The organism is Amycolatopsis sp. H20-H5 (genome assembly GCF_035828755.1).
Taxonomy (GTDB): Bacteria; Actinomycetota; Actinomycetes; order Mycobacteriales; family Pseudonocardiaceae; genus Amycolatopsis.
The window spans coordinates 117,375-175,045 of the sequence record NZ_JAYMZS010000001.1; the positions used below are offsets into that span (position 1 = coordinate 117,375).

The window sequence follows — 57,671 nt, forward strand, 5'->3', positions numbered from 1 at the left end:
ACGGCGTTTTACGCCGTGAAGGTGGCCTTCAGGGGCATTGGGCCCAGCGAGGTGAGAAAGGCGCGCGAGTACACGGAATCGCAGGTGAACGACGCGTGAACTTGTCCTGCGCGAGCGCCGTGGAACCGTCGGCCGGGCCGTACTGTTTCCTTTCTTGACCTTTGCGCCTGGGGAGGTGGCCCGTTGTGCTGTCAGGTTTCGCCGACGCGCTGAAGACGGTCGGAACGGTGCTCAGCGGCAGCGGCGGCACGATCGGGCTGGCCGTCGGGATCATGCTGGTGTTCGGCGCCCCGCTCGCCGACCGGTACCTCCTGCGGCCGAAAAGGCTGCAGTACCGGGTTCTCTACGACTCCAACATCGGGCTCAGCCCGGACGAGTTCTACGACAACCGGCGCCGCGGCCACGCCGATCCCCAGCTCGTCCTGATGGGCGACCTGATGAGCCGGATGACGGTGGTGGTCATCCGGATCCGCAACATCGGCAGCAAGACGATCGACGAGAAGGACTTCGGCTCGGCGATCACGCTGTCGTTCAGCGGCCGCGTCATCCACGACATCCGGATCTCGGAGGCGGGCCGCGACGAGTACCACGGCGTCGTCAGGGTGGACAGCGTGCGGGACAGGGTCCGGCAAAGCCTGGACTTCGTCGACAGCACCGGCACCGCCGCCCCGGACCGCGATCATCTCGAACCCGGCCGGGCAGGCGACCGGACGACCCCGCCGTCGATCGCGTCACTGCGCGAGGTGGCGCGAAAGAACATGCAGCACCGGTTCGCCGGTCCGGACCGGACGCCGGACACCGCCGACCCGCCGGGCACCGAGTGGAAGCCGGACCAGCTCGTGCTTTCCGGCTTCCGGCTGGACAAACGGGAACGGTTCAAGCTGCTCGTCGTCCTGCTGGAGCCCGAAACCGACCAGGGGGTGCAGCTCACCAGCGAGCTGACCAAGGGCGTGCTGGTCAACGGGCAGATCGACAAACGCCAGCCCCGCAACCAGAAGAAGTCCCGCCGAGTGACCTGGCAGCAGGTCGCCACCGCGACCGGGACGCTGCTCACCGGCGTGCTGGTCGCGGCCCTGCTCATCCCGGGCCCGGCCGCGCAGGGCAGCACCGACGCCTCGATCCGGTGCGCACGGGGAACCGTCGCCATCAAGGGATCGAGCGCGTTCACCCCGATCATCGACACCATCGCCGGGGTATACCGCCGCTCCTGCGCCGGGGCCACCATCACCGTCACCTCCACCGGCAGCATCAACGGCGTCCACGAGTTCACCACCGAGCAGGGGCGCGACAGCCACAACGTCCTCGGTGTCCTGTCCGACGGGAAACCCTCGGAGAATGTGCCCGATCTCGAGGCCCACGCCATCGCGGTGATCGTCTACAGCATGGTGGTCAACCGTGACACCGGAATCGACGGGCTCACCCTCGAGCAGGTGCGGGGCATCTACACCGGCCAGTACCGCGACTGGCAGCAGCTGCGGAGCGGCCCGTCGCTCCCGATCCGGATCGTCAGCCGCGGCCAGGAATCGGGCACCCGTGCCACTTTTGAGCGCAAGGTGCTCGGCCACCCGGAGACGATCCTGTCCTCGGACTCCTGTCTTTCACCCGAACGGGCGATCCAGGCGCCGGTCATCCGCTGCGAGCGCAGCAGTGCCGCCCAGCAACTCGACCAGATCGCCGCGACCCCTGGCGCGATCGGCTACTCCGACACCCCCGCGGTCAAAGCGGACATCGCGCGCGGCAGCAGGATCAGCTCCGTCCCGCTCGACGGCCGCTATCCCGACGTCAGCACCATCAGCGCCGGTTTCCCGTTCTGGACCGTCGAGTACCTCTACACCCAGGGCGTGCCCGACAACGACTCCGTGCTCAAGAACCTGCTCGACTACCTCAGCAACGGCAACGCCCGCGCCGAACTCCACGACGCGGGTTACACCCCGTGCGTCACCAAGACCGGCCTCGTCCTGCCCCTGTGCGGCAACGGGCCCTAGCGGTCACGGGATTCCGAAAGCAGGAGGCGAAGCCACGAGCTGACCCGTCCACCGGTGTGGACACGGCGGCGGGAAGCTGCCGACCTGGGGCTCGCGCAAGTCGCCATGCACCCGGCACAAGCGAACGCGTCGTTCAAGCTGAGCGACCTCGATCAGTGACATGGACCAACGACACCGCAAGATCAGACAACGGGGCGGCCCAACCGCTCGGGAACCACCGCGAACGTTTGCCCCAACGGGTCGGCATCGCTGCACCCCGATACGACCCGCGAGGGGTGTTCCGCCGTGGATCGCACCGCGAGAATCGACCGTCCAGACAATAATCGAGGTGTACTGATGCAACCCAAAGGTGCGGAACCGACGCCTGCCGAATCCGAGCAGGCCGAGACGGAACGACTCCTGTGCGGCATCACGCAATGGTTGATCTTGGCTTGGCGGAAGAAACCCAAGCTGAGCTGGGCCGAAATCGTCGAATGGTTCCACCGCGAGTATGGCGCCGAACCGCCGCTCCCACCCGCCTGCATCGCGCTGCTCCAGTACTACACCGGCGCCAAGCCGACGAGCGCTCGGGACCTCGAGGGCGACCCATCACTTGTCGCCAACGCAATCGCCAAGACCGCGGCCGCCATCGCGGCGGAGGACAGGAACAAGCAACCGCAGGTGCCGCCCCCAGACCTCAACCTCCACTTGGGTGTGGAGGACGAGGACTTCGAGACCGAGGATCTGCGCGCGGCGTTCCTTAGTGAAGCCGCCGAAGCCGTCGGCCAGCGATGCTCGCAAGACCTGCTGTACGGTGCCGCTTGCCAGCAGCTCTACGGCTCGACGCTCCTGCCCGGCACGCTGGCCGAGGCCTTGGAGGACGAGCATTGGCTGGCACTGCTGACAGAGGATCTGCGACTCCATTCGAGCGACGCCGATTGTTCGCTCCATCACATGTTGCACTACATAGTCGCCCGCTGGGGTGGCCGGACCGAACCGACGGAGATTCTGCGACTCTACGTCGAGGACGCGGACACTCTCGGGCTCAGGTGGAGTCGCGACGCAGGAGAGGTCACGCGAGAGGTGTACGCGACCATTGAGGACCCCGAGGCCCATGCGGGCACCACCGACGAAAGGGAGATCATCGAGCGCATCCTCAGCCGATTCGACCGGGACGCGCTCGACCAGGTCGGCGCATGGTACGAACAGCAGTTCCTCGTGCGGATGCAGTGGATCGGCGCTATCGCCGAGAACTACCGCGGCCGAATCTAAAAAAGGATGTCCCACGCCAGCTGCATTCATCGTGTGAGGCCGCGAACACCCAACTCCGGGCGCTCCGCAAAAATCATCACCTGCACGTTTACGAACCCGGTATCGCCGCTGGTCACGGCATATATCCAGTTCACCCCTGCTTGATTTCGCGGTCGCGATAGCGGTCCTGACTCTTGATATACGTGGCAACTCCGGTGAACTCGCTGCGCTGGACGGCGCTTCTGTGCTGGGTGACCACAAAGTGGTCTCGCCGCGGCCGACGACGGGGTACGCGCTTGATCTCGCCGGTAACCCACCCTGTGATCTTGAGCAACTTGATCACGGTGTCGTCGTACTCAGTGAAGTCTGAATCGGCCGAAAGAAGCACCCGGCCCATATACGCCGCGTAGTAGCAGCTACCGTTCTTCCCGCTGAGCGTATCGAGAATATCCACATTGATCGACTCCGGATAGCTGGTCCCCACCTTGACCTCTATACACTCTGTGTCACCACTGTAGGTGGCATCACCAGTTGCCGTGCCGACCTGCACGTTGACCAGCGCCTTGGGCTTCACCTTTACCTGTTCCAGCGCGTCTATCAGATCGGCGACGTTGATGGGTGCGAAAGCAGCGCGAAGGTCCTCGAACGTCGCGAAGAACTTCTTGCTGTCCCCATCGTTGTACATGGCAATTATCTGGGTTTTCTCAGACTCCAACGGCCTTATCGGCTTGCCGTCATCCGATATTCGACTGACTAACTGAGCGATTGCCGCCTTAAACACCGATTGGTGCGCCCAATCGACTGGAACGCAGCCCTTGACCAGCCCGGCTTGCGTAGCCAATAGGCTGCGTGCATCACTCCGCTGCCTGGCCATGGCCTCGCCACTCAACACCTTACCCGCGATATTCGTGCGAGCCGGGGCTTTCGGGTCGAACAGGTCCCTGTTTTTGCTCACCATCTCATTGTAATCCCGGAACGCATCCCCAAAACTGTTGCCCATCCGGCGGCCCGCGGCATCCATGGAGCCTGGCCAGAGCGTGAGACCTTCCGGCAGAATCAGGTCAAAAGACCTCTCCTCGGCTAGCAGGAAGTCCTCCGGCTGCCACGTCACTTCTGGTGCCGCGCCGGAAGGCTCGACGTCGGAGTGATGTTCGACGTAGGCGGGCTCGACATCCAAGTACCGCCCGCCCTTGTCTTCCCGTACGCGATATCGAGGGTAGACTTTTTTGATCCCAATCTTCACCTGCGGGAAGGGTAAACTGCCATCGCTTGTCGGAGTAACGTGAAAGATGTCCCGACAAGGGCCGGTGTGATACTCCCGGAATACAGTGCCCACATTGTCGAACGCGTCCATCGCTTCCAGTATCGAGGCGCCGGTGTCCAGCGCTCGGATCGCCAACCCGAGCAAGCGCAGCTCAGGATCGAGATCTTCGATCTGATTGAAGAAGACAACGCGGTCAACCACCTGGAAGTATCCACAGCGGTCACCGCCGTTCCGAACGCCGTCGAGCACTCGGCGGTTCGACTTTGTCAGACCGTCTCCCGCCAGCGTGGCTTCGACGTGGAACCCGTTCGTCGGATCGTAGCTCCACAGCCAGGAAAAGCAGAAGCCAGCCGCCTGGATTGGCGCCGGCTGCACCCCTGCGCCGACGAGGCCGCAAATATCCGCGTCCAGCCCGGTCCCTGGCCTGGTCGTGACTTCGCCGACGCCGATGGAATGCATTCGCTCGACAAGGGAGGGCATATCTTTGTACACCGTCGACATCGGGATGCTATCCGCGACAAAGATGGTGAGGGTAATCGACTGGGCGTCTTGAGTAACGTCTTCTGCCGTACTTTCGGTTTCATCGCTCCATGGAATGTCGCCCAGTACATCGACTTCCCCTCCGGCTGGCCCGGTGGCCGAACCTTCGCCATCCTGGCCGGGCCGCATGGATTCTTTGACCAGCAGGAGATCGCTTCCCGCGTAAGTGCAGACCGACGAGACATCCCCGAGAAAAACCTTTACATCCAGCGACATATTTCCATCAGTAAATGCGTCAGTCAGGTCGTCAACGAATTGCGTCAAGTTTGCGACTTCGCTTGTCACCTGGTCGAGAGCGATAGGTAGGACGGCGGAGTTCTGATACCACGCCAAGTTCAAGCCGTAGGCGCGTTCGTTGTAGTCGTCCAGTGCCGGACACAGCATCTTCATACACTCGGCGAGTGCGGGAAAGTCGCGTTCTGTTGTGCTATCGAGAGCGCACACCGACAGCAGAGGAACGACCTGCGCGATCTGCTCGTCATCGCCAGATAGGCCTTTGGCATAGAGCGTAATATATGTTCTGTTGATGGGTTCCATGGCGTGCCTTCCGGTGAAGAATCCTCGGCCTGCCTTCACGTGGACTCCACCATGCCATGTCGCACCGCCTTACGACAGGAATGACGCGCAAACCATCGCGCACCAATGGATGCCCGATCGGGACAAGGTGTGTATGCCTGGGCCTCACTGCCCCAACGCTTGGCCTTCGACCTGACACGCGGGCACCAGTGCGGCGCACGCATGTTTCACCACGCCGTGCGGGCTGCAAGCCGACGCGGCCGCGGGCGATTGCGCCGTGGCGGTACCCGCGAGTCTCGCCAGTGGAGCTTCACGCACTCACCGAAGTCGATCTTCTGATCGCCATCTTCGGCGGGCATCTGGACGATCTTGTCCGCGTCACCAAGACAGGCAGGTTCAGGCGGTCACGGCAGGCGATCTTGACGTTCAGCGGGGAAGGCATCCGCCATTAGATCTACGTGCGGCCGGCGCTATACGGAGTGGGCGACACCCAGCGTCGGAACGGACCAGCATCGCAGCATTCCAGTGGTGTCCATTCCTCCGCCGTCAGCGCCAGCCGCACGCAGCCGCGCCAGGCTCCGTTGAGGCGTTGGAACCGGGGCGATATCCCCTCGCGGCGAAACCCGAGCCGGTGCGCGAGCGCGACCGACCGGATGTTGTCGGGTGCGATGTTGATCTCCAGGCGGTGCAGCTCGAGTCCCTCCGCCGCCAGGAAGCACTGGTCGACCACGAGGCGCAGGGCTTCTGTCATCCGGCCGGTGCCCGCGTAGGGCAGATACGCGTCGTAGCCCACCGTGGCGGTTTGCGAAGATCCGCGAAGTATATTGTAGACAGTGATCTTTCCGGCGATGCCACCGTCGGCTCGGTTGATGACTAGGAACACCGGCTCGGTATTGAGTTCCGATTTCGCGAGCATGTCCCAGAAGTCGTTGTCCTCATCCGGGACGTGGTTCCACGGGGCAATGTGCTGCGCGCTCCTCCGTACGGCAGCCATCAGCGGCGCTTTGTCCTCCTCGCGTGGCGGCCGGATCTCGACGCGACCGCAGCGATGGGCCGAGCGGTGCACGTGGTGTTCCCAGCCCACACCGTTCAGCTCGGGGCGGGCGGGCATTTCAGCAGACGATCTGGCCATAGCTCACTCCATGCTGTTGTCTTGCCGTGTTCCAGGGCGGCGGACCGGCAGGAGCTCGATCGACAGCACTCCGCCGAGCACACTGACCGCCGGGGCGACGGCCCCGCGACAGTCCGCATCGGTTGCTCAGACTGCCCGGGATGAACCGCTGCCTGGCGGCATCGGCCAGCGGGAAAGCGGCGGATCGGCATGATCCCGCTGCCCTCGACGCTGCAGAGAAGCGCACTGCTCACAATCGGAGTACAGCACCGCGCAGACCGACGATGACGCTATCGCGCAGGAACTGCGCACTCAGGCAACACACTTGGCCCGTCCGGCCAAGACAAGCGGTCGAGGTGCGACCGGGCACGCGCCGCGTGCTGAGCCGCTGTCACGTTCGGTGCTTCTCCCCTGACCGGTGTGGCACGCAAACCAGAGGTGTCAAAGGAAAGCAGATCGCCCCAGGGTCGTACGGGAACCGTCCAGGCCGGACGAAGGTCGCGGCGGTGGTTCGTTCGCGTCCTGCCGACAGCGATCACCGTCGAACGACGGCTGCTGACGACGACACGTCATCCGGACAATCAAGCTACCCCAGAAACACTTCAGCGCCCGCTGACCTGGGTCAACGAGCGCTGAGTGGAAGCTGACTGTACCCCCGATGGGATTCGAACCCACGCTACCGCCGTGAGAGGGCGGCGTCCTAGGCCGCTAGACGACGGGGGCTTAGGAACTTCATCTTCTTTTGTTGTTTCTTGCGAGAGACAACTTACCAGACCGGGTTCCCGCCGTTTCGACGGGGGTCACTCTCTGCAGCTGGGGTACCAGGACTCGAACCTAGACTAACTGGACCAGAACCAGTCGTGCTGCCAATTACACCATACCCCAGTGAGACGCTGAGTCACTTCGAAGCAAGACCAGACAGCTTGATTGGCTCAGCACCGCACGAAGAGAAATACTAGAGCACGCTGTTTCACCCGGTGAACGCGGGGGTCTCGGCTGCCCGCTGCGCCGGGACACCGACCGTCACGAACTCGGAAACGAGCAGCTCAGGGAGCTTTTCGAGGCTGGACAACGTGTGCACCCCGGCCGGCGCCCGCTCCGCGATGCCGTCGCGGTCGAGCCAGACGGCGCCGAGTCCGGCGTCACGGGCGCCGATGGCGTCGGTGTCGAGTTTGTCGCCGACGTGCACCGTCCTGGCCGGCTCGCAGGCGAGTCCGAGGCAGACCGAGTGGAAGATCACAGGGTCGGGTTTGGCTACTCCGAGTTCACCGGCGATGGCCACGTGATCGAAGTACGGCGCGAGCCCGAGGTCGGCGATTTTCTGCCGCTGGTGCACCCCGGAGGCGTTCGTCACGGCGGCCAGCAGCACGCCTGCCGCACGAAGCCAGTCCAGGCAGGGCAGGACGTCGTCGAACAGCTGCCAGGACAGCGAGAGCAGCTCACGGCGGCGGAGTTCGAAACTCGCCACCTGGTCTGCGTCGGCGACGATCCCGATCTCGGCGAGGAAGCATTCGGTGCGCCGGTGGTGCATCGTCGCGTAGTCGATCCCACCCGCGACGACGAGCGCGACGTGCTCCTCGGTGATCAGGTCCCACAGCGGCCACAGGTCGGCGCGGCCGGTCAGCGCTTGCAGGGTGCCGCGCAGCGCCGCGGTGCAGTCGATCAGGGTGTCGTCGATGTCCAGGCACACCAGGTGCAACTCCGGCGGTGACCACGGATCGGGCTGACCGGGTCCGGCGAGGACTGTCGGAGTTCGGGCACGGCGAGCAAAAGCGGAATCCACCAAGTGAGGCTAGGACACCCGGCGCGTTCGCGATTCGGCCAACGAGGTGACAGCCGCTGCTCCGTTCCGGCGCAGCGGCTCTACTCCCAGTCGATGGACCGCGGGTCGGCTCAGTGCCCCGGCACGGCCCGGTGCAGCCGGGCCAGGGAGGTCTCGCGCCCGAGAAGCTCCATCGACTCGTACAGCGGCGGCGACACCGTGCGCCCCGTGATCGCCACCCGGACAGGGGCGAAAGCCTTGCGGGGCTTCAATCCCAGACCATCCACAAGGGCGTCCTTGAGCGCCTGCTCGATCGCCGCGGTCTCCCACGACTCCAGCGCTTCCAGCGCCGTGATCGACGCGCGCAGCACGGGCTCGGCGTCGGCGTTGAGCACCTTGGTGGCCGCGGCCTCCTCGGGCGCGAACTTCGCCTCGTCGATGAACAGGAACCGCAGCATGTCGACTGATTCGGAAAGGACGGTGACGCGCTCCTGGACCAGCGGGGCGATCGCCGCGAGCTTCGCGAGCTGGGCGTCGTCCGGCTGTTCCGGCAGGACACCACCCGCGCTCAGGTACGGGATCACCCTGGTGACGAAGTCCCCGGCGTCGAGCGCGCGCACGTGCGTGCCGTTGATCGCCTCGGCCTTCTTGACGTCGAAGCGCGCCGGGTTGGCGCTGACCGTGGTGACGTCGAAAGCCTCGACGAGCTCGGCCACGCTGAACACGTCACGGTCGTCGGCGATGCCCCAGCCGAGCAGCGCGAGGTAGTTGAGCAGGCCCTCGGGAATGAAGCCGCGATCGCGGTAGAGGAAAAGGTTCGACGAAGGATCCCGTTTGGACAGTTTCTTGTTGCCCTCACCCATCACGTAGGGCAGGTGCCCGAACTCCGGGGTGAACTCGGCGACGCCGACGCGCCGTAGCGCCGCGTAGAGCGCGAGCTGGCGGGGGGTCGACGGCAGGAGGTCCTCGCCGCGCAGCACGTGGGTGATCCGCATGAGCGCGTCGTCGACCGGGTTCGTCAGCGTGTACAGCGGCTCGCCGTTGTTGCGGACCAGCACCGGGTCCGGGATCGTGCCCGCCGGGAAGCTGATGTCCCCGCGCACGAGGTCGGTCCAGGCGAGGTCCTCGGCAGGCATCTTCAGCCGCAGGACGGGCGCCCGGCCGTCGGCGCGGAAGGCGTCGCGCTGGGCGTCGGTGAGGTCGCGGTCGAAGTTGTCGTAGCCCAGCTTCGGGTCCTGACCGGCCGCCTTGCGGCGCGCCTCGACCTCTTCGTTGGTCGAGAAGGCTTCGTAGAGCTCCCCGGCCGCGAGCAGCTTCGCGGCGACGTCGGCGTAGATCTCGCGGCGCTCGCTCTGCCGGTACGGCCCGTACTCGCCGCCGACCTCGGGGCCTTCGTCCCAGTCGATGCCGAGCCAGCGCAGCCCGTCGAGCAGCTGGTCGTAGGACTCCTGCGAGTCGCGGGCGGCGTCGGTGTCCTCGATGCGGAACACCAGCTTGCCGCCGTTGTGCCGGGCGAAGGCCCAGTTGAACAGCGCCGTGCGGATCAACCCGACGTGCGGGGTGCCGGTCGGCGAGGGACAGAAGCGCGCGCGAACCTCAGAAGTCTCACTCATAACCCGTTCAGCGTATCCGTCGCCTGAACGCTTGACGCACCGGTGGGCCCGGTGCATCCTGAGTTTATTCAACGATTGATGAATAACGGGAGGGTGAGATGACCGAGCACAGGCAGTGCGTAGTCGTCGGAGGCGGGCCCGCGGGCATGGTGCTGGGCTTACTGCTGGCCAGGGCCGGGGTGAAGGTCACGGTGCTGGAGAAGCACGGCGACTTCCTGCGGGACTTCCGGGGCGACACCGTGCACCCGTCGACGTTGACCCTGCTCGACGAACTGGGGCTGGGCGAGAAGTTCAACGCGCTGCCCCACAGCGAGATCCAGCAGATCTCGCTCCCGAAGCCGGACGGCACCCAGCTGGTCTTCGCGGATCTCAGCAAACTGAAGGTCGCTCGCCCCTACGTCGCCATGGCCCCGCAATGGGACTTTCTCGACCTGCTCGCCGACTCCGCTCGCGGCGAACCGACGTTCGACCTGCGGCTCAGCACCGAAGTGACCGGACTGCTCCGCGAAGGCGGGCGCGTGGCGGGCGTCCGATACCGCACCGCCGACGGCGAGACCCGCGAACTCCGCAGCGATCTCGTGGTGGCCGCGGACGGCCGCTGGTCGCTCGCGCGCCGGCAAGCCGGGCTGGTGCCCAAGGAGTACGCCACGCCGTTCGACGCGTGGTGGTTCCGGCTTCCCCGCCACGAGGGTGAAGCGGGCGACACGCTCGTCCCGCAGCTGCACAACCGGCGCTTCGCCGTCGCGATCCCGCGGGCAGGGTACTTCCAAATCGCCTATATGGCCCCGAAGGGCGTAAACCTAGCGCTCCAAGGCATCGAACGGTTCCGCGAGAACGTGGCGCAGGTGTACCCGAGGTTCGCGGACCGGGTGGAGAGCCTGACGGAAATGGACGACGTCAAGCACCTCGACGTCCGCCTGAACCTGCTGCGCCGCTGGCACGTCGACGGGCTGCTCTGCATCGGGGACGCCGCGCACGCGATGTCGCCGGTCGGCGGGGTGGGCGTCAACCTCGCGGTGCAGGACGCGGTCGCCACGGCGGCGTTACTGGCAGGCCCGCTCCTGCGTGGGCGGCCGACCGGCGAGGAACTGGCGAAGGTGCGGGCGCGGCGGCGGCTGCCCACGTTGCTGGTGCAGGGCCTGCAGCGCGGGCTGCACCGGGTGATGATGCGCCCGGTGATGGAGGGCAGGCGCAACGGGCCGCCGGCGGCGCTGCTCAAGGCGTTCACCCTGTTCCCGGCGCTGAACATCGTGCCAGCCCGCCTGGTGGGCCTCGGTTTCCGTCCGGAGCACGCCCCGGACTTCGCCCGGCGGGCGGCCGAGCCCGTCGAGCTCGACCGGGGTTAGAGAGCCTGGACGGGGTTGGTCAGGGTGCCGATGCCCTCGATGGTGATCGACACCTCCTGGCCGTCGGTGATCGGGCCGACGCCCTCGGGGGTGCCGGTCAGGATGACGTCGCCGGGCAGCAGCGTCATCACGCCGGAGATGAACTCGATCAGCTCGGGGATCTTGTGCACCAGATCCGAGGTGCGGCCGTCCTGCTTGAGTTCACCGTCCACTTCGGAGCGCAGCGCGAGGTCCGAGGGGTCGAGCGAGGTCTCGATCCACGGGCCGAGCGGACAGAACGTGTCGTACCCCTTGGCGCGGCCCCACTGCCCGTCGGACTTCTGCAGGTCACGGGCGCTGACGTCGTTGGCCACGGTGTACCCGAGGATCACGCTCGCCGCGCGGGCGGCGGTGACGTTCTTGACCGGCTGGCCGATGACGACGGCCAGCTCGCCCTCGAAGTCGATCCGGCCGACCCCGCCGGGCCGCTTGATCGCCGCGTTGGGGCCGATCACGCTGGTGGAGGGCTTGATGAAGGTCATCGGGGCCTGCGGCACCTCGTTGCCGAACTCGGCCGCGTGCTTGGCGTAGTTCCGGCCGATCGCGATGATCTTCGAGGGCAGGATCGGGGCCAGCACCCGCACGTCGGCGAGCGGCCAGCGCTTGCCGGTGAAGTTCGGGTTGCCGAAGGGATGCTCCGCGATTTCGAGGACCTGGGTGTCTTCACCCTCGCCTTCGACCGAAGCGAACGCGACTCCACCGGGATGGGCAATTCGGGCTAGGCGCACGAGAACCGATCCTACGTGCGCCCGGCCCGGCTGGCTCAGGCGGTCAGCTTCAGGCTGGACTTCGCCAGTTCGAACGCGGGCTGGATCTCCTTGAACAGGTCCGCGTCGATGCTGCTGATCGTGACCAGCGCGACATTCCCGCCGACCGGCACCGCCAGCACCTGGTTCGGCAGGTCGACGTCCATCGACTTGGCGGTGTAGGTGACCTCCTTGGCCGCGACCGCGCCCGCCTGGACGTCGGTGTAGGCGAACCCGGAGTTCTTGCCGACGGCCGTGTACGCCCCCAGCGCGGCCATCGGGTCCGTGACGCCCTTGGCCAGCAGGACCCGCACGTAACCGATGCTGCCCGCGGGCTTCGCGTCGATCTCGCAGAGCAACTCGGCCCCGCCGAGCTTGGTCCCGGACGTCGACGCCTGCGGCTTCCACTTCGCGGCGACCTTGAACGTCACCGGCATCGGACAGGCGGAACCGGCGGCCCCGACCTCGTCCCCGGCGGGTGCCTGGGCACCCGGCTTCGGCGCGTCCGTGGTCGACGCCGCCTGGTCGGCCGACCCGCAGCCTGCCAGCACGAAAAGGGCGGCAGCAGCCGCCGCGGTGATAACGCTACGCATGATTTCCCCTCGCTGAGTCCCCCGACCCGGACATAAGGGTAGATCAACACACGCCGGTATCCGTACTCCCTTTTCCGGCACTCATCCGGCACTCATCATCCGGCAAAGCGACACGCGACTCGTCGACGAATCGTGGTCTCTCAGTCGCTAAGAGACCACGACTCGTCGACGAGTCGCCGCTCAGCCCACGGACAGGCTTTTGTGGATCAGCGCGTCGCACAGGGCGAGCCAGCTGGCCTCGACGATGTTGCCGTGCACGCCGACCGTGGTCCATTCGCGGGCACCGTCGGTGGTTTCGACCAGGACCCTGGTCACCGCGTCGGTGCCGGGATGGCCGGACAGGATGCGCACCTTGTAGTCCGCCAGCTCGACGGTGTCCAACCAGGACAGATGCGGGCTGAGCGCCTCGCGCAGCGCGGCGTCGAGCGCGTGCACCGGGCCGTTGCCCTCGGCGGTCGCGATCACCCGCTGCCCGCCGACATGCACCTTGACCGTTGCCTCGGACACCACCTCGCCGTCCGCGCGGTGGTCAAGGACGACGCGGTAGGACTCGAGTTCGAACGGCGGCACGTCGAGCACGTCGCTCTGCGGGCCGTCGACCTCCCTACGCAGCAACAGTTCCAGCGACGCGTCCGCCGCCTCGAACGACCAGCCCTCGGCCTCCAGCCGCTTGACCTTCCGGATCGCGTTCGTCAACGCGTCGGGCTGGCCGGCCAGGTCAACCCCGAGCTCACGTCCCTTGAGCTCGAGGCTGGCCCGGCCGGCCATCTCGGTGACCAGTACCCGCATGTCATTGCCGACAGAAGGTGGATCGATGTGGTTGTACAGCAACGGATCCACCTTGATCGCGCTCGCGTGCAACCCCGCCTTGTGGGCGAAGGCCGACGCCCCTACATAAGCCTGGTGGGCGTAGGGGGCGATGTTCGCGATTTCGGCAAGAGCATGGGAGACCCGGGTGAGCTCGGCGGCGCGTCCGGTCGGGAGCACCTCCATACCGAGCTTGGCCACCAGATTTCCCGTCACGGCGAACAGATCGGCGTTGCCGGCCCGCTCCCCGTAACCATTGGCGGTGCACTGGACGTGCGTCACGCCGGCCTGCACCGCGGCGATGGAATTCGCCACGGCGCAGGAAGTGTCGTCCTGGCAATGGATTCCGAGCCGGAACCCGGTCTTTTCCTTGACCTCGCGGACAGTTTCGGCGAGCCCCAGCGGCAGCTGCCCGCCGTTGGTGTCGCACAGCACGAGGACGTCGGCACCGGCGTTCGCGGCGGCGTCGAGCACGCGCAGCGAAGTGTCCGGCGAATAGGCGTAGCCGTCGAAGAAGTGTTCCGCGTCAAGGAAGACACGGCGTCCTTCGGCCACCAGGAAGGACACGGTGTCCCGCACCATCTCGCAGGCTTCGTCGACGTCGACACGCAGGGCGCGCTCGATGTGGCGGAGGTCGGACTTGGCCACCAGCGTGATCACCGGAGCCTGCGAGTCGAGCAGCGCGCGGACCTGCTTGTCCTGCTCCGCCTTGGCTCCCGCCTTGCGGGTGGCGCCGAACGCGACGAGCGCCGCGTGCTTGAGGACCAGTTCCCCGGCGGCAGCCCTGGCGAAGAACTCGGTGTCCTTCGGCAGCGCGCCGGGCCAGCCGCCCTCGATGAACCCGACGCCCAGTTCGTCGAGCAGCCGGGCCACGGCCAGCTTGTCCGTGGCGGAGTAGGAGATCCCCTCGCGCTGCGCGCCGTCGCGCAGGGTCGTGTCGTAGAGGTGGAACGCGTCACCCAGCGGCGTATCGGCGGGCTCCTGGCGAGTCACGGTTTCTCCTACGTGGCGGTCTGGCAGCTGTTTCGGGCACAAAAAAACCTCCCGCACGGATGCAGGAGGTTGCGCGCTGGGAGCTCTCGTGAAGCTCTAACCAGCGCGCTCGAGAATAATGGAGAAGGAAGCCATGCGGGCACTATGCCACACGCCCGGCCCGCGCGTCCACCCACCGGTCCCGCCGTCCCACATCGCAGGACGCCCCGCGAAGCCCCGACGGCCGGGCTGACTGCCTCTGAAGGCCACCATGACGGCGTTTAACGCCGTCATGGTGGCCTTCAGAGGCCATCTCATCGAGGGGGAACTAGTTCAGGTGCAGGTTGCCGGTCGGCACGCAGGCCACCGTCAGCCACACGTTCAGCTGGTTCTGGGCGGCCTGGATCGTGTAGTTGCCGTCACTCGCGTGGTCGTACACCTGGTACGACCCGAAAGCCGGGTCCTGCGACAGCCGAGGGTCGATGTAGTTCAGCGCGTTCCAGTACGGAGTGTCCAAAGTGAACCATCCCCAGTGGACGGCGTTGGTCAGCGAAGCCGGGCTCATCGCCGCGCCCGCGGGAGACGGCGTCGGCCCCGACTGACCTGAACCCGACAGCGGCGGGATCGGCACCGGCGTGCCGCTCGTCGCGGCCAGGCCGCTGCCCGTCACCGTCACGGTGGCGGCGAGCACCAGCACCAGCCCCACCAGCCCCTTGCGCATCTTCAAGGACTCTCCCCTTGGTTCCGTGGAGGCCGCACGCCCCCGCGAACCACCATCGCCGGGGGTGCGTCCCGGCCACCAGGGACCGCGCTCGGGAGAAAACCGGGACGCAGGTCCCAGCGGGGCCGGGCCCAGGGGTCACCGTGCCGATGCCTCGGGGACGAACTCGCCCGGACACCTCAGCGGTCAAGGGTCCGGGCGAGCTCACTGCGAGACGTTCATTCAGTTGGGTGGACGACCAGCTCAGCCGGTGCGGACGTTGGAAGACACGAGCGCGGCGAGCCGGTCGCCGATCGCGTGCGTGGCGCCAGGGGACGCCTGGTCGCGCGTGGCGAGGTCGAAGGCCACCGAGGCCTCGATCCGCCGCGCGGACTCCTTCTGGCCGAGGTGGTCGAGCAGCAGCGCGGCGGAGAGCACCGCGGCGGTCGGGTCGGCGAGACCCTGGCCCGCGATGTCCGGGGCGCTGCCGTGCACCGGCTCGAACATGCTCGGGTTGCGGCGGGTGATGTCGAGGTTGCCGCTCGCGGCGAGCCCGATGCCACCGGTGACCGCGGCCGCCAGGTCGGTGAGGATGTCGCCGAACAGGTTGTCGGTGACGATCACGTCGAACCGGGACGGGTCGGTGACCAGGTGGATCGTCGCGGCGTCCACGTGCGAGTACGCGACCGTGACGTCGGGGTGCTCGAGCGAGACCTCCTCCACGATGCGGGACCACAGGCCGCCGGCGTACTCGAGGACGTTGGTCTTGTGCACCAGCGTGAGGTGCCGGCGAGGCCGGGCCTCGGCGCGGTTGAACGCGTCGGCCACGACCCGGCGGATGCCGAAGGCGGTGTTGACGCTGACCTCGGTCGCGATCTCGTGCTCGGTGTCCTTGCGCAGCAGGCCGCCGGTGCCCGCGTACGGGCCTTCGGTGCCTTCGCGGACGACGACCATGTCGATCTCGCCGGGGTCGGACAGCGGGCCGCGCACGCCGGGGTACAGGCGGGCGGGGCGCAGGTTGACGTGGTGGTCCATCTCGAACCGCAGCCGCAGCAGCAACCCGCGCTCGAGAATGCCGCTGGGCACCGACGGGTCACCGACCGCGCCGAGCAGGATCGCGTCGTGCTGGCGGAGTTCACCGAGCACCGACTCCGGGAGCAGCTCGCCGGTCGAATGCCACCTGGCCGCGCCGAGATCGTAGTTCGTGACCTCCGCGCCGGGCGCCACTTCACCGAGCACCTTGAGCGCCTCGGCGACCACTTCGGGCCCGATCCCGTCACCTGGGATCACAGCGAGCCGCATCCAACACACCTCCGTCGAGAGGGCGATCTGGTGTCCCTGATCGCCCATCCGCAAGAAAACGCCAGCAGCGGAAGGTTACCGGCCGTAGACCCGCCTGCCGCGACGCACCACCCTTATGCCGCACCTTCTCGCATTTCGAGACAGTCGCGAGGGTGAACAGAAAAGGGCCTTTCCGCACGTCGACCGTGCGGAAAGGCCCTTTCACCTCACTGATCGCGAAAAAACCCGCTCAGCGACTATCCCCCGATCGGCTGACGCCCACCTTGACGACCGGGCCGCCCGTCCGGGCCAGCGGCGGCTTTGCCAGCCCCAGCCGCCTCGACCTTGACCACGCCCGCCCGGTTGCCAGAGGCGTTGTGGTGCTCGATCGCGAGCAGGCCCAGCACGGTGTCATTATCGGACCCAGTCTGACCAGGTGCCGCGGCGGCCGCGTTGCGGTTCACCACGAGCGCGGTGCCCGGCTTGGCCACGTAACCGATCGCGGCGTCGCCACCACCCTGGACGGTGTAGGCCGGGTTCAGCGCGTCGAACGACAGCGGCGTGCCGACCTGGTCGATCAAGCCGGAGCTGCTGCCGGGCGCGACGTAGTAGCCGCTGACGCCGACCGTGTAGCTGATCCGGTGCGAGGTCGCGCTCGGGTCGATACCGAGCGCGGCGATGCTCACCGGCAGGACTACCACGTTCGTGTCAAACACGTTCGTGTCGACGTCGCCCAGCTGGCCGTTGACCGCCTGGACGTCCACCTTCGGGAAGCCCGGCTTCAGCGCGACCGTGGTGGCCAGCAGCACGTCGGTCGACGTCGCCTTGGTCACGTAGGTCTCGAAGTCCGGCACCCCGTCGCCCGTGGTGTCGATGTCCACGAACGGCACGGTGTTGCTGCCCAGGTTCGCCCAGTCGCTCCAGCTGGTCAGGCCGAACGCGAGCGTGGCGCTCGCGGGGTCGTCCTGCGCCCTGGCCAGCGGCGCGGTGGACGCGGCGCCGACGTAGCGCAGGTCACCGCCCTGTGCCGTGCGGTTGATCGTGCAGTCGGCGGTGGTGGCGCCGTCGCACTCGGGCAGCTGGGGCGATTCGGCCTGCAGCTCGAGCACGCTGATCAGCGAGCGGTACCGCTGGCTGCCGGTGCCCTGGTCGACACCCTTGCCGGTCAGGTTGACCACGGCCTGGTCCTGCCCCGCGGCGAACTTCACCGAGGAGGAGGTGGCGATCGACGAAACCGGCTTCGGCGCGGAGTACACCGAGAGGCGCAGCGGAACAGTCGCGCCACTCTTCGGGGTGAACACGATCCGGCCGGAGGCGTCGGCGAGGAACTGACGCGCCAGCCCTGCCTGAACGGTCTGCATGGTCGGGTCGATGACCTTGCGCAGCGCCTTCGGGTCGGTGATCTTCAGCGTCACCTTGACCGTCGTGACACCCCGCGGGCTGAGCTTCACCGAAGACTTGTCCAGTGTGTACTCCACACCGGGAAGCTGGTCGATGCCCTCGTACGCGGCGGTGTACTCGGCCGCCTTGACGCCCTTGTTGACGACCTTGACCGTCTTGGTCAGGGTCACCGGGCCGCCCGCTTCGACGGTGCCGAAGTTGACCGTGACCGTGCCAGGGTCGTCCTGGACGTACGCCAGGACCTGGTTGTCGAGCGCCGCCTTGGCGTCGATCCGGCCGCTGCCGACGCGCTGCGGGGCGTAGGTGTGGCCCGCCGCGTCCTTGATGTCGTGCCCGGCGGTGTTGATGACCGCCGCCTTGACCTCCTCGACCGACCAGTCGGGGTGGGCCTGGCGGATCAGCGCGGTGATGCCGGAGGTGTGCGGCGCCGCCATCGAGGTGCCGGACAGCACCGTCGGGTCGCTGCCGCTGCCGCGGAACGCCGAGGCGATCGTGTCACCGGGAGCGGAGACGTCCGGCTTGACCGCCGGGCCGCGGCTGCCACGCGAGGTGAACGAGCTCGGGCTGTCCACAATGGACTGATCGAAGGTCTGCAGGCTGGCCCGGCCCTTGCCGGTCAGGTGGACTGCCAAGGTGCCCGCGGTCAGCGCGGAGCGCAGCGGGGCGGTCGCGGACCCGGTGAACTGGAACATCGGGACACCGGCGTTGCCCGCGATGCCGGCGGCGAAGTTCTCCAGCGTCGAGGACAGCAGCGCGCCCTTCGCGCCGGCCGCCTGGGCGTTGTTCGCCCGTGCGGCGGAACCACACGCGCGGGTGGAGTCGTTGTCGTCCCACTCCAGCCAGACGAGCTTGCCCGCGACCTTGGCCTTGTCCTCGGCGGAGTACGCCGCACAGCCCGCGCTGTTCGCCGCGGACAACGCGACGACCGGCGCGGTCAGGTCGAGGGTGTCGAAACCGGCGTAGTCCTGGCTGTACTGCCCGCCGCGCTTGCCGACGAGGTTCGCCGGGGCGGTGACGTCGGCCGCGTCGCGCAGGATCGAGGCGTCGCGGCTGCTGGCCACGGTCAGCGCCTCGGGGGTGTTGCCCGGCGAGCCGCCGACGTCGTAGAGGTCGCCGCCGTTGCCCGCGGAGAAGACCGGGAGCACGTTGTTCGCGGCGAGCTTGCGCACGAACAGCGAGTCGGGGTCGTCCGGGGCGCCGTAGTCACTGCCCAGCGAGAGGTTGACCAGGTCGAGGTGGTCGGTGAAGTCGCCGTCGCCGTCCGGGTCGAGCGACCAGTCGAGCGCCTGCGAGGTGACGTTGGTGGAACCCTTGCAGCCGAACACCTTGATGGCGTACAGCGACGCCTGGGGCGCGGTGCCGGGGCCGACCTTCAGCGCCTCGATCTTCTTCTTGTTCAGCTTCGCGTAGTCACCCTTGAAGGTGGTGCCGTCGGCGTTGACGCCGTAACCGGCGATCGTGCCCGCGACGTGCGTGCCGTGCTCACCGCAGGCGAGCGGGTTGGCGTCGGGCACCGGGGTGGGCGAACCGGTCTTGCCCGCCGAGTCGTAGGCGTCGCCGACCAGGTCCGTGCCGCCGACGACCTTGGCGTTCGGGAACAGCGGGCTGGGCTTGCTGGAGTCGACGGACTTGTACGCCGCGGGCGTGCCGGGGCCGCCGAAGTCGGCGTGCGTGTAGTCGATGCCGTCGTCGATCACGCCGACGCGGATGCCGTCGCCGAAGCGGCCGGTCTGCTGCCAGGCGGTGAGGGTGTTGGTCAGCTGGTCCGTGCTGGAGTTCGTGCGGGTCTTCGGCACGACGGTGCGCACGGAAACGACGTCGGGGCGCTTCGCCAGCTCGCGGATGTCCGCGGCGTCGGCGGTGACCACGGCGCCGGGAACGGCGTTGGCGGTCTGGGTGACCAGCGTCGTACCGGCGTCGGCGGCCTTGAGCTGCCCGACGACGGAGTTGACCGCGGCCACGGTTTCAGCCTTGGCCACCTTCGCGGCCTGCTTGGCCTTCTCCTTGCCAGCGCCCTTGCTCTGCTCCGCGTTGAAGGCGTCGACAGCGGGCTTCTTGGCCAGCTCGACGAAGGCGGTGATCTTGCCTTCGGCGGCGTTGAGTCGCGGCGAAAGCTTGCCCTCCAGGCTCGCGCGGTCGATCTTGGCGTTTCCTACGCCGTCGGCCAGCGGGACGTCCTGCGCGGTGGCGGGGCTTCCGACGACGGTGGTGGTCAGCAGCGCGACGAACACGGCTGCGGACGACCTCGCCACCCACCGGGGTAAGCGGGATCTACTCATGAGTCAGTGCCCTAACTCGAGGCATGGTGAGAACCTGCCGGCCGCTCGAACACACCCCCGACGGTGAGCCCTGGCGCAGCACCGTGCCCTCGACGGCGCATGGTTCAGCCTCGCCGGGAAAACCTAACGGCCCCAAACCCCTACTTAAGTGGGCAAAAGTACCAAGGTTACCTAATTGTGTTGGCGAGCGCGCTCACAGACTCGCGCCGCCACACCGTCGCCGACTTCGTGCGTAAGTCGCGTGTTCTTGAAGGGGCGCCGGTGCACCGTCGCGAGTCCGTGCGGCCTGGCGGCCGCGAAAGAGGGCGCGCCGCGGTGAAGTCTCCCCTCGCAGAACTCGGGGAGACCTTGTGGCTGAGTCCACTACCCGTGGCTGGGGTTGGATGCCTCTGAAGGCCACCATCACGGCGTTTAACGCCGTGATGGTGGCCTTCAGGGACCTTTGGTGCGGGGTTATAGGAAGTGGACTGCGCGGATCTTGTGGGCGCCGACTGCGGCGCCGATCGGCTCCAGGAGGTGGGAGTCGACGGGGCGGTCGATGCGCAGGAGCATCAGGGCGTCCGTGCGGTCGGTGGTCTGGCTGATCTGGGCGGCCTCGATGTTGATGCCCGCCTCGCCGAGCAGGGTGCCGACGCGGCCCATGATGCCGGGCCGGTCGGGGTACTCGACGAGCAGGATGTCGCCCTCCGCGCGGAGGTCGAAGTGGCGGCCGTTGACCTCGACGAGCTTCTCGACCTCTTCCTTGCCGGTCACCGAACCCGACACCGAGATCGTCGAGCCGTCGGCGTGCACCGCGCGCACTGTGACCAGGCTGCGGAACTTCGGGCTCTCGGTCTCGGCGACGACGTCGACGTGCACGCCGAGCTCCTCGGCCAGCCGCGGCGCGTTCACGAAGGTGACCTGGTCCTCGACGACACCGGAGAACACCCCGCGCAGCGCGGCGAGCGGCAGGATGCTGACGTCCTCACCGGACAGCTCGCCCTTCACCACGACGGTGACGGACTGCGGGGCCTTCGGGCTGAGCGCCGCGATGACCGTGCCGAGCTTCTGCGTGAGCGAAAGGTACGGCCGGACGTGCTCGCCGACCGTGCCGCCACCGGCGACGTTCACCGCGTCGGGCACGAAGTCCCCGCGCAGCGCCAGCAGCACGGAACGCGCGACGTCGGTGCCCGCGCGGTCCTGCGCCTCGGCGGTCGACGCGCCAAGGTGCGGCGTGACGACGACGTTCGGCAGGTCGAACAGCGGGCTGGACGTGGTCGGCTCGGTGACGAAGACGTCGATGCCCGCACCGCCGACGTGCCCCGAACGGATGGCGTCGGCGAGGTCCTCCTCGACGATCAGCCCACCGCGCGCGGCGTTGACGATGATCACGCCGGGCTTGGTCTTCTTCAGCGCCTCGGCGTCGATGAGGCCCTTGGTCTCGGGCGTCTTCGGCAGGTGGATGGAGATCGCGTCGGCGCGCTCGAGCAGCTCGTTCAGCGGGACGAGCTCGATGCCGAGCTGCGCGGCGCGCGCGGCCGAGACGTAGGGGTCGTACGCGATGAGCTTGGTGTCGAAAGCGGCGAGGCGCTGCGCGAACAGCTGACCGATCTTGCCAAGGCCGACGACGCCGACGGTCTTGCCCTGCAGTTCGATGCCCGAGAACGAGCTGCGCTTCCACTCGCCCGCCCGCAGGCTCGCGCTCGCGGCCGGGACGCGGCGGGCGACCGAGAGCAGCAGCGCGACGGCGTGCTCGGCGGCCGAGACGATGTTCGACGTCGGGGCGTTGACGACCAGCACGCCGCGCGCGGTGGCGGCGGGGACCTCGACGTTGTCGAGGCCGACGCCCGCACGGGCGACGACCTTCAGGCGGTTGGTCGCGGCGAAGACCTCAGCGTCGACCTTGGTGGCGGAGCGCACGAGGAGCGCGTCGGCGGACTTGACGGCCTCGAGCAGAGCAGGCCGGTCAGTACCGTCCACATGCTGGACATCGACCTCGTCGCCGAACACGCTCAGCACGGACGGGGCGAGCTTTTCCGCGATGAGGACGACGGGCTTACTGGGGTTGCTCACGATACGGCTCCCACTATCTGGTCACGCTGGTGTCTTGTCATGACGCTCTCATCGGGCGCACGCCGTTGTGCCCTGATGCGCGGGAGTTTAGTCCTACCTGCGCCGCTGACGCCGCCCCCCGTGTTAACTCGCCCGTAATCCCTCGAAAACAAGATCGAGCAGCCGGGGTAGCCCGCCGCCGCCGGGCGAGTGTTCCCCTGCCCAGGAAACGGCGTGCAGCAACAACAACACCTCTTGCGCGGTGACGTCGCCGCGAAGCTCGCCCGCCGCCTTCGCGTGTTCCACTAGCTGGGACGCAACTTCCTGCATCGCGTGGCAGGAGGCGTACAGCGGCGATGTTTCGTCGTCGAGCGCGGCCGCCAGGAACTCGGACAGCCCCCGGTAATCGGCTGAAGACGCGCTGAGCCCGGCCAGCCAGGTCTTGAGCGCGACGAGCGGCTCGGCCCGGGCCAACTGCTCGCGCCCGGCGGCGGCCTGGGCGTCGAACCGCTCGCGAAGCAGCGTCTCGAGCAGTGCCTCCCTGGTCGGGAAGTGGCGGTAGAGCGTGCCGATGCCGACTCCGGCCTGGCGGGCGATGTCCTCCAGCGACGCCTCGACCCCGCGCGCGGCGAAAGCCCGCTTGGCCTCGACGAGGAGGCGCTCGTAGTTGCGGCGGGCGTCAGCGCGCATCGGTTTCGATGTGTCCATCTCGGTTCCGGACTTTAGCCGTGACAAATCGGAGGTTACCTCCGTATATTAATCGGAGACAGCCTCCTGTTAGGGACAGCCAGGCATGGACCTGATCGGGCGAACACGGGAGCAGAGCACACGATGAGCGTGGGAATCTGGACTTTCGCTTTTGAAGACAAGGAAATCGGCGTCGTCCGCGAGGCGGCGCAGGAGATCGAGGAGCTCGGTTTCGACACGCTGTGGTTCGGCGAGTACAGCGGCCGGGAGGCGATGACGCAGGCGGGCCTGCTGCTGGCGTCGACCCGCACGCTGAAGGTGGCGACCGGCATCGCGAGGTTCGACCGCCGCAGCCCGGCAGCCGCCGCGGCGGCCCAGCGCACGCTCGCCGAGGCGTACCCCGGCCGGTTCGTGCTCGGGCTCGGCGGCCACCTTCCCGGCAATCGGCCGCTGGAGACAGTGCGGGAGTACCTCGACGGCCTCGACGCCGCCGAGCTCACGATTCCCGTTCCCGCACAACGGTCCCCGCGCGTCATCGCCGCACTCGGACCGCGGCTGCTCGCGCTGGCGGCGGAGCGCGCAGACGGCGCGCACCCGTACTTCGTGCCCGTCGAGCACACCCGGCAAGCCAGGGAGATCCTCGGGCCGGACGCCTATCTCGCCGTCGAACAGGCCGTCGTACTCGAACCCGATCCCGAGCTGGCCCGCACGATCGCCAGGGAGCACGTCGGCACCTACGTCCGGCTGGCGCCACACCATCGGGCGAACCTGCGACGGCTCGGGTTCACCGACGACGACCTCGCCGACGACGACCTCGCCGACGGCGGCAACGATCGACTGGTGGACGCGCTGGTCGCGAGCCGCGGCGAACAATCTGTCGCCGACCGGGTCCGGGCCCAGCTCGACGCGGGCGCCGACCACGTCTGCGTCCAGGTGCTGACCGCGGGCACGGAGGTCCCGCTGGCCGAGTGGCGCGCACTGGCCGGGCTAGTGGGGTGAGGACCTGGCCAGCCGGGGAAAGAACGGAATGACGTCGCTGCCCGCCCGCGGCACGTCGTCGGGCACGTGCACCCAGCCGCTGTGCGCGGTGCCGCCGACACTGACGCGCACCAGCGACTCGAAGTGCGTGCCGTCGATCCCGTCGTACCCGTGCTTGACCACGCGCTGGTAGATCTCGTCGGAGACCACCAGCACCACCGGCCCGGCCACGAGTTCCAGCTTCTCCTTGACGGCGGGCGCGTCGAGCAGCCGGAACGCGACGTCCAGCGCCTCGCCGAAACAACCCCTGCTGTCGAAGTGGATCTCACCGGCGTGGATCACCGCACGCAGGCGGAAACCCAGCTCGGGGAACTGTGCACTGTGGACGGACAACAACCGGCTGAGCACCGGGATCACCGGATTGAGCAACGCCGTCTTCGGCGCCTCGTCGGCGGGGCGGATCAGCGCCAGCACCCCGTCCCCGCGGTCGACCAGCGGATCACGGAGGCATTCGGTGATGCCACCGGCGCTCAGCGCCTCCTCGAGCAGGCGGTACATGACCGCCCGCAGCTGGGCCTTGGCCGTATTGGTCCTGGCCGTGGAACCTTCGATGTCGAGCGCCAGGATCGCCCGGTAACGCGGCGGTCCTGGCGCTTCGGCGGTCACGTCGGACTCTGGTTTCTGGTGAGCGTCACGGAAGTCCTCCCCTGGTACTGATCCGAATCGCAGGATTCACTCTCAAAGGGCCTTGCCATGCGAATGTGCAAATGCACGTGCATCCTATTCTGAACCTGCACGGTTGGGAAGATTCAAGCTGTCTCGAATTCCCGTGAATTTCGCGGAGCCGGTAGGGTGACGGCACGTGGCCTCGGGGGCCGCGTCCCGTCCGCGGGCAGGGCCGAGCCCACCCCCTGCGTCACCGAACACCTGGTCAACGCCTTCTTTCCTGCCCGGTGCCAGCGGACCACGGGCCGCACAGGAAGGAAGTGCCATGTCCGCGCTACCCCCGAAGCCGAGCCTCGAGCAGTTGCGCAAACGCGCCAAAGAGCTCGCGAAGGCCGGTCCGGTCAAGCTGTCCGAGGCCCAGTTCGCCCTCGCCCGGCAGTACGGGTTCCCCAGCTGGCCCAAGCTCCAGGCGTACGTCCGCCGGGCCGAGCAGCATGGCCCCGGCCTCCAGCACGCGTACCACGCCGACATCGAGTACTACACCGACCGCGCGCTGGGCCTGCTCGCCTCCGCCGAGGACGGCACACCCGACGCACTCGCCTTCTTCGGCGACCTGCCGCTGAGCCGCACGGGCGCCCGCGCCGCCGTCGCCCGCGAGCACGGCTTCGCGGATTGGCGAGCCCTGCGCGCGCACGTCGGCACGCTGGACGAGAGCGGTGAACCCTTCGCCCGCGCCTACCAGCGCGTCGAAGCCCGCGACGTCGAAGGGCTCGCCGCCCTCGTCGACGCGTTCCCCGATCTGGTGCACGCCAAGGGAACCAACGGCAACGACCTGCTCGGCATGGCCGGGGCGACCTGCGACGAGCGGCTGAGCCGGGTCCTGCTCGACCGCGGCGCCGACCCCGCCGCGGCCAACGCGCACGGCTGGACCCCGCTGCACCAGGCCGCGTACAACAACCTCCCCCTGCTGGCCGGAATGCTGCTCGACGCGGGCGCCCCGACCGGCCTGTCCGCCCGGGGGGACGGCGGAACCCCGCTGGTGGTGGCCCTGTTCTGGGGCAACCGGACGGTCGCCGAGCTGCTGGCCGGGCACGGGGACGCGCCGGCCAACCTCCGGGTGGCCGCCGGACTCGGCGACCGGGACCTGCTCGACGAACTGCTCTCCCCGACCGGCGAGCTCGCCCCGGCAGCGGGCGCACATCGCGCGTATTACCGGCCACACAGCGGTTTCCCGGCCTGGCTGCCCGCCGACGATCCGGCGGAGATCCGCGACGAGGCCCTGGCGTGGGCGGCGCGCAACGGCCGAACCGAAGCGATCCGCGCCCTCGTCGCACGCGGCGCCTCGATCGACGCCGACGTCTACCGCGGAACGGCGCTGACCTGGGCCGCGGCCAACGACCTGCCGCACACCATCCGCACGCTGCTGGAACTCGGCGCGGACGTCAACCGGCGCGGCACCTTCGGCGGACCCGACCACGGCAACGGGATCACCGCCCTGCACCTGGCCGCCCAGGGCGGCAAGCTGGACGCGATCCGGACCCTGCTCGAAGCCGGAGCCGACCCGACGATCCGCGACACCTCCCACGGCGGCACGCCGCAAAGCTGGGCGGCGCACGGGGGCGAGGCCGAAGCCGAGGCACTCCTGCGCGACTCGGCCGAGTAGCCCCCCTCCCCTCTCAAACGCCATGAACGGTCCGTTCATCGCACGGGAAACTCGACAAGCGGAGTCTCTAGTCCGTATCGTGGATACGGACTAGAGACTCCGCTTTATCTCCGAGAGGAACCCGATGACCACCCCCACCGAGGTGTTCGCACGACTGTCCGAGGGCTTCAGCAGCGGAAACTGGGACGAGCTTTCCGCGCTGTACGCCGAAGACACCGTCGTCGAACAACCGCAACACCCGCCCGTGCCGATCCGCGTCGAGGGCCGCGAAACCGTGCACGCGCACTTCACCGGGCCGCTCGCCGCCAGCGTCCGCATGCGCCCGCACCACGTGGTCGTGCACGAGACCGCCGATCCCGAAGTGATCGTCGCCGAGTATCGCTACAGCGGCGAGTCGCTGGTCACCGGCAAGACCTTCGAGTCGGCGAACATCGTGGTGCAGCGGATCCGCGACGGGCTCATCGTCACTTCCCGTGACTACCACGACTTCCTGCGGCTGCTGGCGGCCCAGGACACGCTGCCCGCGATGGTGAAGGCGGCCGAAGCGGCCAACGCCTCGCTCGTGCTCCCGCCGATCCCACCCCGCCCGGTGTCGATGGCGGCGCCGGGCAGCCCGCGTGGCGTCTTCGAGCGGTTGGTCTACGGCGTTTCGGACGGGAAGTGGGACGAACTGGCGGAGCTGTACGCGGAGGAAACCCACGTGACACACCCGTTCGTGCCGGGTGCGCCCACGTTGACGACGCGGGACGACCTCCGTGGGCATTTCGCCGCCGGGGCGACCACCGGACTCAAGGTCGAAGCCCGCGATCTCGTGCTACACGAGGGAAAAGACCCCGAAATGCTGTTCGCCGAGTTCGATTACCAGGGCACCACCGCCGACGGGCGCCCGTTTCGGGCGTCGAACATCTTCGCCATGCGGATCCGCGACGGGCTGATCGTCGAGTCTCGCGACTACGGCGACGTCTTCGCGATCGGTGCGGCCACCGGCAGGCTCGGCGAACTGGCCGAGCGGCTCTAACCGCTTTCTTCGAGGTCCTCGGGGAGGTCGAACTCGCCGTCGCGCACCCCGGCCACGAACGCGTCCCACTCCGAAGGGGTGAAGACGAGGATGACGCCGTCGGGCTTGGCGGACTGGCGCATCGCGACGTAGGTGACGCCGTCGGTGTGCGGGACGAACGCGTACTCGACGCAGTCGTCCAGGGTCACGCCCTCCGGCTCGGCACGGATCCACGGCGCGTCCGTCAGGTCCAGCTCGTGCCGGATGTGCGCCTTGTCGTCGACCGGCTGTTCACTCATAGTGCCCACACTATCGCCCTTCACGGACAGCCGGAAACTACGCCGTGTCGGTCAGCGGGCGGTCCACCCACGACATGAGGCCGCGGAGCTTCTGCCCGGTCTTCTCGATCGGGTGCTGGTTGCCCTGCTCCTCGAGCTTGGTGAAGTTCGGCCGTCCGGCCTCGTCCTCGGCGACCCATTCACGCGCGAACGTGCCGTCCTGGATCTCGCCGAGGATCTTCTTCATCTCTTCCTTGACCGCGGGCGAGATGACGCGCGGGCCGCGGGTCAGGTCGCCGTACTCGGCGGTGTCGGAGATGGAGTAACGCTGGCGCGCGATGCCGCCCTCGTACATCAGGTCGACGATGAGCTTCAGCTCGTGCAGCACCTCGAAGTACGCGATCTCCGGGGCGTAACCGGCCTCGGTGAGCACCTCGAACCCGGTCTGCACCAGAGCCGACGCGCCACCGCAGAGTACGGCCTGCTCGCCGAAGAGGTCGGTCTCGGTCTCCTCGGTGAACGTGGTCTTGATGACACCGGCCCGCGCGCCACCGATGGCGGCGGCGTAGGACAGCGCGAGCGCCTGGGCGTTGCCCGACGCGTCCTGCTCGACCGCGATGAGGCAGGGCACGCCCTTGCCATCGACGAACTGGCGGCGGACGAGGTGGCCGGGGCCCTTCGGCGCGACCATGGCGACGTCCACATTGGACGGCGGCTTGATCAGGTCGTACCGGATGTTGAAGCCGTGCCCGAAGAAGATCGCGTCGCCGTCCTTGAGGTTCGGCTCGATGTCCGCCTCGTAGATGAAGCGCTGCTTCGTGTCGGGCGCCAGGATCATGATCAGGTCGGCTTCCTTGGAAGCCTCCGCCGGGGTGAGGACACGCAGGCCCTGCTCCTCGGCCTTCGCCTTCGACTTGGACCCCTCGGGCAGGCCGATGCGGACGTCGACGCCGGAGTCGCGCAGGCTCAGGGCGTGCGCGTGACCCTGGCTGCCGTAGCCGATGACGGCGACCTTGCGACCCTGGATGATGGACAGGTCGGCATCGTCGTCGTAGAAGATTTCCACTGACATGAGGGGTGTTACTTCCTTTCCTGACTGCGCAAACGCAATATGTCTAAAGAGGACTAACGGGGTGAGGTGGCGGTGATCGACCGGGCGCCGCGGCCGACCGCGACCATGCCGGACTGCACCAGCTCACGGATGCCATAGGGCTCCAGCATCCGCAGCAGCGCGCCGATCTTGTCCGCGGTGCCGGTCGCCTCGATGGTGACCGCCTCCGGGGACACGTCGACCACCTTGGCGCGGAACAGCTGCACGGTCTCCAGGACCTGGCTGCGCACCGTGTTGTCCGCCCTGACCTTCACGAGCAGCAGTTCACGCTGCACGGCCGTGGACTTCTCGAGTTCCACGATCTTGATGACGTTGACCAGCTTGTTGAGCTGTTTGGTCACCTGTTCGAGCGGTAGCTCTTCAACGGCGACCACAATCGTCATCCTGGACACCTCCGGGTTCTCCGTGGGTCCGACGGCGAGGGACTCGATGTTGAAACCGCGCCGGGAGAACAGCCCGGAAACCCTGGCGAGCACACCGGGCTTGTTCTCCACCAGAACGCTCAGCGTGTGGACACTCATCGGCCTTCTCCCTCGGCTGCTGCGGCCTGCTGCGTGGCTTCGACGGTCTCGATGGCTTCCTGGGAAACCTCGTCGTCGTCGAACAGCGGCCGGATCCCGCGCACCGACATGATCTCGTCGTTCCCGGTCCCGGCGGCCACCATCGGCCACACCTGGGCATCCTTCCCCACGACGAAGTCGATCACGACGGGACGGTCGTTGATCTCCATCGCGCGGGCGATGGTGGCGTCGACGTCGTCGGCGCTCTCGCAGCGCAGCCCGGCACAGCCGAGCGCCTCCGCGAGCAGGGTGAAGTCGGGGATCCGGTGCTTGTGGGTGCCGAGGTCGGTCTGCGAGTAGCGCTCCGAGTAGAAGAGGTTCTGCCACTGGCGGACCATGCCCAGGTTGCCGTTGTTGATCACGGCGACCTTGATCGGCGCGCCCTCGATGGCGCAGGTGGCCAGTTCCTGGTTGGTCATCTGGAAGCAGCCGTCGCCGTCGATCGCCCAGACCTGCTTTTCCGGCATGCCGAACTTGGCGCCCATCGCGGCCGGGACCGCGAAGCCCATGGTGCCAAGGCCACCCGAGTTGATCCAGGTGCGCGGGTTCTCGTACTTGACGAACTGCGCGGCCCACATCTGGTGCTGGCCGACGCCCGCGGTGTAGATCGCGTCCGGGCCGACGAGCTCGCCGATGCGCTGGATGACGTACTGCGGCGACAGGGAACCGTCCTCCGGCCACTCGTACCCGGCCGGGTAGCCGTCACGCCAGGAGCGGCACAACGTCCACCAGTCCGCGAGATCCGGCTTGTTCGACGGGTCGGTCTCGCTGCGCACGGCGGCGATCAGCTCGCTGATGATCTCGGCGCAGTCGCCGACGATCGGGACGTCCGCCTTGCGGTTCTTGGAGATCTCGGCCGGATCGATGTCGGCGTGGACGATCTTGGCCTCCGGCGCGAACGACGAAAGCTGGCCGGTGACCCGGTCGTCGAACCGCGCGCCCAGGGTGATCAGCAGGTCCGAGGCCTGCATCGCGGCGACCGCCGCGACCGTGCCGTGCATGCCCGGCATCCCCAGGTGCTGCGGGTGCGAGTCGGGGAACGCGCCGCGTGCCATCAGCGTGGTGACGACCGGGATGTTGGTCAGCTCGGCCAGTTCCAGCAGCTGCTTCGACGCCTGCGCCTTGATCACGCCGCCGCCGACATACAGCACCGGACGCCGGGAACCGGCGATCAGCCTGGCGGCCTCGCGGACCTGCTTGCCGTGCGGACGCAGCGTCGGCCGGTAGCCGGGCAGGCGCATCTCGGTCGGCCAGGAGAAGGAGGTCATCTCCTGCAGGACGTCCTTGGGGATGTCCACCAGCACCGGGCCGGGGCGGCCGGTCGAGGCGAGGTGGAAGGCCTCCGCGATGGTGCGCGGGATGTCGATCGGGTCGGTGACCAGGAAGTTGTGCTTCGTGATCGGCATCGTGATGCCGCAGATGTCGGCTTCCTGGAACGCGTCCGTGCCGATCAGCGCGCGGCTCTGCTGGCCGGTGATCGCGACGACCGGGACGGAGTCCATGTTCGCGTCGGCGAGCGGGGTGACCAGGTTCGTCGCGCCGGGACCCGAGGTCGCCATGCAGACGCCGACCTTGCCGGTCGCCTGGGCGTACCCGGTCGCGGCGTGACCCGCGCCCTGTTCGTGGCGGACCAGGATGTGGCGGACCTTCGTGGAGTCGAGCAGCGGGTCGTACGCGGGAAGAATGGTCCCGCCGGGAATGCCGAAGACGATTTCCACACCGACAGCCTCGAGCGAGCGGACGAGCGACTGCGCGCCCGTGACCCTTACGGGGGTCCCCGCCGGCGGGGCCGGCTTCGGACGTGCTCCAGGGGTACCGGAAGGGGTCGGCCCGGTGTTCGCTTCAGCGCGCGAGGTGGCACTAGTCATCAGTTCTGCCTCGGAGGTCTCGGTGTCACTCATTCGGGTCATCTTCAAGCTCAGTAGGTGTTCCAACTGCTTTCCCGGCAACGATCTACCGGTTTATGGCAACACCGTGCCTATCTATAACAGCAAAAAACCCCCGCCGACCATAAGGTCGCACGAGGGTCGCGCGTCGACGCAGCGGGGACTTCCCTAAGCGTCGGCGCGCTTGGGAAGTACGAGGCGGGTCAGCGTTGTCACAAGAAAGACGTTAATCCGTCGGTGTCAAGAGTGTCAACTCTGCGGGACGGTGATTCCGCATGCTGGACACCGCCGGGCGCGCCCGCGACCCGCGTTCGGGCGCGCGGGGCGCGCGGTGCACCATCTCCTGGTGGCCGAAAAAAAGCAGCAAGAGCAGGCGGACGAGGGCCGTAAGGCGATCTTCAAGATCCCCAACACGGCCCTGCTGGCGATCGCCTTCCTGACCGTCTGTGTGACACCCATCGCACTGGGCGAGATCCAGGGTCTGGAGTTCCTCTACCTGGCGCCGATCCTGCTGGCGGTGTTCGTCATCCGCACCCGCACGGTGGCGAGCGCGAAGGGGCTGGCGATCCGCACCATGTTCGGGCACCGCGACGTGCCGTGGTCCGCACTCAAGGGCGTGGTGATCACGAAAAAGTCGAAGGTGCGCGCGGTGCTCACCGACGAGAGCCAGCTCGCGCTGCCGACCGTGCGCACCCGGCACCTTCCGGTGTTGTCGCTGGTCAGCGAGGGGCGGCTGCCCGACCCGTCCGGTGTCCTCTACCAGGAGCGCGAACCCGCGGAAGACACCGGACAGTCCGAGGCTTCCCCTCAGGAGTAGGATTGGTAGGACCAGTTTTGCCGCAGCTGCCGCTTGGGATGACCGAGCTGCTGGTCCGCGGCCTGGACCGACCACCACAGAGGACCTTGGAGTAAGCCGTGCCCCCACTCCGTTCCCGGACCACCACCCACGGCCGCAACGCGGCGGGTGCCCGCTCGCTCTGGCGAGCCACGGGTATGACCGACAGCGACTTCGGCAAGCCGATCGTCGCCATCGCGAACTCGTACACCCAGTTCGTGCCGGGGCACGTGCACCTCAAGGACATGGGCGACATCGTGGCCGAGGGGGTGCGGGCGGCGGGCGGCGTCGCGCGCGAGTTCCACACGATCGCCGTCGACGACGGCATCGCGATGGGCCACAGCGGGATGCTGTACTCCCTGCCTTCGCGCGAGATCATCGCCGACTCGGTCGAGTACATGGTCAACGCGCACCAGGCCGACGCGATCGTCTGCATCTCCAACTGCGACAAGATCACCCCGGGCATGCTGAACGCCGCGATGCGGCTGAACATCCCGGTCGTGTTCGTCTCCGGCGGGCCGATGGAAGCGGGCAAGGCCGTCGTCGTCGGCGACGTCGTGCACCCGTCCTCGGACCTGATCACCACGATCTCCGCGTCCGCCAACAGCGACGTCGACGAAGAGGGCCTGGACATCGTCGAGCGGTCGGCCTGCCCGACCTGCGGTTCGTGCTCCGGCATGTTCACCGCGAACTCGATGAACTGCCTCACCGAGGCGCTCGGCCTTTCCTTGCCGGGCAACGGTTCCACCCTGGCGACGCACGCCGCGCGCCGTGAGCTGTTCGTCAACGCCGGGCGCGTGGTCGTCGACCTGTGCAAGCGGTGGTACGAGCAGGACGACGAGTCCGCGCTCCCCCGCTCGATCGCCACCAAGAAGGCGTTCGAGAACGCGATGGCGCTGGACATGGCGATGGGCGGCTCGACGAACACCGTGCTGCACATCCTCGCGGCCGCGCAGGAGGGCGAGGTCGACTTCACGATCCAGGACATCGACGACATCGGCCGCCGCGTGCCCTGCCTGTCGAAGGTCGCCCCGAACTCGGATTACCACATGGAGGACGTCCACCGAGCCGGTGGCATCCCCGCGATCCTCGGCGAGCTGTACCGCGGCGGGCTGCTCAACAGCGACGTCCACTCGGTGCACTCGCCCGACCTCGACTCCTGGCTGCAGACCTGGGACATCCGCGCCGCATCGCCCTCGGCAGAGGCGATCGAACTGTTCCACGCGGCGCCCGGCGGCGTCCGCACGATCGAGGCGTTCTCCACCTCGAACCGCTGGTCCTCTTTGGACACCGACGCGGTCGACGGCTGCCTCCACGACGTCGAGCACGCGCACACCAAGGACGGCGGCCTGGCGATCCTGCGCGGCAACCTCGCGGAGAACGGCGCGGTCATCAAGTCCGCGGGCATCGACGAGGACCTCTGGCGCTTTCAGGGTCCGGCCCGCGTTCTGGAGAGCCAGGAAGAGGCCGTGTCCGCGATCCTCAAGAAGGAGATCCAGCCCGGCGAAGTGCTGGTGATCCGCTACGAAGGCCCGGCAGGCGGCCCCGGCATGCAGGAGATGCTGCACCCGACGGCGTTCCTGAAGGGCTCAGGCCTCGGCAAGAAGTGCGCCCTGCTCACCGACGGCCGTTTCTCCGGCGGCTCGTCCGGCATCTCGGTCGGCCACGTCTCCCCCGAGGCGGCCGCGGGCGGCCTCATCGCGCTGATCGAGAACGGCGACCAGATCCTGCTCGACGTCCACGAGCGGAAGCTGGAGCTCCTGGTCGACCCCGAGATCCTCGCCGAGCGCCGCTCGAAGATGGAGGCCAGCGAGCGCCCCTGGCAGCCCGCCACCCGCCAGCGCCACATCACCGCGGCCCTGCGCGCCTACGCCCGGATGGCCACCTCGGCCGACACCGGCGCGGTGCGGGACCCGGAGAAGTAGCGCCTCCCTCATGTCATGAAAGGGTCTTTCAGGGCAATTTTTGCCCTGAAAGACCCTTTCATGACACTCAGGACCCAAGAGCCTCAGCGGCGGCAGAGCACGATGACCACGACCGAAGCCGCGGCCGCCAGCAGCAACCCGACCAGCGCGTACGGCAGCGGCCGCCTCCGCCACGGGGTGTTGACGTCGAGCGCGAGCCGCCCGGCGCCGGTGAACAGCAGCGCCAGCGAAGAGGCGCCGATGAGCAGCTCGAACTCGAAGCCCTGGCCCTGCCCTTGGAAGAACCCGCCGTGGAACTTCGAGTACACGATGTTGACGGCGACGCCGAGCAGCGCGGCCGCGCCGAGCGGGGTGAACAGCCCGACGATCACCAGCAGCGAGCCGAGGACTTCGCTCACCCCGGTGATCCAGGAGAGCAGCGTCGTTTGCTGCGTGTAGCCGAGCAGGCCGAGCACCTTGGCGAACCCGCCGACGCCGGGGCCGCCGAAAGCGCCGAACAGGTGCTGCAGGCCGTGCGCGCCCATGATCACGCCGAGCACCACCCGCAGCACGAGCAGGCCGAGATCGATCCCGGCACGGGTCTCGCCGCGATCGGGTGTGGTGTCCTCGACGTCGGACAGCAGGCTGGTGTTCTGATACGAGTCCTCGTGACTACTCACGCGCGCAGGGTAAGGGATCTTCGCCCGTCACGCACGGATGACGCGGCCTTTGCGCGCGACGAGTCGTCGTTCAGTACTCGCCGTGCACGAGGTTGTTGGGGAGCTCTCCCCCGGCGTACCGCGCGATCTCGGCCGCGGCGACCGCGTACGAGCGGCGGCGCACGCCGCGCACGGCTCCGCCGATGTGCGGGGTCAGCACGAGTCCCGGCACGGACCACAGCGGGTGATCGAGCGGCAGCGGCTCCGGCTCGGTGACGTCCAACGCGGCCCGGAGCCTGCCGGTCGTCAGCTCGGCCACCAGCGCGTCGGTGTCGGCCACCGCCCCGCGGGCGGCGTTGACCAGTACCGCGCCGTCGGGCATCGCGGCGAGGAACTCCGCGTCGACCATGCCGCGGGTGCGTGAGGTGAGCGGCACCATCAGGACCACCACGTCGTGGGTACCGAGCAGGTCAGGGAGCTCCTTCACGCCCCGCACGCCGTCGCGCGGCGACATGCCGACCATCGTGCAGCGGACGTCGAACGGCTCGAGCCGGCGGCGCAGGTGCTGCCCCAGGTCCCCTGCGCCGATGATGAGCGCCCGCTTACCCTGCAGGCCCTCCGTGGTCTGCCGTTGCCAGCGCCGCGCGCGCTGGTCGGTCGCGAACTGCTCCAGCCCGCGGCACATCGAGAGCAGGACGGCCACCACCCATTCGGCCGTGCTGCCACCGTGCGCGCCCCGGCAGGTGGACAGCAGGACGCCCTCGGGCAGGGTGCCCACCCAGTCCTCGGCGCCCGCCGAGAGCAGCTGGATCAGCTTCAGGTTCGGCAGTTCGCCCCAGAGTTCGCTGGTGGCGCGGTGATAGCCGGGGATGAGCACTTCGGCCTTGGCCGCTTCCGGGGGCGTCGGCTCGCCCCACTGATAGCGCACCGCGCGCACTCCGGTGATCTCGGACAGCGCGTCCAGGCCCTCGTCGTCGGGCACCAGCACGGTTACGGTCATGATCTCCACGGTAACCGCCACTTACCCGTGGCTCACGCACGTCCACCTAAGCTGGCGGTCGTGCATACCAGCTACCGGCGGAAGTGGTCCTTGCCGCTGGCGATACTGGCCGGGGGCGGTCTCCTGCTCTCCGGCTGCGCGAAGTTCGACGATTCCGCGGCCGGGCAGACCTTCAGCCCGGCTCCAGTGCCCAAAGCGGAGACGCCGCCGGAGGCCCAGGTCCCGGGCAGCGACTCGGGCGATTCCGGCTCCGGCCCGGCCAAGCCCGGCCAGTCCCCCGCCCCGGTCCCGCCGCCGCAGGGCTGCACCGACTTCGACAAGGCCGTCATCGCGACCTGCCTGGACACCGTGTCCGCGGTCGCCGGGCTGCCCGGCGACGGCAGTACCCCGAGCGCGCTCGCCGGTGAACGCAAGAGCGGCCGCGTCCTGCTGGCCGCCGCGGGCAAGAAGGCCGCCGAGTACGTCACGATCCCCGTCGACGCGGGCGGCGACGGCGGCCTGACCGCGCTCGCGCTCTCCCCGACCTACAACGAGGATCAGCTGGTCTTCGCCTACATCACCACCCCGTCGGACAACCGGGTCGTCCGGTTCACCAAGGGCCAGGCCGCCAAACCCGTGCTGACCGGGATTCCGAAGGGCACGACGGGCAACCGCGGCGCGCTGGTGTCCGACGGCAAGGGCGCCCTCCTCGTCGCGACCGGGGACGCGGGCAGCCCCGCCGCCGCCGCGGACCCGAAGTCCCTCGCGGGCAAGGTGCTGCGGATCGACACCTCGGGCAAGCCCGCGCCGGGCAATCCGGCGGCGGGTTCGGCCGTGTTCGCCAGCGGACTGCACGCGCCGGGCGGGCTCTGCGTCTCCGCCGACGGCGCCCGGCTCTGGGCCACGGACCGCCTCGGCGACAAGGACGTGCTTTACCGGCTCCAGGCCGGCAAGACGCTGAGCACCCCGGCGTGGACCTGGCCCGACAAGCCGGGGCTGGCGGGCTGCGCGGACTTCATCGACTCGTCCGGCCTCATCGCCATCGCGACTTCGCTGGCGGGCAACCTGCAGAACCTGCCGGTCACCCCGGACGGTTCGGTCAAGGGCAAGCCGAACGTCACGCTGGACGGCGGCAAGAAGAACGCCACCTTCGGCAGGCTGGCCGGGATGAGCATGATCAACCCCCAGCTCGCGGTCGCCGGCACGGTGAACAAGGAGGGCGGCAAGACGGTGTCGAGCGACGACCGGGTCGTGCTCATCACCGTGGTGCCCAGCGACGCCGGTGGGGGCAAGGACTAGAAAGGCGGCCTTCCTTCCCGACGTCGAACGCCGGGAAGGAAGGCCGCTTGGCTCGCGGTGGTGATCAGCCGATCTGCCGCACCAGCGCGGGAACGAACTTGGCCGCGTCCACCGTGCCCCAGCCGGAGACGATGTCGAAGCCCTTGGCCGCCGAGTAGCCCGCGACACCGTTGTAGCCGTTGCTGCCCGAGGTCACGTCGACAACGCCCTTGGCGGTCCCACCGGAACCGAGCGAGTACAGCGCCGGGTTGATGAAGCCGAGACCCTTACCGGCCTGCTGCGAAGCGAGCGCGACGACAGCCGCGAAGAGCGGCGAGGACTGCGAAGTGCCCGAGGTGCCCAGCAGCGAGATGTCCGGCAGTGAGCGTCCGGCCGCGTGAGTCGTCTTGTCGACTTCGCTCTGCCAGGTGGGCGCGCCGTACTCGTGCGACACGCCGCCGCCCGAGCGGGACCAGACGGTGTCGGGCGAGGTCCGTGCGCCTGAGGAGTTCTGGTGCAGCACGGTGCCGCCGACAGCGGTGACGTAAGAGCTGGCGGCCGGGAAGCTCACGACCTTCTTGCCCCAGGGCGAGTTGTCCTTCTTCGTCCCGGTCGAGCCGTCGTCGCCACTGGACGCGGTGACCGTGATCCCCGCGTCGGTCGCCTTCTTGAAGTGCGCGTCCAGGCCGTGCAGCTGCGCCGAGCTGTCGAAGTCGTCCTCCGGCGTGCCGAGGCTCATCGAGATCACGTTGGCGGACTTGTGATCGGCCAGGTAGTCGATCGCCGTCATCATGTCCGGGAACCCGTCGATACCCTGGGTTTCCGAGGTCGGCGTGGCCACGACGAGGATCTTGGCCTTCGGCGCGAGCGTGTGGAACATCGCCACGTCGAGGTCGGTCTCGCCGCCCCAGCCCGAGCAGTCGCTGGGCGTTCCGGGATCGCCGCAGGCCGGGACAGGGCCGGCGGGCTCCAGGATCTGGACGTCGGCGGCGGGCAGCCCGTGCGAGTGCGAGTAACTGTCGATATAGGACTTGATGTTCTTGTCCCCATAGGACACGACGGTCGCCAGCGCCGTACCGGTACCGTCAATTCCCTTGTCGTACAAGGGTTTTGTGTTGTAGGCAAGCTGCAGGCTGTTCCCGGCGGCGGCCAGCGCCCGATCCGTGAGCGCCGCGCGCTCTTCGGGCGACTTCGCGTTCGCGAGCAGCGTCGCCGCCGCGCTGAAGTGATGGTGTTTGACGGCAGGCGCGGCGGGCGCGGCCGACACGGGCGCGCTGATCCCGCACAGCGACACCGCGACGGCTGCGCCGACAGTCAGCGTGAGCGTCCGGCGCACACGCGGAACTTTGCTGAACCCAGCAGACATTCTTGCTCCTCCGGCTTCGGGCACGCGCGGGAAGATCGACGCGTACCCGCCGGATTAAAGCCCGCGAACCGGGGCCCTGCCACGGCCATTGGTCGCAGATGCGCTGATACACCAGCAAAACAGACGACCAAGATCAAACGGACTTATCGCCTGGGCTCAGCGCCGCGGGGAACGGCGTTCCCCGCGGAAAGCGAGGACGTCCAACACCGCCGCGGCCAGCGAAACCACCAGTGCGAGCGAACCGAGATAGCGCCCTGCCCCGGCGTTGACCTCGATGCCGCCGACGGCGAACAGCGCCCGCACCTCGGAGTCGAACTGGTAGGCGATGGCGCCCCAGCCGATGATCGTCATCAGCGCCACCAACCCGCCGAAGACGAGCCACAGCTGCGGCAGGCCACTGATCCGCACCTTGCGGACCTGACCGAACACGGTCACGGCCACGCCCACCACGAGCAGCAGCAACGGCGGGAGCCAGGCGAACAAGCCCGAACTCCAGCCGTCGCGAACGACTTCCGCGCCCGACAACGACTTCAGCGCGTCCGCGACCTCGGACTGCGAAGTGCTCAGCGTGGTCCACGGCAAGAAGAGCGACCCCAGCGCGAGCAGCCCGGCCCCGAGGCCGAGCCACTCGCGCCAGGTGACGCGCTGACCGGAAAACGACAACTCAGGAACCGACCCGCTCGATGATCAGCTCCCGGACGCGTTTGGCGTCGGCCTGCCCCTTGGTCGCCTTCATCACGGCGCCGACGATCGCGCCCGCCGCGGCGACCTTGCCGTCGCGGATCTTCTGCGCGACGTCCGGCTGCGAAGCCAGCGCCTCGTCGACGGCCGTGGTGAGCGCCGAGTCGTCCGAGACGACCTTGAAGCCGCGCTTCTCGACGACCTCGCGCGGCGAACCCTCGCCGGCGAGCACGCCCAGCACGACCTCCTTGGCCAGCTTGTTGGTCAGCTCACCGGAGTTGACCAGCGCGACGACCTCGGCCACCTGCGCCGGGGTGATCGGCAGGTCGGCCAGCTCGACCTCGCGGGTGTTGGCCTCCTGCGCCAGGAAGCTGACCCACCAGCTGCGCGCCTCCTGCGAGGTGGCGCCCGCCTCGACGGTCGCCGTCACGAGGTCGACAGCGCCGACGTTGAGCAGGTCGCGCAGCTCGGCGTCGGACAGGCTCCACTCGGTCTGGATCCGCTTGCGGCGCTCCGCGGGCATCTCCGGCAGCGTCTTGCGCAGCTCCTCGACCCAGTCGAGCGCGGGAGCGATCGGCACCAGGTCGGGCTCGGGGAAGTACCGATAGTCCTCGGCGGTTTCCTTGGTACGGCCCGGCGAAGTGGTGCCGTCGCCCTCCTGGAAGTGCCGCGTCTCCTGCTTGACCGTGCCGCCACCGGCGAGCACCGCGGCCTGGCGGGTCATCTCGTAGCGAACGGCCCGCTCGACGCTGCGCAGCGAGTTGACGTTCTTCGTCTCGGTGCGCGTGCCTAGCTCGTCGGAACCCTTGGGCATCAACGAGATGTTCGCGTCGCAGCGCAGCGATCCCTGGTCCATCCGGACGTCGGAGACGTCGAGCGCCTTGAGCAGGTCACGCAACGCGCTGACGTACGCGCGGGCCACCTCGGGCGCGCGTTCGCCGTGCCCGGGGATGATCTTGGTGACGATCTCGATCAGCGGCACGCCGGCGCGGTTGTAGTCGAGCAGCGAGTAGTCCGCACCATGGATCCGGCCCGTCGCGCCGCCCTTGTGCAGCGACTTGCCGGTGTCCTCCTCCATGTGCGCGCGCTCGATCTCGACCCGCACGATCTCACCGTCGTCGAGCGTGACGTCGAGGTAACCGTCGAACGCGATCGGCTCGTCGTACTGCGAGGTCTGGAAGTTCTTCGGCTGGTCCGGGTAGAAGTAGTTCTTGCGCGCGAACCGGCACCATTCGGCAATCCGGCAGTTGAGCGCCAGCCCGATCCGGATCGCCGACTCGACGCCCTTGCCGTTGACCACCGGGAGCGAGCCCGGCAGGCCGAGGCAGGTCGGGCAGACCTGGGTGTTCGGCTCGCCGCCGAACGTCGTCGGGCAGCCGCAGAACATCTTGGTGTTCGTGTTCAGCTCGACGTGCACCTCGAGCCCGAGCACCGGGTCGTACCGCTCGATGACCTCGGCGTAGTCCATCAACTCGACCATGGCGGTCACTTGGCCTTTCCTCCACACAGTCCGTCACTCATTCGATGAATCCGCTGGTCTTCAATGCGGACACGGTCTCGGTTCGCCAAGCGCAGAAGGAAGGAACCGTTCCCAGCCTGGCAAGGTCACTCAGTTCGGCGATGAGCGCCAGGTAGTCGTGCGGCGATCGGCCACGCCGTCTCCGCCGGGTACCAGACCTCAGCGCCTCGCTCAGCGTCCGTTTCGGATCCGAGAGCTTTTCCACCTGCGTCAAGTGATGCGCCTCGAAGATATCCGACCGGGCGACATCCACTCCGGCGAGGCCGTTGATGACATCGAGGTCCGTCAACGCCCAGCTTTCCATCTCACGCACCGGCACCAGCGGAACCAGCATGGGCTCGCGGGGCGATGTCGCCCATTCGGCGACCATCGGCTCCCAGCTCTTCGCCGCCTCACGCTCAGGTCTGGACGTCCCGTCGTAGTGGAAGAACACCAGGCTGGGAGCGGGCTTCTGCGCCACGATCTGCCCGGTGAACGTCCGCCAGGTGTCCTCCGCACGCCGCAGGACCGCAGGCTGGGCGACGTCGAAACCCTTGCCCGGGTGTGTCCGGCCGATTTCCTGGAGCGCCCGGTCGAGCAAGCTCCGGAAAAACGTTTCGTCAGTGGATCCCTCGACCGCGATCACGGTTCGCAGCGAACGCATTCAAGCCTCCAGCAGCCGGGAGGCTTCGTCTTTGCTGATGGCCAGCAGCTCCCGCTGTTCGGGCTGAGAGAGCAGATCGAGATCACTCTCCCCCGAACCCCGCAGAGCGCGCACCCGCGACAGGCGGCTTGCGCGCTCACCCTGCTCCACGCGAGACACCCAGTCCATGACCACGACGTCGCGCGGCTCCAGCACAGCCAGCATCAGCGGCGAGTGACTGGTCAAGATGACCTGCGACATCGGCTCGCCGACCACCCCTGGGTTCTGCGAGCCAGGGTCGGTGACGAGCTCCTTCAGTAGCAGGACCAAACTCCGCAGGCGCTGCGGAAAGATCCCGTTCTCGGGTTCCTCGAAGCACAACATGCCCCGGTACTGCGGGTCGTACAGCGCGGCGAGCATGGCGAGCACCCGCAAGGTGCCGTCCGACGCGACTCTCGCGTTCACCCGGCCCTCATCGCGAGTCGTGAGGTGAACCTCCCACGAGCCGCTGGGTTTGTCCTCGGTCACCTCGACCCCGGCGAATCCCCGGACCACGCGGGCCAAGTCGGTCGCGATCTCGTCCAACCCGCTGCCGAACGGGTCACGGGTGGACTGCTCGATCCGCCGCAGCACACCGGGCAGGTTGGCCCCACTGGATTCCAGTTGGTCACCAGGTCGTTTGCCGGACGCGGGCAGGCGCAGGGCCGCAGGATCGAGCTGGAGGAAGCGCCACGACTCCAGTTCCCTGCGCAAAGCGAAAAGCAGCGGGAACTCGGCCACCGAGGTCACGCTGGACAGCACCGTGGCCCCGGCCCCGAAGCCGGGCAACTCCTGTCCATGGCCTTCGACGATCTTGAAGCTTCGCCGCCCCTTGCCGTCCGTAACCGTGGTCAGCAGTGGTGCCTGGCGGCCGTACCGCAGCTTGTGCAGGCGGAACTCGTCGCTCAGGTCCTGCCGCGTCGTCCAGGCATCCGAGTGCTCCTGGATCGGGACGACCGACTCGTGCACGACGAACGGCCTGATGAAGCCATCCGCCTTGAGCACGCGGCTCTCGATCTCCACCTCGTACCGTAGACGCGTTTGCCCGACTGGCGACTCCTGGCCGAACGGGTCGACAACCATCGGCTCAAGCAGCACCTCGACCGCGAACCTCATTCGGGTGACCGACGTTCCATCACCTCGACGACGGAACAATTCCGTCAGATCGCCCCGTGCTCCCTCGAAGGCATCTTGCAGTGTCTTGTCGCTTGCAAGGCGGCGAAGCAGCTGAATCGCATCGAACAGGTTGGACTTGCCGCTGGCGTTCTGGCCGAGGACGACCAGAAACGGTGGCAAGTCCAGCGCGAACCGATCGAACGACTTGAAGCCGTCGATCTCGATGCGTGTCAGCATGGCGCTTCGCCCTCGCGCGTCATCGAGCCGTTGCTCCGAGCTCCGGTACCTGGTGCACGAGCGAACCGCCCGCGGCGGCGTCGCGCGCCACTTCGTAGGCCGCGCCGACGCGGTACAGCCTGTCGTCGGCCAAGGCCGGGGCCATGATCTGCAGGCCGACCGGCAGGCCGTCCTCATGGGACAGTCCACTCGGGACACTCATGGCGGCGTTCCCGGCCAGGTTCGACGGGATCGTGCAGAGGTCCGCGAGGTACATCGCCAGCGGGTCGTCGACGCGCTCGCCGATCTTGAACGCGGTGGTCGGCGTGGTCGGCGAGATCAGCACGTCCACCTGCTCGAACGCGGCGTCGAAGTCCCGCGTGATGAGCGTGCGGACCTTCTGCGCCGAGCCGTAGTAGGCGTCGTAGTAGCCCGACGAAAGCGCGTAGGTACCGAGCATGATCCGGCGCTTGACCTCCGCACCGAAGCCCTTTTCCCTGGTCAGCGCCATGACCTCTTCGGCGCTGTGCTCGCCGTCGTCGGCCACGCGAAGGCCGTAGCGCATCGCGTCGAACCGGGCGAGGTTCGAGGACGCCTCGCTCGGCGCGATCAGGTAGTACGCGGGCATCGCGTAGGTGAAGTTGGGGCAGGAGACCTCGACGATCTCGGCGCCCAGGGCGCGAAGCTGCTCGACAGCCGCCTCGAACGAGCGGAGGACGCCGGGCTGGTAGCCGTCACCGGCGAATTCCTTGACCACGCCGACGCGGACGCCCTTGAGGTCGCCGTTCGCGCCCTGGCGGGCCGCGGCGACGACCGGCGGGACCGGCGCGTCGATCGAGGTCGAGTCGAGCGGGTCGTGCCCGGCGATGACCTCGTGCAGCATGGCCGCGTCGAGCACGGTGCGGGCGCAGGGACCCGCCTGGTCCAGCGAGGAGGAGAACGCGACGAGGCCGTAGCGCGACACGCCGCCGTAAGTCGGCTTCACGCCGACGGTGCCAGTGACCGAGCCGGGCTGGCGGATCGAGCCACCGGTGTCGGTGCCGATCGCGAGCGGGGCCTCGAACGCGGCGATCGACGCCGACGAGCCGCCGCCGGAACCGCCGGGGATGCGGGCGTGGTCCCACGGGTTGTGGGTGGGGCCGAACGCGGAGTTCTCCGTGGAGGAGCCCATCGCGAACTCGTCCATGTTGGTCTTGCCCAGCACGACCACCCCGGCCTCGCGCAGCTTGCGCGTCACGGTGGCGTCGTACGGCGGGATCCAGCCCTCGAGCGTCCTCGACCCGCAGGTGGTCGGGATGCCCTTGGTGGCCAGCACGTCCTTGAGCGCCAGCGGCACCCCGGCCAGTGCGGACTTCGGCGCGCGACCGGCCGCGGCGTCCTCGTCGACAGCGCGGGCCGCGGCGAGCGCGCCCTCGGTGTCGACGTGCAGGAACGCGTGGATGTGGTCGTCGACCTCGGCGATCCGGTCCAGGTGGGCCTGCGTCACCTCGACGGCGGAGACCTCCTTGGCCTGGATCTTGCCCGCCAGCTCGGCGGCGGTGAACTTGATGAGCTCGGTCACTGTTCTTCTCCCAGAATCCGCGGCACCCGGAAACGACCCTCTTCGGCGGCCGGCGCACCGGCCAGTGCCTGCTGCTGGGTCAGTCCCGGACGGACCACGTCCTCACGGAACACGTTGGTCAGCGGCACGGCGTGCGAAGTCGGCGGCACGTCCTGGCCTGCGACCTCGCTCACTTTGGCGACCGAATCCAGGATCTGGTCCAGCTGGCCGGCGAAGACGTCGAGCTCTTCTTCGGTTACGGCGAGCCTGGCCAGCTTGGCGAGGTGCGCGACCTCGTCGCGGGAAATGTTGGGCACGCGGGTGACTCCCGGGTTGTGCTGTGCGGGTTCTGCCGGAAGCTGCAAGTCTATGGTGGCGGCATCGGCGAACTCGACTGGGTTGTTTCCCGGTTGTCTCCGCCCGCCGTTCGAGCACGCCGGACTCCGTAGCGATTCGTGATCCCGCAGCGCGGACGGCGACTCCCATTGTCCGGCCCGGTCTGTCAGAATCGGCGCCCGGCAAGCGCGTCCCACGGCGAGGCTGGGACGCCAGAGGCGAAAGGGGCGCGCGTTGTCGTTCCTGATCCGGGTTCAGCTGCCGGACAGCCCCGGCACACTCGGTGCGGTGGCCACCGCACTCGGCACGGTCGGCGCGGACATCCTCAGCGTCGACGTGGTCGAGCGCGGCAACGGGATCGCCATCGACGACCTGGTCGTCGAACTCCCGTCCGGCCGGTTGCCGGACGCGCTGATCACGGCCGCGGAGAGCGTGGAAGGCGTCGAGGTGGACGCCGTGCGCCCGTACGCGGGGGTGCTGGACACCCATCGCGAACTCGAACTGGTCGAGGAGATAGCCGCACAGCCCAAATCCGGCCTGGACATCCTCGCCGAGGGCGTGCCGCGGATCGTGCGCGCCGGCTGGGCGGTAGTGGTCGAGCACGCCGAGGGCGGCACCAAGCGGCTGGCGTCGTCGAGCGCCGCCCCGGAGACGCCCATCGCCGACCTGCCGTGGTTACCACTCGAACGGGCGACAGTGCTCGACGCCGAGGCGGACTGGGTCCCGGAGACCTGGAAAGAACTCGGCACCGAGCTGGCCGCCACCCCCCTGGGCAAGCCCGGCAAGGCCCTGCTGGTCGCCCGCCCCGGAGGCCCCAACTTCCGCGCGGCCGAGGTCGCCCGCCTGGCCCACTTCGCAGGCATCGTCGCCGTCGTCCTCGACAGCTGACCGCCGTCACGCGTGATCAGATCGCCGTCACGCGTGATCAGATCGCCGCCACGCGTGATCAGATCGCCGCCACGCGTGATCAGATCGCCGCCACGCGTGACGGCATTCCAGTCACGCGTGACGGCGATCCAGTCACGCGTGACGGCATTCCAGTCACGTGTGACGGCGATCTGGTGACGTGGTCAGAGGGTTAAGCCGTAGGCGATCAGGGTCACGCCGGGGAACGGGGTCCAGTCTCGGTCGGGCAGGCGGGTGAAGCCGATGCGCTCGTAGAGGCGGTGGGCGGGCTTCATCGAGTCCAGGCTGCAGAGCACGACGCGGCACGCGCCGATCTCGCGGCCGCGGGCCAGGACTGCCCTGGTCAGCGCCTCGCCGACGCCCCGACCGCGAGCGGCGGGTGAGACCGCGAGCATACGGAACTCCAGCTCGCCCTCGTGCGAAAGCTCGGCGTACTCCGTGCCGGGCGAGGCGATGGTCACCGAACCCAGGACCTCGCCGCCGGTGTCGACCGCGACCAGCAGCTCCGCGAGCTCGACGCGGCGGGCGGTGTCACGGAGCTCGTGCTCGTAGCCGTTGTCCATGGTCAGCAAGCCGCCGTCGACGTACGCCTCGACCGTCACCTCGCCCGCGGCCGCCAGCTCCTCCGGCTTCGGCGGCCGGATCGTGAACTCACTCATCCGCGACCTCCACTGCCTCTTCTTCGCCGGTCAGCAGAGCCACTTCGGCCGCCGCCTCGGGGCCGCTCGCCAGCAGCACACGGAACCCGTCCTCGTCGAGGACGGGCACCTTCAGCTGGACGGCTTTCTCATACTTGGAACCCGGCGCCTCGCCGACGACCACGAACGCCGTCTTCTTCGAGACGGAACCGGCCGCCTTGCCGCCGCGCTCCATGATCAGTTCCTTGGCCTCGTCACGCGAGATCGTCGCGAGCGAGCCGGTGACGACGATGGACAACCCCTCGAGATGCCGCGGGATCGAGTCGTCGCGCTCCTCCTCCATCCGGACCCCGGCACGCGCCCACTTCTCGACGATCTCGCTGTGCCAGCCGACCTCGAACCACTCCTGCGCGGCGTGCGCGATGGTCGGGCCGACACCGTCGACGTCGGCGAGTTCCTCTTCCGTGGCGTCCTCGATGCGCTCCAGGGAGCCGAACTCCCTGGCCAGCGCCTGCGCGGCGGTGGGCCCGACGTGGCGGATCGACAGCGCGACGATCACCCTCCACAGTGGACGTTCCTTAACTGTTTCCAGGTTGTCGAGCAGCTTGCGCCCGTTGGCCGACAGCGTCCCCGCCTTGGTGCGGAACAGCTCGACCTCGAGCAGCTTCTCCTCGTCCAGGTCGAACAGGTCGCCCTCGTCGTGAACGACGCCTGACTCGAGTAGGGCGACGGACCCCTCGTAGCCGAGGACCTCGACGTCGAAGGCGCCGCGACCGGCCAGGTGTGACAGCCGCTCGCGCAGCTGCGCCGGGCAGGACCGGGAATTCGGGCAACGGATGTCGATGTCGCCCTCCTTCTGGTAGGCCAGCTCGGTGTCGCAGTTGGGGCACCGCAGCGGCATGATGAACTCACGCTCTTCACCCGTTCGTGCTTCGACCACCGGGCCGAGGACCTCGGGGATGACGTCGCCCGCCTTGCGGATGACCACCCTGTCCCCGATCAGCACGCCCTTGCGCTTGACCTCTTCCTGGTTGTGCAGGGTGGCCATGGCCACCGTCGAGCCCGCGACCTTCACCGGCTCCATCACCGCGAACGGCGTGACCCGGCCGGTGCGGCCGACGTTGACCTGGATGTCCAGCAGGGTGGTAATGGCTTCTTCCGGCGCGTACTTGTACGCGATCGCCCAGCGCGGGGCCCGCGAAGTGGTGCCGAGCCTTCGTTGCAGGGCCACCGAGTCGACCTTGATGACGACGCCGTCGATCTCGTGCACGGCGTCGTGACGGTGCTCGCCCCAGTAATCAATGTGCTGCGCGAGCCCGGCCGACTCGAGGACCTTGGTGTGCGGCGAAACCGGCAGCCCCCAGGCGGCCAGCGCGTCGTACGCGTGGGACTGACGATCCGGCTCGAAGCCCTCGCGGCGGCCGAGGCCGTGGCAGATCAGCCGCAGGTTACGGGACTTGGTGACCTTGGGATCCTTCTGCCGCAACGAACCGGCCGCGGTGTTGCGGGGGTTGGCGTACGGCGGGTTGCCCGCCTCGACCATCTTCGCGTTCAACGCGAGGAAGTCCTCCACCCGGAAGAACACCTCGCCGCGGACCTCGACCAGCGCGGGCACCGGGAACTCGTCCGTGCCGGTGAGCGTGTCGGGGACCTCTTCGAGGGTGCGGATGTTGAGCGTGACGTCGTCACCGGTGCGCCCGTCGCCCCTGGTCAGCGCCCTGGTGAGCTTGCCGTTCTCGTAGAGCAGGTTGATGGCGAGGCCATCGATCTTCAGCTCGGCGAGGTACTGCGTCGAGCCGATCTCCTTCTCGACGCGCTCGACCCAGATCTGCAGCTCTTCGAGGTCGAAGACGTTGTCCAGGCTGAGCATGCGCTCGAGGTGGTCGTACGAGGCGAAGTCCGTGGAAAACGTGCCGCCGACGTTCTGGGTCGGCGAATCCGGCGTCCGCAGCGCGGGATGCTCGTCCTCCAGCGCCACCAGCTGCCCGAACAGCTCATCGAACTGGCCGTCGGACACGATCGACGAGTCCAGCACGTAGTACCGGAACTGGTGCCCGCGGACCTCCTCAGCGAGCGCGGCATGCCGCGCGCGGACCTCGGCGGGGACATCCCTGATGTCCTCGGCCTGGACCGTGCTTTCAGTGACTTCGGGAAGCTCCGTGCTGCTCACAGCAAGTGAGCCTAGTCGGAGCCTCCGACAGTTTTGGCACTCCTGCCCGCCGACCGCTCCGCCAGGCCGCGCACCAGCTCACGCAGCTCCAAAAGCGACATCGCGCCCACCGGTTCGACGTCGGAAGCCTCCACCCGGCGGAGCCGCTCGGCAGCCATCCGCTCACCCAGCGTGGCATCCAGCGGCAGGAAGGTCATGGCCTGGCGGGACTCGTCAGGCAGGTCGGCGAGCTCCGGATGATGCACCGTGACGTCGACCAGCGAGGTGTTCTCGTCGACAGCGGCCGCGACGCGGAAGTCGGCCAGCGCGATCTGATGAGCCCCGAGATTCACCGTCACGCCACCCGGATCTGGCACCGGCGGCACCGAATCGTGGTACTCCCAGATGGCATCCTCCGGCGGCGCGGCGGCCATCCAGGCATCGGTGAACGGCCGCAACTCCGGATCCTCCTGCCCGGTCAGCACCAGCGCGTAGATGGCACGGTGACCCCGCTCCAGCGCGAAGTGCAGGCGCGGATGCAGAAGGGCGACCACCTGACAGAGGTCATGCTCGACCCGCTGCGGCTCACGATCCCCGAGGGCCGCACTGACCTGCGGCAGCAACTCGAACCACTGCTGCCAGAAGCCAACAGCGGCGGCCTGGACATCCACCGGAACCGGCTGCTCCGGCCAAGCCGTCCGGGGATCAGGAACAGCCGCATCTTTCGCGCGGCGGCGGAACAGTCGCATCACTACCTCAGTGGGTCGGTCGAGTTTGGTGGACACGTTACCCGCCAACCAATCCCCAACCACAACACCAACACCAAAAACAAAAACAAAAACCCAACCCCAGCAGTCCGCCCCAACCACAGCGTCTCCCCGAGCCCTGCGAGGGGAGACTTCACCGCCGCGCGCCCTCTTTCAGGCCCGCCAGGGCCTCCCAACTCGCGACGGCAGGTCGCCCCCGTAAAAACAAAGCCGCACTTACGCTGGAAGTCAGGGGCGACCTGGCGGCGCGAGTTTGTGAGCGCGCTGGCCAAAAAACACAGGCTTCTAACCGCACCTCAGGACGCAACCAAAAACCCGTGCAACTCACCAAGTCTCGGGGGGCTCCCGGAATGCCTTGCCCAACTCTCGGGTGAGCTCCAGTGCTCGTCGTAGCCACTCTGGTGTTGCGCCTGCTAAGCCGCAGGTGGGGGTTGGTACCGCGCGGTCGGTGAGGATGGTTCGGTCGAATCCCAGGCGGTCGACCAGCTTGAGCGCCGGGGCGGCCAGGTCCTTCAGCTTCACCGGTACGCCAGGGTCGGTTGAGGGGACCAGGCCTAGTAGCAATGCCGTTCCGCTGTCCCAGGTCTCGCCGATCTCGTCCAGCATCTTGGCCGAGGCGCCTCGAAGGAGCGTCAGGTCGAACGCGATCGCTCCCGCGCCCGCTGCGCGGAGGAGGGAGAGTGGGGGGTGGGGGGCGCAGCAGTGGACGATGACCGGCTGGCCGGTGATGCGCTCGGCGCCGTCGATCACCTTGGCCAGCAGGTCACGGGCCTCGGGCTCGGGGACCGCGGACACCGTTCCGTAGCCGGACGGTGTCGAGAGACTGCCTTCGAGGACCGCGGGCAGGGAGGGCTCGTCGAACTGGACGACCACTGGCGAACCGGTGCGCCTGCTCAGGTCGGCGACGTGCTCGGCGAGTCCGTCAAGCAGGGAGGCCGCGAAGTCGCGAAGCGCGCCCTTGTCTGTCAGGACTCGGTGGCCGCGGGGCAGCTCGATGTCGGCGGCGAGGGTCCAGGGACCGGCCAGCTGGGTCTTGATCACGGCCGGGCTGCCCGCCTTCTCGGCGGCCTCCTGAACGGCGTCGAGGTCCCATTTCAGCAGGTCCACGCCTCGGCGGTGGTGCAGTCCGGCGCGGCTCGCGATGCGGTAGCCACTGGGCACGAACTCCACCGGGAGCTCGATGAGCATCGCCGCGGTGCGGCCGATGATGTCGGCGCCGACCCCGCGTCCGGGCAGCTCGGGGACGTGGGGGAAGTCCGGCAGCTCGCCGAACACGACGGCCGCGGCCTCCACCGGGTCGGTACCCGGGAGGGAGCCGATCGCGGTGGCGGCGCCGTCAGGCCAAGCTCGTTCGTTCACACCGGGATTGTGCTCGCCCGGCGGGACACCGCGACGGCGGGCCATGCCGGACACGGACATTCGCCGCATATACCGTTCTCGCCGCCACGGCCGCTCCACCGCCAGTACGCTGGCCAGCCATGACGAGCATCCCGCCGCCTCCAGGCTGGTACCCGGACCAGCAGAACCCCCGGCTGCACCGCTGGTGGGACGGGCAGGCCTGGTCACCGAACACGCGCCCCGCACAGCCGATCCCGATGCACGACGCCGAGGCGATCGAGCTGGACATCGAGCGCGCCCACGATCCGGCCAGGATCCAGGCGCAGGTCGCCAGGGGCACCCGCGGCCGGGCGAGCGGGGCAGGCGGTGGCGGGACCCTGTTCACCGAGCCGATCCTGGTGGTCAACCAGCGCGCGAAGCTCATCGAGCTGGCCAACGAGTTCGGGGTGTTCGACCAGAACGGGCAGCGGCTCGGCGGGGTGGTCGAGGTCGGGCAGTCGACGGTCAAGAAGGTCGTGCGGCTGCTGACCAACTACGACCAGTTCCTCACCCACCGGTTCGAGGTCCGCGACGCGAACCACAGCACGGTGCTGAAGGTGACACGCCCGGCGAAGGTGTTCAAGTCCCGGTTCCTCGTCACCCGTGCGGATGACTCCCCGATCGGCGAGATCGTGCAGGAGAACGTCTTCGGCAAGATCCGGCTCGGCTTCGTGGTGAACGGCCAGAAGATCGGCGGCATCTACGCCGAGAACTGGCGTGCGTGGAATTTCGCGATCAAGGACCACAACGACGTCGAGATCGCCAAGATCACCAAGACCTGGGGCGGGTTCGTGAAGGCGGCCTTCACCACCGCCGACAACTACGTGGTCGAGATCCATCGCCCGCTGCAGGACCCGCTGGCCAGCATGGTCGTCGCCTCGGCGCTGACCATCGACACCGCGCTGAAGCAGGACTCCGACTAGGGACCCGAGTGACGGGTGTCTCAGCCCGCCCTGGTGGACACCAGGGCCGGCACCGCTCAGGGTGAAAGGCGGGTGAGACGCCGCGGTCTCACCCGGTTGGAGGTTGTCGTGGAGCCGTTGCCTGAGGACAGCACCAGGAACTGGGCCGAGCCGGGGGTCTACTCCGTCGCGCCCGGGGTGTACCGGATCCCGCTGCCGCTGCCGAACGACGCGCTGAAGGCGGTCAACGTCTACGCGATCACCGACGGCACCGAGCTCGTGCTGATCGACTCCGGCTGGGCACTCGACGAGGCACGTGAGCAGCTCGCGGCCGGGCTCAAGGGGCTCGGCGCGGAACTCGGCGACATCAGCGAATTCCTCATCACGCACGTCCACCGCGACCACTACACGATGGCCGTCAGCCTGCGGCGCGAGTTCGGCGGGAAAATCGGGCTGGGACAGCGAGAAGAGCCGTCACTGACTCTTTCGGGTGACCCTGACCGGTTCCCGATGCACGCCCAGGTGGAGCTGCTCCACCAGTGCGGCGCCAAACCCGTGGTCGACGAGCTCGCGCGGCTGTTCGGCGGCCTGAAGCACACCGAAGCGCATCTGTGGGAGCAACCGGACGAGTGGCTCACGCCAGGCAAGCGCGCCGTGCCGGGCCGCGAGCTCGACATCGTGCACACGCCGGGGCACACGAACGGGCATGTCGTGTTCCTGGACGACGAAGCCGGGCTGCTGTTCACGGGCGACCACGTGCTCCCGCACATCACCCCGTCGATCGGCTTCCAACCGGTGACCGTGGCGCTGCCGCTCAAGGACTACCTCGACTCGCTCGCGCTCATCCGCGCGATGCCCGACCAGCGCATGCTGCCCGCGCACGGCTTGGTGACCGACAGCGTGCACGCGCGGATCGACGAGCTGCTGGAACACCACCGCGAGCGGCTGGAGACCATGGGCGCGCAGATCGCCGCCGGCGCGACCACGGCGTACGAAACGGCGCTGCGCCTCGGCTGGACGCGGCGGGGGCGCAAGCTGCCGGACATGGACGCGTTCAACCAGACGCTGGCCGTGCTGGAGACCGGCGCGCATCTGGATCTGCTTGTCTCCCAAGGGAAACTGGCCGCGGACGAGGTCGACGGCGTCCGGCACTACGCGGCTTCGCAGCCGTGATCCGGCGAGCCCGCCGCGAGGACGTCGAGGCGATCGTGCGCATGCTGGTCGACGACCAGCTCGGCGCGACCCGCGACTCGGCCGACGACCTCGGCCCGTACCTGAAGGCGTTCGAGGACATCGAAGCCGACCCGAACCAGCTCCTCATGGTGGCCGACGAAGCCGGTGAAACCGTCGGCACGTTGCAGCTGACGTTCATCCCCGGGCTGTCCCGGCGCGGCGCGCTGCGCTGCCTTGTCGAGGCCGTCCGCGTCCGGGCCGACCACCGCGGCAGCGGCCTCGGCGGCGAGCTGATGCATTGGTCGATCGAGGAGTCCCGGCGGCGCGGCTGCGCCCTGGTACAGCTGACCTCGGACGCTTCGCGAGTAGACGCGCACCGCTTCTACGAGCGGCTCGGCTTCGCCGCTTCGCACACCGGCTTCAAACTCGCGCTGTAGTTGCCCCTGAAGGCCACCTTCACGGCGTTAGACGCCGTGAAGGTGGCCTTCAGGGGCAGTCAGCGAGTGGCGGAGATCTTCGCGCTGCCCAACACCAGGTCGCCCGCGGTGTCGGGACGGTAGAGAACCACGACCTGCCCGGGAGCGACGCCCTTGAGCGGCTCGCGCAGCTGGATAGTCACGTCGTCGCCGATCGCTTCGGCGACCGCGGGAACGATGCCGCTGTGGGCGCGGACCTGCACGACGCACTCCGTGGGGCCGTCGAGCGGTGCGCCGGGCCAGATCGGGCGGTCGGCCTCGATGACGTCGACGCCCAGGTCCGCCGAGGAACCGACCTTGACCGTGCCGGACACCGGCTCCAGCGAAAGGACGTACCGGGGACGGCCGTCGGCGGCGGGGGCCTCGATGCCGAGGCCCTTGCGCTGCCCGACGGTAAATCCGTGGACGCCGGTGTGGTGGCCGAGGACGGCGCCGGTTTCGGCGTCGACGAGCTCGCCGGGGTGCTGGCCGAGACGGCTCTCCAGGAACTTCTTGGTGTCGCCGTCGGGGATGAAGCAGATGTCGTGACTGTCGGGCTTGTTCGCCACCGACAGGCCGCGCTGCTCCGCCTCGGCGCGGACCTCGGTCTTCCAGGAGTCGCCAAGCGGGAACATCGCGTGGCGCAGCTGCTCCGGGGTCAGCGACGCGAGGACGTACGACTGGTCCTTGCCCTCGTCCGCACTGCGGCGCAAGGCAGGCACACCGTCCACAACGGACAGGCGGGCGTAGTGGCCGGTGGCCACGGCGTCGAAGCCGAGGGCCATCGCCTTGTCCAGCAGTGCCTCGAACTTGATCTTCTCGTTGCAGGTGACGCACGGGTTCGGCGTGCGGCCGACGGCGTACTCGCCGACGAAGGTCTCGATGACCTCCTCGGTGAAGCGCTCGGCGAAATCCCAGATGTAGAAGGGAATGCCGAGGATGTCCGCGGCGCGCCGGGCGTCGTGCGAATCTTCGACCGTGCAGCAGCCGCGGGAACCTGTGCGCAGCGTGCCAGGCTTCGCGGACAGTGCCAGGTGCACGCCGACGACCTCGTGCCCGGCGTCCACCGCGCGTGCGGCGGCCACCGCCGAGTCGACTCCCCCGCTCATCGCGGCCAATACCCGCATACCCCTACACCTCCTGCTTCTGTGCCTGCTTGCGCATCCCGGACAACCCCGCCTGCCGGGCCCTGGTGACCACGCCGCCGATTTCCGCGGCCAGCGCCTCGACGTCAGCCCTGGTGGACGTGTGCCCCAGCGAGAACCGCAGCGAACCGCGTGCGGCCGCCGGATCCGCGCCCATCGCGAGCAGCACGTGGCTCGGCTGGGCGACCCCCGCCGTGCAGGCCGAACCCGTCGAGCACTCGATGCCTTTGGCGTCGAGCAGCATCAGCAGGCTGTCCCCGGCGCAGCCAGGGAAAGTGAAGTGCGCGTGGCCGGGCAGCCGTTCGCCTTCGCCGCCGTTCAGCACCGCGTCAGGCACCTCCCGGAGGACGGCCTCGATCAGCTCGTCCCGCAGGGCCTCGGTGTTCTTCGCGTACTCGGCACGGCCCTCGACACCGGCCTCGACGGCGGCGGCGAACGCGACGATCGCCGGGACGTCGAGAGTGCCGGAGCGGACACTGCGTTCCTGGCCACCGCCGTGCAGCAGCGGCACGCAGGCCGTGTCACGCCCCAGCAGGAGCGCGCCCACACCGTACGGGCCGCCGAGCTTGTGCCCGGTCAGCGTCAGGGCGGCCGCGCCGCTCGCCGCGAAGCCGAGCTCCACCGCGCCGACCGCCTGCACGGCGTCGGTGTGCAGCGGGATGCCGTGCTCGGCGCACACCGCGCCCAGCTCGGCCACCGGGTTGATCGTGCCGACCTCGTTGTTGGCCCACATCACGGTCACCAGCGCGACGGTCTCGGGAGCCGCGGCGATGGCGGCACGCAGTGTCTCCGGGGAGACGCGTCCGCGGTGATCGACCTCGAGCCAGGTGACCTCGGCGCCCTCGTGCCGCTCCAGCCACTCGACCGTGTCGAGCACGGCGTGGTGCTCGACCGTGCTGCACAGCACCCGGCGTCGCTCGGGCCGCTCGCCCTGGCGGGCCCAGTAAATACCCTTGACCGCGAGGTTGTCGCTCTCCGTGCCGCCGCCGGTGAAGATCACCTCGGACGGGCGAGCGCCCAGCGCCTCGGCGATGACCTCGCGGGCCTCCTCGACGGTGCGCCGGGCCCGGCGGCCGGAGGAATGCAGCGCGGAGGCGTTGCCCACGGTGGACAGCGCCTCGGTCATCGCCGTTACGGCTTCGGGCAACATCGGTGTGGTCGCCGCATGGTCGAGATAGGTCATCGCCACTCCAGGGTAGACCGCTCCGGCCCGTGACCAAGCCCACCCTGGCACCGTACGTGCGCTGTCACACTTTCGCGGGCCACCGGCTGGTGAGCCGGACGCCCAGCAGCGCGAGCGCGATCATCAGCACGATGAGCACCGCGACGGCCGGTGAGGGCTCCTTCGCCGACGCCAGCGCGGTGAGCAGGACACCGCCGAGCCCGATGGTGATCGCCGAGCCGACCCAGTCACCCAGCTGCATCGCGGAGGTGCTGAACCCGCGCTCGGACTCCGGGGAGTAACGCAGGAGCAGCACCGAGATCGCGGGCATCGCGATGCCCATCCCGGCGCCTCCGACCGCGCAGGCCGCGACGGCGACCCAGCCGGGAAACCACGGCTGCGAAACGAGCGCGAACAACGCCAGCCCACCCGCGACCAGCGCGAAACCGGTCCGCAGACAGGCCTGACGCGACCAGTCCAGAAAACGCCCTTGCAGCACCGAAGCCGCCGACCAGCCAACGGCGGTGATGGTCAGCGGCAACCCCGCGAGCGCGGGACCGTACCCGTGAACAGCGCTCATCGTGAGCGGGAGATAGGCCTCCATGCCCGCGTAAGCACCACTGATCAGCGCCCGCGACGCGACCACGGTCGGCAGCCCCGGACGCGAAGTCAACGTCCCGGCGGGCAGGAGCTTGCGCAGCGCGTACGCCAGCGCGAGCAACCCGGCGAGACCGTAGGCGAGCGCGGACGGCGACGGATGCTGAGCAGCCCACGTCACGACGGCAACCCCGAGCGCGGCAAGCACCGCGGCGATCACCCCGGCCTGCTGCCCCCGGACACCCGGCACGTGCGCCGGCAACCTCCGCACCACGATCACGAGCAACACGAAACCCAGCGCGAGCAGCGGCACCAGCCCGAGAAACACCCACCGCCACCCGACACTCACCGTGAGCACCCCGGCGACGGACGGTCCGATCACGGCGGGCAGTACCCAGGCGGCGGCATTGGCGGCGTAGATCACCGGCCGTTCACGATCGGTGAACGTCAGCGCGATCAACAGCGACACGGACACCAGCAGCAACCCGGCACCGAACCCCTGCAAAGCCCGCCCGAGCAGTAGCGCGGCCATCCCGTTGGCAGTCCCCGCGACAACCAGCCCGGCGGCGAACAGCACGGGCCCTGCCACCAAGGCGGGCGCGGGTCCGCGCAGATCCCCCACCCGCCCGGAAAGCACGGTGGCCACCACACTGGCGATCAAAAAAGTGGTGAACGGCCACGAGTAAAGCGAAAGCCCGTCCAGCTCGGCGACCATGGTCGGCATGGCGGTCGCGACGCCCATGCTCTCGAAAGCCACCAAAGTAACAACGAGCAGGAGCGCGACAGTGGTCACCCGACGTTGCGGAGCCCACAAAATCCCTCGCGAACCCGGACCGGCCCGATCAGCAATCCCCACCATGATCCAACCCTGCAACCTCCACTCCGCTGGAAGTCAACACCCCGCCGAAAGGCAGCCCTGGGAGGAGAAGTCGCGAAGGGAACCTTGGGGGCGTATAGGTCCCTGATGGTGGCCTTCAGAGGCAGTCAAAGCCCCCGCGGGGCAAAATCACGACGCGACGACCCGCAGGTCCCTGGCAAGGGCGGCGGCCTCGCCCCGGGAACTCACCTCAAGCTTCTCCAGCAAATTCCGCACGTGGAACTTCACCGTGTGCTCGCTCAGCTGCAGCCCCTCGGCGATCTGGCGGTTACGCCGCCCCCGGGAAATCCCGGCCAGCACCTCGAGTTCCCGCGAGTTCAGCCGCTCCAGCGGCCGCAGTTCAGGAGGCTCGGCCACCTCCAGCGGCAGCACCGCCGTCACCGTGGTCCCCCACCCGCGAACGGCGTCGACCTCCCAATGCCCGCCCAGTGGAGCGATCCGCTCGGACAACCCGTGCCCCGGTGTCCCCCCGTCGACCTCGGGAGCGTCATCACGCACAGTGATCCGCAACATCGAGCCGTCGACGCTCCACCCTGCCCGGATCCGCCGGGTCCCCTGCCGATCGAGAGCGGCGAGCACCAGCCCGCGCGTGACCGTTCGCGCGGTGTGCGCGATGTCCTGTGGCAGCGAACGTTCCCCCTCCGGGCCGACCAGATCGAGCCCGACGTCCGTGTGACGCACCAACGGGCCGAGCTGGTCGGTCAGCACACCGAAAGCAGCCGAAGCGGACTCCGCCGAAAGTGCCTGGTCACGGTCCGCGACCGCGCGCAGGTCGAGCAGCGCGGTCGCGGCCAGCTCGGTCGCGGTCCGGCGAGCGGCGGGGTCGGCCAGCTGCCGCGAACGCAGGATCGCGAGCAGGGTGACCAGCGTCGTCGCGTGGGTCTGGCCGAGGTCGGTGATGGCCTGCGCCCGTGCCGTCGCGGCGGCGAGGTTGCCCGCGAGCAGCTCCGGCTCGAGTTCGAGGGCGCGGTGACCGGCGTCGACGCTGACCAGGTTCCACAGCCGCGCGGCGACGCCCAGCGCGAACTCGCCGGGCTCGTCCTCCTCCGGCACGAGCACGACCATCGCGCCGTTGCCGACGGCCGGAGCGGACGCGATCAGCACGAGCCTCCGCCGGACCCCGCCCAGCACGCCTTCGACCACGGCCGCCCGTCCGGGTTCGGCGAGCGCGTCCAGATGCTGGAGTTCGGCGCTGGTGACCATGCCGGTGACGGTCTCGTCGCCACTGGACTTGAGGGGGCTGCGCGGGCAGTCGCCGGTCTGCATCACGGCCGCCCGCAGCGGCAGCACCGCGCCCACCTCGCGAGCGAACCGGTGCAGCAGCTCCGGGCGGGATGCGCTCAGGATGCGATCGACGACGTCGAGCACCTGCAGGGGGTCGGACCACGACT

47 protein-coding genes and 2 tRNA genes (1 of these 49 only partly in view) are annotated in these 57,671 nt (G+C 68.5%); 13 read left to right on the forward strand and 36 right to left on the reverse strand.

Annotated elements, in window-relative coordinates; all coding sequences use genetic code 11:
* Window positions 1-185: 185 nt before the first annotated feature.
* Together QMK34_RS00570 and QMK34_RS00575 are read left to right on the forward strand one after the other, a co-directional pair.
* A complete protein-coding gene (locus QMK34_RS00570; protein ID WP_326410052.1) occupies window positions 186-1,985 on the forward strand; it encodes a PstS family phosphate ABC transporter substrate-binding protein in 1,800 nt (599 codons plus the stop codon).
* Between the two features lie 285 nt (window positions 1,986-2,270).
* Window positions 2,271-3,236, forward strand: a complete 966-nt coding sequence (locus QMK34_RS00575) for a hypothetical protein (protein WP_326410054.1) — start codon at window positions 2,271-2,273, stop codon at window positions 3,234-3,236.
* A 130-nt stretch (window positions 3,237-3,366) separates the two neighbouring features.
* Here QMK34_RS00575 and QMK34_RS00580 read toward each other — a convergent pair whose 3' ends face one another.
* From QMK34_RS00580 to gltX, 6 genes are all read right to left on the reverse strand, one after another.
* On the reverse strand, window positions 3,367-5,556 hold the full coding sequence (locus QMK34_RS00580; protein WP_326410056.1) for a hypothetical protein: 2,190 nt from the start codon (window positions 5,554-5,556) through the stop codon (window positions 3,367-3,369).
* Between the two features lie 433 nt (window positions 5,557-5,989).
* Window positions 5,990-6,667, reverse strand: a complete 678-nt coding sequence (locus tag QMK34_RS00585) for a GNAT family N-acetyltransferase (protein WP_326410058.1) — start codon at window positions 6,665-6,667, stop codon at window positions 5,990-5,992.
* 629 nt (window positions 6,668-7,296) lie between these two features.
* A tRNA-Glu gene (locus QMK34_RS00590) sits at window positions 7,297-7,369 on the reverse strand.
* 90 nt (window positions 7,370-7,459) lie between these two features.
* A tRNA-Gln gene (locus tag QMK34_RS00595) sits at window positions 7,460-7,531 on the reverse strand.
* Between the two features lie 85 nt (window positions 7,532-7,616).
* A complete protein-coding gene (locus QMK34_RS00600; protein ID WP_326410240.1) occupies window positions 7,617-8,336 on the reverse strand; it encodes an HAD family hydrolase in 720 nt (239 codons plus the stop codon).
* A gap of 203 nt (window positions 8,337-8,539) precedes the next feature.
* Complete coding sequence (gene gltX, locus QMK34_RS00605; RefSeq protein WP_326410060.1) at window positions 8,540-10,021, reverse strand: glutamate--tRNA ligase; 1,482 nt, start codon at window positions 10,019-10,021, stop codon at window positions 8,540-8,542.
* A gap of 98 nt (window positions 10,022-10,119) precedes the next feature.
* Between gltX and QMK34_RS00610 the strand changes: the two genes are divergently transcribed.
* On the forward strand, window positions 10,120-11,367 hold the full coding sequence (locus tag QMK34_RS00610) for an FAD-dependent oxidoreductase (protein ID WP_326410062.1): 1,248 nt from the start codon (window positions 10,120-10,122) through the stop codon (window positions 11,365-11,367).
* Here QMK34_RS00610 and QMK34_RS00615 read toward each other — a convergent pair.
* The 8 genes from QMK34_RS00615 to QMK34_RS00650 form a co-directional block, all read right to left on the reverse strand.
* Window positions 11,364-12,134 carry a fumarylacetoacetate hydrolase family protein gene (locus tag QMK34_RS00615; protein ID WP_326410064.1) on the reverse strand — a complete coding sequence of 257 codons (771 nt, stop codon included), beginning with the start codon at window positions 12,132-12,134 and terminating at the stop codon, window positions 11,364-11,366. The genes QMK34_RS00610 and QMK34_RS00615 overlap by 4 nt on opposite strands.
* 35 nt (window positions 12,135-12,169) lie before the next feature.
* Window positions 12,170-12,745 (reverse strand): lipoprotein, encoded by a 576-nt coding sequence (locus QMK34_RS00620; protein WP_326410066.1) that lies wholly within the window; start codon window positions 12,743-12,745, stop codon window positions 12,170-12,172.
* Between the two features lie 180 nt (window positions 12,746-12,925).
* On the reverse strand, window positions 12,926-14,545 hold the full coding sequence (gene cimA / locus QMK34_RS00625; RefSeq protein WP_326410069.1) for a citramalate synthase: 1,620 nt from the start codon (window positions 14,543-14,545) through the stop codon (window positions 12,926-12,928).
* Window positions 14,546-14,852: 307 nt separating this feature from the next.
* A complete protein-coding gene (locus QMK34_RS00630) occupies window positions 14,853-15,251 on the reverse strand; it encodes a hypothetical protein (RefSeq protein ID WP_326410071.1) in 399 nt (132 codons plus the stop codon).
* Window positions 15,252-15,488: 237 nt separating this feature from the next.
* Window positions 15,489-16,526 (reverse strand): 3-isopropylmalate dehydrogenase, encoded by a 1,038-nt coding sequence (locus tag QMK34_RS00635; RefSeq protein ID WP_326410073.1) that lies wholly within the window; start codon window positions 16,524-16,526, stop codon window positions 15,489-15,491.
* A 236-nt stretch (window positions 16,527-16,762) separates the two neighbouring features.
* Window positions 16,763-20,185: a S8 family peptidase gene (locus tag QMK34_RS00640; RefSeq protein WP_326410075.1), complete on the reverse strand. Its 3,423-nt coding sequence runs from the start codon at window positions 20,183-20,185 to the stop codon at window positions 16,763-16,765.
* 453 nt (window positions 20,186-20,638) lie between these two features.
* Window positions 20,639-22,237 carry a phosphoglycerate dehydrogenase gene (serA, locus tag QMK34_RS00645; RefSeq protein WP_326410078.1) on the reverse strand — a complete coding sequence of 533 codons (1,599 nt, stop codon included), beginning with the start codon at window positions 22,235-22,237 and terminating at the stop codon, window positions 20,639-20,641.
* A 123-nt stretch (window positions 22,238-22,360) separates the two neighbouring features.
* Entirely contained in the window at window positions 22,361-22,924 is a 564-nt protein-coding gene (locus QMK34_RS00650; RefSeq protein WP_326410081.1) for a TetR/AcrR family transcriptional regulator, read from the reverse strand.
* Window positions 22,925-23,047: 123 nt separating this feature from the next.
* Between QMK34_RS00650 and QMK34_RS00655 the strand changes: the two genes are divergently transcribed.
* Complete coding sequence (locus QMK34_RS00655) at window positions 23,048-23,902, forward strand: TIGR03620 family F420-dependent LLM class oxidoreductase (protein WP_326410083.1); 855 nt, start codon at window positions 23,048-23,050, stop codon at window positions 23,900-23,902.
* Here QMK34_RS00655 and QMK34_RS00660 read toward each other — a convergent pair.
* On the reverse strand, window positions 23,891-24,547 hold the full coding sequence (locus QMK34_RS00660) for a hypothetical protein (RefSeq protein ID WP_326410085.1): 657 nt from the start codon (window positions 24,545-24,547) through the stop codon (window positions 23,891-23,893). The two genes, QMK34_RS00655 and QMK34_RS00660, sit on opposite strands and share 12 nt — an antisense overlap.
* A 325-nt stretch (window positions 24,548-24,872) precedes the next feature.
* On the opposite strand from QMK34_RS00660, the gene QMK34_RS00665 reads away from it, so the two are divergent.
* Together QMK34_RS00665 and QMK34_RS00670 are read left to right on the forward strand one after the other, a co-directional pair.
* Complete coding sequence (locus QMK34_RS00665; protein WP_326410087.1) at window positions 24,873-26,210, forward strand: ankyrin repeat domain-containing protein; 1,338 nt, start codon at window positions 24,873-24,875, stop codon at window positions 26,208-26,210.
* A gap of 124 nt (window positions 26,211-26,334) precedes the next feature.
* Window positions 26,335-27,228, forward strand: coding sequence for a nuclear transport factor 2 family protein (locus tag QMK34_RS00670; protein WP_326410089.1), 894 nt, complete (start codon window positions 26,335-26,337; stop codon window positions 27,226-27,228).
* On the opposite strand, the gene QMK34_RS00675 is transcribed toward QMK34_RS00670, so the two are convergent.
* The 4 genes from QMK34_RS00675 to QMK34_RS00690 are packed head-to-tail and all read right to left on the reverse strand — an operon-like array spanning window position 27,225 to window position 31,024.
* Entirely contained in the window at window positions 27,225-27,506 is a 282-nt protein-coding gene (locus tag QMK34_RS00675; protein ID WP_326410092.1) for a DUF397 domain-containing protein, read from the reverse strand. The genes QMK34_RS00670 and QMK34_RS00675 overlap by 4 nt on opposite strands.
* A 37-nt stretch (window positions 27,507-27,543) precedes the next feature.
* Window positions 27,544-28,557 (reverse strand): ketol-acid reductoisomerase, encoded by a 1,014-nt coding sequence (gene ilvC / locus QMK34_RS00680; RefSeq protein WP_326410094.1) that lies wholly within the window; start codon window positions 28,555-28,557, stop codon window positions 27,544-27,546.
* A gap of 53 nt (window positions 28,558-28,610) precedes the next feature.
* Window positions 28,611-29,117: an acetolactate synthase small subunit gene (ilvN, locus tag QMK34_RS00685; RefSeq protein WP_326410096.1), complete on the reverse strand. Its 507-nt coding sequence runs from the start codon at window positions 29,115-29,117 to the stop codon at window positions 28,611-28,613.
* Window positions 29,114-31,024 carry an acetolactate synthase large subunit gene (locus QMK34_RS00690; RefSeq protein WP_326410243.1) on the reverse strand — a complete coding sequence of 637 codons (1,911 nt, stop codon included), beginning with the start codon at window positions 31,022-31,024 and terminating at the stop codon, window positions 29,114-29,116. Before QMK34_RS00690 ends, ilvN begins: the two co-directional genes overlap by 4 nt.
* Before the next feature lie 364 nt (window positions 31,025-31,388).
* On the opposite strand from QMK34_RS00690, the gene QMK34_RS00695 reads away from it, so the two are divergent.
* Complete coding sequence (locus tag QMK34_RS00695) at window positions 31,389-31,859, forward strand: PH domain-containing protein (protein WP_326410098.1); 471 nt, start codon at window positions 31,389-31,391, stop codon at window positions 31,857-31,859.
* 98 nt (window positions 31,860-31,957) lie between these two features.
* Complete coding sequence (gene ilvD / locus QMK34_RS00700; RefSeq protein WP_326410100.1) at window positions 31,958-33,802, forward strand: dihydroxy-acid dehydratase; 1,845 nt, start codon at window positions 31,958-31,960, stop codon at window positions 33,800-33,802.
* A gap of 83 nt (window positions 33,803-33,885) precedes the next feature.
* Here the strand turns inward: ilvD and QMK34_RS00705 are convergent, their stop codons facing one another.
* Both QMK34_RS00705 and QMK34_RS00710 read right to left on the reverse strand, forming a co-directional pair.
* The gene (locus QMK34_RS00705) at window positions 33,886-34,461 is read right to left on the reverse strand and encodes a DoxX family protein (RefSeq protein ID WP_326410102.1); all 576 of its coding nucleotides are present in this window, start codon (window positions 34,459-34,461) and stop codon (window positions 33,886-33,888) included.
* A 70-nt stretch (window positions 34,462-34,531) separates the two neighbouring features.
* A complete protein-coding gene (locus tag QMK34_RS00710; protein ID WP_326410104.1) occupies window positions 34,532-35,440 on the reverse strand; it encodes a 2-hydroxyacid dehydrogenase in 909 nt (302 codons plus the stop codon).
* Window positions 35,441-35,500: 60 nt separating this feature from the next.
* On the opposite strand from QMK34_RS00710, the gene QMK34_RS00715 reads away from it, so the two are divergent.
* Window positions 35,501-36,718 carry a PQQ-dependent sugar dehydrogenase gene (locus QMK34_RS00715; protein ID WP_326410106.1) on the forward strand — a complete coding sequence of 406 codons (1,218 nt, stop codon included), beginning with the start codon at window positions 35,501-35,503 and terminating at the stop codon, window positions 36,716-36,718.
* 64 nt (window positions 36,719-36,782) lie between these two features.
* Here the strand turns inward: QMK34_RS00715 and QMK34_RS00720 are convergent, their stop codons facing one another.
* The 7 genes from QMK34_RS00720 to gatC form a co-directional block, all read right to left on the reverse strand.
* Window positions 36,783-38,063: a S53 family peptidase gene (locus QMK34_RS00720; RefSeq protein WP_326410108.1), complete on the reverse strand. Its 1,281-nt coding sequence runs from the start codon at window positions 38,061-38,063 to the stop codon at window positions 36,783-36,785.
* A gap of 156 nt (window positions 38,064-38,219) precedes the next feature.
* Window positions 38,220-38,726, reverse strand: a complete 507-nt coding sequence (locus QMK34_RS00725) for a hypothetical protein (protein WP_326410110.1) — start codon at window positions 38,724-38,726, stop codon at window positions 38,220-38,222.
* Window position 38,727: 1 nt separating this feature from the next.
* Window positions 38,728-40,233: an Asp-tRNA(Asn)/Glu-tRNA(Gln) amidotransferase subunit GatB gene (gatB, locus tag QMK34_RS00730; RefSeq protein ID WP_326410113.1), complete on the reverse strand. Its 1,506-nt coding sequence runs from the start codon at window positions 40,231-40,233 to the stop codon at window positions 38,728-38,730.
* Window positions 40,234-40,261: 28 nt separating this feature from the next.
* Entirely contained in the window at window positions 40,262-40,906 is a 645-nt protein-coding gene (locus QMK34_RS00735) for a DUF4276 family protein (protein ID WP_326410115.1), read from the reverse strand.
* Window positions 40,907-42,277 carry an AAA family ATPase gene (locus QMK34_RS00740; RefSeq protein WP_326410116.1) on the reverse strand — a complete coding sequence of 457 codons (1,371 nt, stop codon included), beginning with the start codon at window positions 42,275-42,277 and terminating at the stop codon, window positions 40,907-40,909.
* A 19-nt stretch (window positions 42,278-42,296) separates the two neighbouring features.
* On the reverse strand, window positions 42,297-43,817 hold the full coding sequence (gene gatA / locus QMK34_RS00745; RefSeq protein ID WP_326410118.1) for an Asp-tRNA(Asn)/Glu-tRNA(Gln) amidotransferase subunit GatA: 1,521 nt from the start codon (window positions 43,815-43,817) through the stop codon (window positions 42,297-42,299).
* Window positions 43,814-44,113, reverse strand: a complete 300-nt coding sequence (gatC, locus tag QMK34_RS00750; RefSeq protein WP_326410120.1) for an Asp-tRNA(Asn)/Glu-tRNA(Gln) amidotransferase subunit GatC — start codon at window positions 44,111-44,113, stop codon at window positions 43,814-43,816. Before gatC ends, gatA begins: the two co-directional genes overlap by 4 nt.
* 253 nt (window positions 44,114-44,366) lie before the next feature.
* On the opposite strand from gatC, the gene QMK34_RS00755 reads away from it, so the two are divergent.
* Entirely contained in the window at window positions 44,367-45,020 is a 654-nt protein-coding gene (locus QMK34_RS00755; protein ID WP_326410122.1) for an amino acid-binding protein, read from the forward strand.
* A 182-nt stretch (window positions 45,021-45,202) separates the two neighbouring features.
* On the opposite strand, the gene QMK34_RS00760 is transcribed toward QMK34_RS00755, so the two are convergent.
* From QMK34_RS00760 to QMK34_RS00775, 4 genes are all read right to left on the reverse strand, one after another.
* The gene (locus tag QMK34_RS00760; protein WP_326410124.1) at window positions 45,203-45,697 is read right to left on the reverse strand and encodes a GNAT family N-acetyltransferase; all 495 of its coding nucleotides are present in this window, start codon (window positions 45,695-45,697) and stop codon (window positions 45,203-45,205) included.
* Complete coding sequence (gene ligA, locus QMK34_RS00765; RefSeq protein ID WP_326410126.1) at window positions 45,690-47,846, reverse strand: NAD-dependent DNA ligase LigA; 2,157 nt, start codon at window positions 47,844-47,846, stop codon at window positions 45,690-45,692. Before ligA ends, QMK34_RS00760 begins: the two co-directional genes overlap by 8 nt.
* An 11-nt stretch (window positions 47,847-47,857) precedes the next feature.
* Window positions 47,858-48,574, reverse strand: coding sequence for a hypothetical protein (locus QMK34_RS00770; RefSeq protein ID WP_326410245.1), 717 nt, complete (start codon window positions 48,572-48,574; stop codon window positions 47,858-47,860).
* A gap of 342 nt (window positions 48,575-48,916) precedes the next feature.
* The gene (locus tag QMK34_RS00775; RefSeq protein ID WP_326410247.1) at window positions 48,917-49,951 is read right to left on the reverse strand and encodes a methionine synthase; all 1,035 of its coding nucleotides are present in this window, start codon (window positions 49,949-49,951) and stop codon (window positions 48,917-48,919) included.
* A gap of 119 nt (window positions 49,952-50,070) precedes the next feature.
* On the opposite strand from QMK34_RS00775, the gene QMK34_RS00780 reads away from it, so the two are divergent.
* From QMK34_RS00780 to QMK34_RS00790, 3 genes are all read left to right on the forward strand, one after another.
* Window positions 50,071-50,892 carry a phospholipid scramblase-related protein gene (locus QMK34_RS00780; protein WP_326410128.1) on the forward strand — a complete coding sequence of 274 codons (822 nt, stop codon included), beginning with the start codon at window positions 50,071-50,073 and terminating at the stop codon, window positions 50,890-50,892.
* 108 nt (window positions 50,893-51,000) lie between these two features.
* The gene (locus QMK34_RS00785; RefSeq protein ID WP_326410130.1) at window positions 51,001-52,044 is read left to right on the forward strand and encodes an MBL fold metallo-hydrolase; all 1,044 of its coding nucleotides are present in this window, start codon (window positions 51,001-51,003) and stop codon (window positions 52,042-52,044) included.
* Window positions 52,041-52,481, forward strand: a complete 441-nt coding sequence (locus QMK34_RS00790; protein WP_442785073.1) for a GNAT family N-acetyltransferase — start codon at window positions 52,041-52,043, stop codon at window positions 52,479-52,481. The genes QMK34_RS00785 and QMK34_RS00790 overlap by 4 nt, the downstream gene beginning before the upstream one ends.
* Window positions 52,482-52,540: 59 nt before the next feature.
* On the opposite strand, the gene mnmA is transcribed toward QMK34_RS00790, so the two are convergent.
* The 4 genes from mnmA to QMK34_RS00810 all read right to left on the reverse strand — a co-directional run.
* Window positions 52,541-53,626, reverse strand: coding sequence for a tRNA 2-thiouridine(34) synthase MnmA (gene mnmA, locus QMK34_RS00795; RefSeq protein ID WP_326410132.1), 1,086 nt, complete (start codon window positions 53,624-53,626; stop codon window positions 52,541-52,543).
* Between the two features lie 4 nt (window positions 53,627-53,630).
* Complete coding sequence (locus tag QMK34_RS00800) at window positions 53,631-54,827, reverse strand: cysteine desulfurase family protein (RefSeq protein ID WP_326410135.1); 1,197 nt, start codon at window positions 54,825-54,827, stop codon at window positions 53,631-53,633.
* Between the two features lie 64 nt (window positions 54,828-54,891).
* On the reverse strand, window positions 54,892-56,262 hold the full coding sequence (locus QMK34_RS00805) for an MFS transporter (protein ID WP_326410137.1): 1,371 nt from the start codon (window positions 56,260-56,262) through the stop codon (window positions 54,892-54,894).
* 147 nt (window positions 56,263-56,409) lie between these two features.
* Window positions 56,410-57,671, reverse strand: partial view of a helix-turn-helix transcriptional regulator gene (locus tag QMK34_RS00810; RefSeq protein ID WP_326410139.1) — the 3' portion only. 7 nt of this gene lie beyond the right edge of the window; 1,262 of the gene's 1,269 nt are visible here — the last part of the coding sequence; the start codon falls outside the window, past its right edge; it ends in the stop codon at window positions 56,410-56,412.

Bases quoted from the DNA above. Each gene is read 5' to 3' on its own strand.
- QMK34_RS00675 (WP_326410092.1), bottom strand. From the start codon at position 27,506: ATGAGTGAACAGCCGGTCGACGACAAGGCGCACATCCGGCACGAGCTG.
- QMK34_RS00805 (WP_326410137.1), bottom strand. From the start codon at position 56,262: ATGGTGGGGATTGCTGATCGGGCCGGTCCGGGTTCGCGAGGGATTTTG.
- QMK34_RS00650 (WP_326410081.1), bottom strand. From the start codon at position 22,924: ATGGACACATCGAAACCGATGCGCGCTGACGCCCGCCGCAACTACGAG.
- QMK34_RS00735 (WP_326410115.1), bottom strand. From the start codon at position 40,906: ATGCGTTCGCTGCGAACCGTGATCGCGGTCGAGGGATCCACTGACGAA.
- QMK34_RS00760 (WP_326410124.1), bottom strand. From the start codon at position 45,697: ATGAGTGAGTTCACGATCCGGCCGCCGAAGCCGGAGGAGCTGGCGGCC.
- QMK34_RS00780 (WP_326410128.1), top strand. From the start codon at position 50,071: ATGACGAGCATCCCGCCGCCTCCAGGCTGGTACCCGGACCAGCAGAAC.
- QMK34_RS00635 (WP_326410073.1), bottom strand. From the start codon at position 16,526: ATGCGGCTCGCTGTGATCCCAGGTGACGGGATCGGGCCCGAAGTGGTC.
- QMK34_RS00655 (WP_326410083.1), top strand. From the start codon at position 23,048: ATGAGCGTGGGAATCTGGACTTTCGCTTTTGAAGACAAGGAAATCGGC.
- ilvC (WP_326410094.1), bottom strand. From the start codon at position 28,557: ATGTCAGTGGAAATCTTCTACGACGACGATGCCGACCTGTCCATCATC.
- QMK34_RS00580 (WP_326410056.1), bottom strand. From the start codon at position 5,556: ATGGAACCCATCAACAGAACATATATTACGCTCTATGCCAAAGGCCTA.
- gltX (WP_326410060.1), bottom strand. From the start codon at position 10,021: ATGAGTGAGACTTCTGAGGTTCGCGCGCGCTTCTGTCCCTCGCCGACC.
- ilvN (WP_326410096.1), bottom strand. From the start codon at position 29,117: ATGAGTGTCCACACGCTGAGCGTTCTGGTGGAGAACAAGCCCGGTGTG.
- QMK34_RS00710 (WP_326410104.1), bottom strand. From the start codon at position 35,440: ATGACCGTAACCGTGCTGGTGCCCGACGACGAGGGCCTGGACGCGCTG.
- QMK34_RS00620 (WP_326410066.1), bottom strand. From the start codon at position 12,745: ATGCGTAGCGTTATCACCGCGGCGGCTGCTGCCGCCCTTTTCGTGCTG.
- QMK34_RS00610 (WP_326410062.1), top strand. From the start codon at position 10,120: ATGACCGAGCACAGGCAGTGCGTAGTCGTCGGAGGCGGGCCCGCGGGC.
- QMK34_RS00640 (WP_326410075.1), bottom strand. From the start codon at position 20,185: ATGAGTAGATCCCGCTTACCCCGGTGGGTGGCGAGGTCGTCCGCAGCC.
- QMK34_RS00690 (WP_326410243.1), bottom strand. From the start codon at position 31,024: ATGACTAGTGCCACCTCGCGCGCTGAAGCGAACACCGGGCCGACCCCT.
- QMK34_RS00585 (WP_326410058.1), bottom strand. From the start codon at position 6,667: ATGGCCAGATCGTCTGCTGAAATGCCCGCCCGCCCCGAGCTGAACGGT.
- QMK34_RS00670 (WP_326410089.1), top strand. From the start codon at position 26,335: ATGACCACCCCCACCGAGGTGTTCGCACGACTGTCCGAGGGCTTCAGC.
- QMK34_RS00740 (WP_326410116.1), bottom strand. From the start codon at position 42,277: ATGCTGACACGCATCGAGATCGACGGCTTCAAGTCGTTCGATCGGTTC.
- QMK34_RS00665 (WP_326410087.1), top strand. From the start codon at position 24,873: ATGTCCGCGCTACCCCCGAAGCCGAGCCTCGAGCAGTTGCGCAAACGC.
- QMK34_RS00770 (WP_326410245.1), bottom strand. From the start codon at position 48,574: ATGCGACTGTTCCGCCGCCGCGCGAAAGATGCGGCTGTTCCTGATCCC.
- QMK34_RS00800 (WP_326410135.1), bottom strand. From the start codon at position 54,827: ATGACCTATCTCGACCATGCGGCGACCACACCGATGTTGCCCGAAGCC.
- mnmA (WP_326410132.1), bottom strand. From the start codon at position 53,626: ATGCGGGTATTGGCCGCGATGAGCGGGGGAGTCGACTCGGCGGTGGCC.
- QMK34_RS00720 (WP_326410108.1), bottom strand. From the start codon at position 38,063: ATGTCTGCTGGGTTCAGCAAAGTTCCGCGTGTGCGCCGGACGCTCACG.